Below are 55,852 nucleotides of genomic sequence, written 5' to 3'. Positions count from 1 at the left end.
TGCTCGTGTCGGTGCTGGTCACGATCGCCGGGCTGGCCGCCGTCACCTGGCCGCGTACCACCCGGTCCGGCGCGCCGACGGTGCTCCCCCGCTCCACCGCCGCGCCGCAACCGGTCGGCCCGCTGCCCGCACTGGACCTGGTCGGCGCGGGCGACACGCCGGTACCGCTGCGCAGCCTGCTGCCCGCCATGATCATCCTGGTCGACGCCTGTTCCTGCGCCGAGCAGGTCGGCACCGCGGCGCGCGCCGCCCCGCCCGGCGTCACTGTGGTCACCGTGACCGAGGGCCGCAGCGCCGGGCCCGCGACCGTCCCCGGGGTACGCCCGCTCGGCGACCCGGCCGGCGGGCTGCGCTCCTACCTGCACCTGTCGCCCCACCCCGGCACCGCCGCGGCGCTGCTCGTCGACCGGCAGGGCTCGCTGGTGCGGGTGGTGCCGGAACTGGGCCCGCTGTCGGACTACGGCGCCGACCTGACCCGGCTGGGCGGCTGACGGGCCGGCCCGAGAACGCCGGCTCGGCGGCTGAGACGCCGCCCCGAGAACACGACCGGGACGGCTGAGCCGCCGGCGCCGGGCGCGCGAACGTGGTCAGTAGAGCGCTTCGAGCCGGGCGTCCAGCTCGGCCCGGCCGCGTACAACGGTGAACCGCACCAGCACCGGCGCGCCGGTCCCGCCCAGCAAGGGCAGCTCCAGTCGGCCACCGCACCGGAGGAACCGACGTGCGTCGCCGGACCCGGCACCGGAAAGCTGCACGGCGACCGCCCCGTCCCCGGAGCAGCTCACCGACAGGCGGTAGTCGTCGCCCCGCGAGGGATTCACCTGCCGTACGACAGGCGGCCCGCCCGGCGTCAGCGCGGACGTCTCCCGCCACACCACGTGCGACACCTGGAGCACGCGCGCCGTGTCGTCCGCCTCCACCCGCATCACCACCGACCGGTCCGGCTCGGTGGCCGGCGCACGGCCTGCCCTGAGCGTCGGATCGCGCCCCGGGCGTGCCGGCCAGGCGTCACCGGTCGACGGATCGACCCGCCAGGTGCGGGAGATCGGTTCGGCGCTCGGAGACGGCGCCGGCACTGCCGTGGCCGCACCCGGCTCCGGTGCCGCCGACCGCCACCAGGCCGCCCCGGCCAGCAGCGACAGAACGGTCAGGACGGTCAGCAGCGCCCGCCCGTCCCGCTCCTCGGAGGCCATGACGGCAGCGTATCCGCGCGGCCCGGGCAGGGCGAGCCGTCAGCCCACCCGTTCCAGCAGCACCGCGTAGAGCGTCAGCCCCGGGCCGAACGCGAGCATCACCACCCAGCGCGGCGGCGACGGCTCCGTACGCCACAGCCGGTCCAGGATCAGCAGCACCGTCGGCGACGAGCAGTTGCCGTGCTCGGCGAGCGTCCCCCGGGACGCGGCGAGCCCGTCCGGCGGCAGCGCCAGCTCACGCTCCACCACGTTGAGGATCCGCGGCCCGCCCGGGTGCACCGCCCAGCCGTCCACGTCGGAACGCTCGCACCCGTGCCGGGCCAGCAGGTCGTCGACCAGATCCTGCACGTGCCGGGAGAGGACCTGCGGCACCTTCGGCGACAGCCCCATCCGGAAACCGGTGTCGGTGACGTCCCAGGTCATGTGGTCGGCAGTGGAGGTGTCGGTGACCGAGGTGACCTCGCGCAGCGCGTACCCCCGGCCGCCGGGGACGACCACGGCGGCGACCGCGGCGTCCGAGAACAGCGCGTGGGAGACGATCTGCTGGGTGTCCACCCGGGCACCCGGCGGCTGGATGTGCAGGCTGGTCAGCTCCGCGCAGAGCAGCAGCGCGGGCCGACCCCGGGCGGTGACGAAGTCGCTCGCCGCGCCCAGCCCGGGCAGGGCCGCGTAGCAGCCCATGTGCCCGACGAACATGCGCTGGGTGCTCGGGGACATGCCCAGGTCCCGGGCCAGCAGGATGTCCAGCCCCGGGGTGGCGTACCCGGTGCACGAGCAGACGATGAACAGCCCGACGTCGGCGGCGTCCAGGCCGGCGGCGGTGAGTGCCCGGCTGACCGCCTCCTTGCCCAGCGGAAGCGCCTCGACCTGGTAGCGGCGCATCCGGCGCTCGGTGGGCCACTCCGAGACGTCCTCCAGCAGCGGATTCACCGCCGCCTGCCGCCGGGTCACACCCGAGTTCGCGAAGATCCGCTCGGCCAGCGCCCGGGTGTTCCCCTGGAAGTGCCCCGCGAAGAAGCCCGTCCACAGTTCGTCCTGCATCGCGGCCGGCGGTTGCGCCGTACCCAGACCCGCGATCACCGGTATGCCCACGTCCCCCACCCCTCGCCCTTCACTCGCACCTCGCGCTCACCGTGCCGCCTTTCGTTCGCGACCGCGGGGCTCGCAAACCCGGCTCACTCCTCGCGCTCACCAACGAGGGAGCGCGCTGTCCCGGTCCGGGTCGCCGCCGAGTGCGGCGATGCCGAGCCAGTCGGCGCACACGTCGGACGTGGCCGGATGCAGCGAGCCGCAGCGGGCGTCCCGGTAGAGCCGCTCCAGCGGATGCCCGCGCCGGGTCGCCGACGTGCCCGCCGCCTCCAGCATCGAGGCCGCCACCTCGGCGGCCGTCGTGCCCGCCAGCAGCTTGGCCCGCCACACCCAGCGGTTCGTCTCCGCGTCCCCGGGCGCCTCGTCGACCCGGCGGGCCGCCTCGGCGACCACCAGTTCGGCGGCGGCCGTGGCCGCGTCGGCCCGGCCCAGGCGGGCCCGGACCGCGGGCAGGCCGGCGAGGTTGCGGGCGTTGAGGTGCTCGGCCGCGGCGTCGATGGCGGCCCGCGCCACGCCGACGTAGACCGCCGCGTAGCTCGCCACCAGCCAGTGCGGCATGAGCTGGGCGACGACCAGGGCGAGCCCTTCGACGCCGCCGAGCAGCCGGTCGGCCGGGACGGTCACGTCCAGGTGCACGTCGTGCGAGGACGTGGCGCGCATGCCGAGCGAGTCCCAGGTGGGCTCGACGGTGATCCCGTCCCCGGCCGGCACCAGGAACTGCGACACCACCGACTGGTCCGCGGCGCTGCGGGCGGCCACCAGGTAGCCGTCCGGATGGCCGGCGCCGGAGCAGAACGTCTTGCTGCCCTTGATGTGCCAGCCGCCCTCGACCGGCTCGTAGACGGTGCTGAGCTGGGACAGCCGGGCACCGGCGCCGCGTTCGCTCATCGCGACCGCGTACCAGGCGCCGTCGGCTGCCGCGCGCAGCAGCCGGTCCCGCGCCGCCAGCGCCTCGTCCGGTACGCCGAGCGCCTCGGCCAGCTCCTCGGTGACCGCGCCCAGCGCGCCGGTGACCGAGGCGTGCATGTTGAACACCAGCGCGGTCGCGCCGTTGCCCCGGGCCAGTTCGGTGGCGACCGCGGCGTACTCCGCGAAGCTCGCGCCCGCACCGCCCAGCTCGGGCGGCACCATCAGGCCGAACAGCCCGGCCGCCCGCAGGTCCGCGAAGTCGTCCACGGGGAACGAGCCGTCCCGGTCGTGCTCGGCCGCGCGGGCGGCCAGTCGCGGCGCCAACCGGCGAGCCGCCTCCAGCGCGTGCACAGTCATGTCGCCCCCTCCTCGCGTCCTTTACCCCGGGCGGCCCCGGCTACCCGCCCCGGCGCCCCCAGCCCTGGTACAGCACCGCCGTCGACCGGGTCGGCACGATGCGTGGTTCGGTCCGGCCCGGACGGTCACCGCCGCGCATGCGGCGCAGCAGCCAGGCCAGCGTGCCGCCCAGCTCCGGGCGAACCCCGCGCACCGTCAGCGACACGCCGTGCCGGGCACACTCGGCGACGAGCGCGCGGGCGTCGACGAACAACCGTGGATCGTGAATGCCGCGTGGCACGGTGGGCAGCCGTTCGCCCAGCTCCACCGCGACCAGCCGGGCCAGCAGCGTGTCGTTGAGCGTGTCCAGCACCAGCAGGCCGCCCGGGCGCAGCAGACGGCACGCCTCGGCGACCGCCCGCCGCCAGTCCGGCACGTGTTCCAGCAGTTCCCCGGCGGAGACCACCGCCGCGCAGCCGTCGGCCAGCGGCACCGCCGTCGCGTCGGCCTGGACCACCGTTACTCCGTGCGCGGCGGCCTGGTCGAGCGCGGAGCGGGTCAGGTCCACCCCGACGTGGCGGTAGCCCTTGCCGGCCAGGTGCGGCGCCAGCAGCCCGGCGCCGCAGCCCAGGTCGGCGAGCAGATCGTCCGGGGTGGACGCAGCGGGCACCAGAGACGCCCGGGCGCGGGCCAGCCAGTGCAGCATCGCGAACGCGCCGTCCGGCCGCCACCACTCGCCGGCCAGGTCGTCGTACTGCCGGGGGTCGTTCGGCGGCAGCACCCGGTACGGAGTGGACACCGGCGACGCGTCGGGCATGCGTCGAGCGTGGCACGACTGCCCGGTAACGACCAGACTTCCCTTATGTCGACACGGGTGTTAGGGCTGCTCAGGGCGAGCCATCCGGAGCCCGCCGCGGCGGTCACAGTCGTCGCCGCTCTGCTCGCCGCCGGTGTCGGGCACTCCGCGGCGGGCGTGGTGACGGTGGCGCTGACGGTGCTGGCCAGCCAGCTCGCGGTGGGGTGGAGCAACGACCTGATCGACGCCGAGCGGGACGCCGCGGTGGGGCGTACCGACAAACCGGTGACCACCGGCGAGGTCACCCGGCCGACGCTGGCCCGGGCCACCGCGGTGGCCGCCGTCGCCGTGCCGGTGCTGGCGCTGGCCGGCGGCCCGGCCGCGGCGGCCTGCGCCACGCTGGGCCTGGTCTCCGCGCTGCTCTACAACCGGCCGCTGAAGTCGACGCCGGTGTCGGTGCTGCCCTACGCGGTCTCGTTCGGCGCGCTGCCCGCGTTCGTGGTGCTCGCGCTGCCCGGCTCGCCGGTGCCCCCGGCCTGGCTGGTGGCCGCCGCCGCGCTGCTCGGCGCCGGGGCGCACTTCGCCAACGTGCTGCCGGACCTGGCCGACGACGCCCGGACGGGGGTACGCGGCCTGCCGCACCGGTTCGGGCCGGTGGGCAGCCGACTGGCCGCCGCCGGGCTGCTGCTCGCGGCCACCGTCGCGCTGGTCCTCGGCCCGCCCGGGCCGCCGTCGTGGACCGGCCTGTCGGCGGTCGCCGCCGCCGTCGCCGTCCCGGCGGTCGGCTGGTACGCGGGACGCGCGACCGCCGGACGCTCGGCGACCGCCTTCCGGGCGGTGCTGGTGGTGGCGCTCATCGATGTGGTGCTGCTGGTGACGAGCGGCCGGCTGGTCTGAGGAGTCCCCTCCGAGGTGGCATTGCCGGGTCCGCGTGCGGGCCTCGATCAGCTCCAACTACCCTGGAGCGCGGTCTGCGCGGGTATGGCCACCCCGTGCCCGGTGGTCGACCGGGCGGGGATCGTGACGAGGAGGACCGACGTGACGCGCTCGATCAGGGGTTCCCGGGGGCCGGCCCTGCTGCTGGCCGGCACGGCGGCGGCGAGCCTGCTGCTGTCCGGGTGCGGCGCCGGGCAGATTTCGGAGACCGCCAACAAGATCCCGTCGGTACAGGGCGTGAACGTCCAGACCTCCGACAACCTGTACAAGGTGCGCGGGCTCTACGTGCAGTTCCCCGGCCCGAAGGGCTACGAGGCCGGGTCGAACGCGCCGGTCAACGTGGTGATCTACAACGACAGCGAGCAGCCGGTGACCGTGACGGTCACCACCGACAGCGCGCGGGACATCGTGCTCACCGGTTCCGGCGCGGGCGAGAGCGGCGCCGCCACCCCGACGGGCTCGCCCACCGAGCCGGCCACCGCCTCGCCGACCGCCACCGACCCGAGCGCGTCGCCGAGCCAGTCGCTGGAGGTGACCGGGTCGCCGTCGGCCAGCCCGTCGCCGAGCGAGAGCGAGTCCGCGCCCGCCGGTCAGCCGGCCCGGATCGAGATCCCGGCGCTCAGCTACGCCCAGCTCAACGCCGGCAACCCGCGGTTCCTCCAGCTCGTCGGCCTGAACGAGAAGCTGCTCGTCGGCCAGCAGGTCAACCTGACCTTCGACTTCGGCGACGGCAAGGTCGTCAAGACCCCGGCGCCGATCGGCATCCCGCTGACCCCGGAGGCCACGCCGTCGAAGATCGTGAACCCGCGTGAGCACGCCGGTGAGGACGGCGGCGCCGAGGGCGGCCACTGACCTCTCCCTCCTTCCGTCGGCACCGCCGCCGTGGCCAGCGCCACGCCGGCGGTGTCGCCGTTTCGGGTGGGCTTTCGTCGTACGGGCCGGTTAGCGTCCGGTGGTGACCACGCCCCGATCGACCTCCTCCCGCGCCGGCGCCGGCCGCGGTCGCGCCGCCACCCGCGAACCCCGCCCGGCCTACGAGTGCGACGCCTGCGGCCACCAGCCCCCGAAGTGGGTGGGCCGGTGCCCCGAGTGCGGCGAGTGGGGTTCGGTGGTCGAGTGCACGGTCACCGGTCCGATGGTCTCCGGCCGGGTGGTCAGCTCGCGGATGCCGGCCGAGCCGGCCCGGCCGATCGCCACGATCAGCGCCGCGCCCGCCCGGGCCCGTCCCACCGGCGTCAGCGAGCTCGACCGGGTGCTCGGCGGCGGCCTGGTCCCCGGCGCGGTGGTGCTGCTCGCCGGTGAGCCCGGCGTGGGCAAGTCGACGCTGCTGCTCGACGTGGCCCAGCAGTGGGCGGCCGGAGCCGGCAGCCCGTCGCTGGTGGTCAGCGGCGAGGAGTCGGTCAGCCAGGTGCGGCTGCGCGCCGAGCGGATGGGCACCCTGCACGACCAGCTCTACCTGGCCGCCGAGAGCGACCTGTCGGCGGTGCTCGGTCACCTCGACGCGGTCAAGCCGGGGCTGCTCGTGCTCGACTCGGTGCAGACCATCTCGACCACCGGCACCGAGGGCGTGCCGGGCGGCGTCACCCAGGTGCGCGCGGTCACCGCCGCCCTGGTCGCCGTGGCCAAGGAGCGCGGCATCGCCACCGTGCTGGTCGGGCACGTCACCAAGGACGGCCAGGTGGCCGGTCCCCGGGTGCTGGAGCACCTGGTCGACGTGGTGCTGCACTTCGAGGGCGACAAGCACTCCTCGTTGCGGATGGTGCGCGGCGTGAAGAACCGGTTCGGCGCCGCCGACGAGGTGGGCTGCTTCGAGATGCACGAGGGCGGCATCAGCAGCCTGGCCGACCCGTCCGGCCTGTTCCTGACCCGCTACTCGGAACCGGTGCCGGGCACGTGCGTGACGGTGGCGATGGAGGGGCGCCGGGCGCTGGTGACCGAGGTGCAGGCGCTGATCGGGGCGACGGTGGCCGGTTCCCCCCGGCGCACCGTCTCCGGCCTCGACAGCGCCCGGCTCGCCATGGTCCTCGCCGTGCTCCAGCGCCGCACCGAGCGGCTCACGCTGCACGACCGCGAGGTCTTCGCCGCGACGGTCGGCGGCATCCGGGTGGTGGAGCCGGCGGCCGACCTGGCCGTGGCGCTCGCGGTCGCCTCCGGCGGGCTCAACCTGGCGCTCAACCCGCATCTGGTGGCCATCGGCGAGGTCGGGCTCACCGGCGAGGTCCGCCGCGTCGGCGCGGTGCCCCGCCGGCTGGCCGAGGCCGCCCGGCTCGGCTTCCGGCTGGCCCTCGTACCGCCCGGGTGCGGGCCCGAGAGCAGCGGCGCCGGGCCGGAGAACATGCGGGTGATCGAGGTCACTGACGTGCGGTCCGCTCTCCAGGCGGCCGCGCGCGCTTCGGCGGAGTGACACGGTGGGCGTTTCCCGGCAGGCCACGCAGGCCGTGACGACCCGCCCGAGCCGGGCATCGTGACACATCACAGTAACCACGAGAGCACCCACCGCATGGCAGTCCGTAGACTGTGCCCGTGCCGATCGACCGCGATGCCACCAAGCCCGCAACGGCGACGCCGCACGCCCGTACCGGCGCCGTGAGCGGCAACCCCGCTCGTGCCATCAGCGTGACCGTCAACGGAAGCGTCGGCGGCGGGGCCGGCGCCGACCCGCTGCGCGCCAACCTAGCCCTGATGGCTCCCGGCACCGCCCTGCGGGACGGCCTGGAGCGGATCCTGCGCGGCCGCACCGGCGCGCTGATCGTGCTCGGCTACGACAAGGTGGTCGAGCAGATCTGCACCGGCGGCTTCCCGATGGACGTGGAGTTCTCCGCCACCCGGGTCCGTGAGCTGTGCAAGATGGACGGCGCCGTGGTGCTCTCCAGCGACGGCACCCGGATCGTGCAGGCCGGCGCGCACCTGATGCCCGACCCGTCGATCCCCACCGAGGAGTCCGGCACCCGGCACCGCACCGCCGAGCGGGTGGCCCGGCAGACCGGCTACCCGGTCATCTCGGTCAGCCAGTCGATGCGGATCATCAGCCTCTACGTCAACGGCCAGCGGCACGTGCTGGACGACTCGGCGGCCATCCTGTCCCGCGCCAACCAGGCGCTCGCCACGCTGGAGCGCTACAAGCTCCGGCTGGACGAGGTCTCCGGCACGCTCTCCGCGCTGGAGATCGAGGATCTGGTCACCGTCCGCGACGCGGTGGCGGTGGTGCAGCGGCTGGAGATGGTCCGGCGGATCGCCGACGAGATCGCCGGCTACGTGGTGGAGCTGGGCACCGACGGTCGCCTGCTGGCCCTTCAGCTCGACGAGCTGATGGCCGGCGTGGACGCCGACCGCACCCTGGTCATCCGCGACTACCTGCCGACCGGCCGCAAGTCGCGCACGCTCGACGAGGCTCTCGTCGAACTCGACCTGCTCAGCGCCACCGAGCTCATCGACCTCGTGGCGGTGGCGAAGGCGATCGGCTACCCGTCCGCGTCCGACGCGCTCGACGCGGCGGTCAGCCCGCGCGGGTTCCGCCTGCTGGCGAAGGTGCCGCGGCTGCCGGTAGCCGTGGTCGACCGGCTGGTGGTGCACTTCGGCAGCCTCCAGCGGCTGCTCGGCGCGACTGTGGAAGACCTCCAGGCCGTCGAGGGGGTGGGCGACGCCCGCGCCCGCGGCGTCCGCGAGGGCCTGTCCCGGCTCGCCGAGGCCAGCATCCTCGAACGGTACGTCTGACCGGTCGCTCAGCCGGTGATGGTCAGCTTCACCGGCTCGCTGATCTTGGTGCCGACGCGGGCGAACACCTGGTACGCGCCGATCGCCGCGAAGTCACCGTTCGCCAGCCCGTTCGCGCACTTGTTGTCCAGCCTGCCGTTCCAGCCCAGCTCGTAGGAGCGCTCGAAGTTCGGCGTGAACGACTGCACGTCCGAGCCCTTGCCGGTGCCGCAGGTGTCCGACGACCAGATCTTCTCGGCGCCCGACTTGACGTACAGCTCCTGGAGGTCGGCGCCGACGTCCCGGCTGCACGTACGGTTCGACACGTTCTTGACCTTCAGGCGCAGCGTGACCACAGTGCCCCGCTGAGCGGTCGGCGGCACCGCCACCGGCGTCACCAGCAACTCGGAGTCGGTGCAGGTGCCGTCGTCGGAGACCGGCTGACCGGTCGCGCCACCGTTGCCGGTGCCACCCCCGTCGTTCCCGCCCCCGCCGTCGTTCCCGCCGCCGGTGTTCCCGCCGCCGTTGTTCGCGCCACCGCCGCCGGCGTCGCCCGCTGTCGGTGACGGGCTGCCCGACTGCGGGGTCAGCACCGAGCCGGACGGGTCGGGCTGAACCCCGGCGGAACCACTCGGCGACGGGTCGGTGCCCGGCGCGCCGGTGTTGCGGTCCGTACCGGTGCAGGAATAAAGCAGGACAATCAGGAAGAGCAGCCCCGCTCCGAGCACGACAGCACGACGCCGCCAGTACACGGCAGGGGGCAGGGGGCCGACCGTCAGACGCATGATGCGCCTACCGTAGCCGCGCGGCGCACGGCTCGCCGGTCCGACGCGCCGGGAACCCGCCGCCGTACGGCCGCCGTCGTCCACACTGGATCCCGACGGCCACCGTCAGAGGTAGACCTTGCGCTGGTAGATCGCGTGCGCGCCGGCCACCCGGTCGAGGAAGAGCAGCCCGGCGCAGTGGTCGATCTCGTGCTGGAGCGCACGCGCCTCGAAGCCGTCCGTCACCAGCCGGACCGGCTCGCCGCTGCCCGGAAGCGCACCCTCGACCACCAGGCGGCTGGCCCGCTTCACGTCGCCGGTCAGGTCCGGCACCGACATGCAGCCCTCCCGCCCGGCCTTCCACCGGGACGCCTCCACCACGCGCGCGTTGCAGAGCACGAACGTGCCGTGCACGGTGATCGCCTTCGGATGCCCCGTGACGTCCACCGCGAACACCTGCGCGCTCACCCCGACCTGCGGCGCCGCCAGCCCCACGCAACCGGGCGAGACGCGCATCGTCGCCACCAGATCGGCGGCGAGCCGCACCACCTCCGCCGACGTCGGGTCGACCTCCGGGCCGGGTCGGCTCAGCACCGGCTCCGGCGCGGTGACCACCGGACGCACCGCGCCTGGGACGCCGAGCTTCTCCGGGGTCCAGCCGCCCAGGCCCGCGTACTCCGGCCCGGTCACAGCAGATCCGTGTCCGCCGGGCGGAGGCTGACCCCCACGCCCAGCTCCGCGGCGACGCGGGTGAGCCGACCGGCCACCTCGTCCGACACGCCGGGCGGCAACTCGACCTCGGCGACCACCACGTAGAGCGAACCGGTCAGCCGGGTGCTCAGGTCGGTCACGTTCCCGCCCGCGTCGGTCAGCACCCGGGTCATCGCCGCGACGATGCCCATCCGGTCGGCGCCGTGCACCGCCAGCACGTACGGCTCCCCGGTGGGCTCGCTGCCGGTGTCGGGCGTGACCGCGCGTACGGTCGCCAGCAGGTGCCCGTCGGCGGCGAGCGGGGCCAGCGCGGCCTCGACGTCGGCGGCGGCCGGTCCCACGCAGATCAGCGTCATCGCGAAGTGTCCACGCAGCCGGGTCATCGTCGAGTCGGTGAGGTTCGCGCCGAGCCGGGCGAGGACCTCCGCGACGTCGGCCACGATGCCCGGCCGGTCCCGGCCGATGACGGTGATCGCGAGCTCGTTCATTCGGACATTCTGCCCCGTCGTCCATGATCGATCGCGCCCGGCCACCCGGCCCGCCCAACCTGCGGGAAAGACCGCCGTGACATGATCGGCGGCGCGATGTCCGATCCCACATTCGCCACCCTGGTCAGCCGGTGGTACGAGCGCAACGCCCGCGACCTGCCCTGGCGCAAGCCCGGCATCGGCGCCTGGGCGATCCTGGTCTCCGAGGTCATGCTCCAGCAGACCCCCGTGGTCCGGGTGGTGCCCGCCTTCCAGGCGTGGCTGGCCCGCTGGCCCGAGCCGCGCGCGCTCGCCGAGGACACCCCGGCCGAGGCGATCCGGATGTGGGGGCGGCTCGGCTACCCCCGCCGCGCGGTACGCCTGCGCGAGTGCGCGGTGGCGATCGTGGAACGGCACGGCGGCGTGGTGCCCGACCGGCTCGACCAGTTGCTGGCGCTGCCGGGGGTCGGCACGTACACGGCCCGCGCGGTCGCCGCGTTCGCGTACGGGCAGCGGCACCCGGTGGTGGACACGAACGTGCGGCGCGTGGTGTGCCGGGCGATCGCCGGTGAGCCCGACGCCGGCCCCACCACCCGTCCGGCCGACCTGGTCGCCACCGAGGAACTGCTGCCGATCGAACCGGCCGCCGCCGCGCTGGCGAGCGCCGCGTTCATGGAACTCGGCGCTGTCGTCTGCACCGCCCGCGCCCCGCGCTGCGCGATCTGCCCGGTCGAGTCGAGCTGCGCCTGGCGGGCCTCCGGGCAGGCCGCGCCCACGGGACCGACCCGCCGCCCGCAGCGCTACGCCGGCACCGACCGGCAGGTACGCGGACTTCTGCTCGCGGTGCTGCGGGAGTCCACCGGCCCGGTGCCGCACCAGCGGCTGGACCAGGTGTGGCACGACGACGTCCAGCGGGCGCGCGCCCTGGCCGGCCTGGTCACGGACGGCCTGGTGGAACCGGTCGGCGAGGAGTCGTTCCGCCTGGCCGGCGACGGCCCCGCCGTCCCCCTCCCCTGACGCCCTTCCCACCCCCGCGCCCCCACCCCGGGTCCACCCCGGGTCCACCCCGAGTCCGCCCCGGGTCCGCCCCGGGTCCGCCCCGGGTCCGCCCCGTTGATCATGAAGTTAGCGGCGACAAATCGGACGCCAAGTGCGGTCAACTTCATGATCAACCGGGAGGAGGGCAGGCGTGAGAGCGGGACGGGAGGGCGGGCGGCACCGGGGGCGGGGTGCGGTGGGCGTGGGGTGCAGTGGGCATGGGAAAGGCGACGGCCCCGGTGGCTTTCGCCTACCGGGGCCGTCGCCCTGATCTGTGCCCGGACCTTATGCGGCGTCGTCCGCGCCGGTGGCGGCGGTGCCGCCGAGGTCCGCCGGGACCGCGTCCGGCACGGCGTCCGGCCGGTCCGCGCCCCGGAAGACGAGCTTGGACTTGTCGATGTCCTCCGGGTCGCCCTCGCAGTCCACGACCACGATCTGACCCGGGGTCAGCTCGTTGAACAGGATCCGCTCGGACAGGTTGTCCTCGATGTCGCGCTGGATCGTGCGACGCAGCGGCCGCGCGCCCAGCACCGGGTCGAAGCCCTTCTTCGCGAGGTACTTCTTCGCGTTGTCGGTCAGCTCCAGACCCATGTCCTTGTTCCGCAGCTGGGTCTCGATCCGGGCGATCATGATGTCGACGATCGACAGGATCTCGTTCTGACGCAGCTGGTGGAAGACGATGGTGTCGTCGATCCGGTTCAGGAACTCGGGCCGGAAGTGCTGCTTGAGCTCGTCGTTGACCTTCTGCTTCATCCGGTCGTAGTTCGACTCGGAGTCCTCAGAGGCCTGGAAGCCCAGCGACACCGCCTTGGCGACGTCGCGCGTACCGAGGTTGGTGGTCAGGATGATGACCGTGTTCTTGAAGTCCACGATCCGGCCCTGGCCGTCGGTGAGGCGCCCGTCCTCCAGGATCTGGAGGAGCGTGTTGAACACGTCCGGGTGGGCCTTCTCGATCTCGTCGAAGAGGACCACCGAGAACGGCCGGCGACGCACCTTCTCGGTCAGCTGCCCGCCCTCGTCGTAGCCGACGTAGCCGGGAGGGGCACCGACGAGCCGGGACACCGTGTACCGGTCGTGGAACTCCGACATGTCGAGCTGGATGAGGGCGTCCTCGCTGCCGAACAGGAACTCGGCCAGCGCCTTGGACAGCTCGGTCTTACCGACGCCGGACGGGCCGGCGAAGATGAACGAGCCGGAGGGGCGCTTCGGGTCCTTCAGGCCGGCCCGGGTACGCCGGATCGCCTTCGAGACCGCCTTGACCGCGTCCTCCTGGCCGATGACGCGCTTGTGCAGCTCGTCCTCCATGCGCAGCAGGCGCGAGGTCTCCTCCTCGGTCAGCTTGTAGACCGGGATGCCGGTCCAGTTGCCGAGCACCTCGGCGATCTGCTCGTCGTCGACCTCGCTGACGACGTCCAGGTCACCGGCCTTCCACTCCTTCTCCCGCTGTGCCTTCTGACCCAGCAGCTGCTTCTCGGTGTCGCGCAGCTGGGCGGCCCGCTCGAAGTCCTGCGCGTCGATCGCGGACTCCTTGTCGCGGCGCACCTGGGCGATGCGCTCGTCGAAGTCGCGCAGGTCTGGCGGCGCGGTCATCCGGCGGATCCGCATCCGGGCGCCGGCCTCGTCGATCAGGTCGATCGCCTTGTCCGGCAGGAACCGGTCGGAGATGTACCGGTCGGCGAGCGTCGCGGCGGCGACCAGGGCGGCGTCGGTGATGGAGACGCGGTGGTGCGCCTCGTAGCGGTCCCGCAGGCCCTTGAGGATCTCGATGGTGTGGGCCAGCGACGGCTCACCCACCTGGATCGGCTGGAAACGACGCTCCAGAGCGGCGTCCTTCTCCAGGTGCTTGCGGTACTCGTCGAGCGTGGTGGCGCCGATGGTCTGCAGCTCGCCGCGGGCCAGCATCGGCTTGAGGATGCTGGCGGCGTCGATCGCGCCCTCGGCCGCGCCCGCACCGACGAGGGTGTGGATCTCGTCGATGAACAGGATGATGTCGCCGCGGGTGCGGATCTCCTTGAGCACCTTCTTCAGGCGCTCCTCGAAGTCACCGCGGTAGCGGGAACCGGCGACCAGGGCACCGAGGTCGAGCGTATAGAGCTGCTTGTCCTTCAGCGTCTCGGGCACCTCGCCCTTGATGATCTTCTGGGACAGGCCCTCCACCACGGCGGTCTTGCCGACGCCGGGCTCGCCGATCAGCACCGGGTTGTTCTTGGTGCGGCGGGACAGCACCTGCATGACCCGCTCGATCTCCTTCTCGCGCCCGATGACCGGGTCGAGCTTGCCCTCGCGGGCTGCCTGGGTCAGGTTGCGGCCGAACTGGTCCAGCACGAGGCTGGTCGACGGCGCGGCCTCACCCGGCGCGGCACCGGCGGCGGCCGGCTCCTTGCCCTGGTAGCCGGAGAGCAGCTGGATGACCTGCTGGCGCACCCGGTTCAGGTCGGCGCCCAGCTTCACCAGGACCTGGGCGGCGACGCCCTCGCCCTCGCGGATCAGGCCGAGCAGGATGTGCTCGGTACCGATGTAGTTGTGGCCGAGCTGCAGCGCCTCGCGCAGCGACAGCTCCAGCACCTTCTTGGCCCGCGGCGTGAACGGGATGTGCCCGCTCGGTGCCTGCTGGCCCTGGCCGATGATCTCCTCGACCTGCTGGCGCACGCCCTCCAGGGAGATGCCGAGGCTCTCCAGGGCCTTTGCCGCGACACCCTCACCCTCGTGGATCAGGCCCAGCAGGATGTGTTCCGTACCGATGTAGTTGTGGTTGAGCATCCGGGCCTCTTCTTGGGCCAGGACGACAACCCGTCGCGCTCGGTCGGTGAACCGCTCGAACATGCCCTCGTGCTCCTCACGTGCCGTGCGCCTTGATGGTCAGATCTCGGCGGGGCCGGTGCGCGGACGTCCGGGACGGGCGTCCGTGCCTCCTTACTCTATCGCCGCGGACCGTCTCCGCTGAGGTCGTGTGCCCCCGCGAATGACCGTTCCGACGTCGTTTCTGACAACCGTCCACGCTCAGGAGGTGTTCCGGGGCCCCTGCCTGTACGCGCAGAGCGAAATTCGACCGGCACCCGAACGGCCGGTCGAGTGGACCGGAGGCGGCACCGATGCGTCCGCCGGGTCGTCCACAGCCTGTGGATGAACTCTCCACCGCCTGTGGACAACCACCCCGGGCGGGGATTTCTTCCCGGCGGCGCCGCCCCCGCGCCGGGGTGGGCCGGACCGGACATCCGGCACCGCCGGGGACGGCGGGGCGCAACGGTGGTCCCGGTACGAAAACGGCGACGCCGGCCCGGAGTCGCACTCCGGTCCGGCGTCGGCGTCGCCCGTGACGAGGGTCGGGTCAGTGCCCCGCCTTCGCGTGGTACTCGTCCACGATCTCCTGCGGGATCCGGCCCCGGTCGGAGATGTCCTTGCCGGCCTTCTTGGCCCACTCGCGGATGGCCCGGTTCTGCTCGCGGTCGGCGGTCGCGCCGCCCCGGCCCCGAGCGGCCCGGCCACCCACGACCACGCCCCCGCGACCGACCTTCGTTCCGTTCGCGATGTACGGCGCGAATACGTCGCGCAATTTCCCGGCGTTGGAAGCGGAGAGGTCGATCTCGTACTGCACGCCGTCGAGCGCGAACTTGACGGTCTCGTCAGCGTCCCCGCCGTCCAGGTCATCGACCAGCTTGTGAATGATCTGCTTGGCCACGTCCCACATTCCTTTCGAGCAGGGTTGTACTCCTGCAATACACCGAGCACAATAACCCGTCCGGCGCTTGTTCCGTCAATAGGACGGGGTAACGAGCCGGAGAAGGCTTGCGGGGAGCGCCTACTCGGGCCGGACCAACGGGAACAGGATCGTTTCCCGAATTCCGAGCCCCGTCAGTGCCATCAGCAGCCGGTCGATTCCCATTCCCATGCCGCCGGACGGCGGCATTCCATACTCCATCGCTCGGAGAAAATCCTCGTCCAGTCGCATAGCCTCGTCGTCCCCGCGCGCCGCGAGCTGCGCCTGGGCCACCAGCCGCTCCCGCTGCACGACCGGGTCGACCAGCTCCGAGTACGCGGTGCCCAGCTCGAATCCGAGCACGTAGAGGTCCCACTTCTCGGCCAGGCCCGGCTCGCTGCGGTGGGCCCGGGTCAGCGGGCTGGTCTCCTCCGGGTAGTCCATGACGAACGTCGGCGCCTGAAGGGACGGCACGACCAGTTCCTCGAACAACTCCTCGGCCAGCTTGCCCGGTCCCCACTTCGGGTCGACGGAGAGTCCGACCTTGTCCGCGTACTCGACCAGGCGCGCCCTTTCGGTGCGGACGGTGACCTCCTCACCGAGCGCTTCGGAAAGAACACCGAAGAGCGTCACCGACCGCCACTCGCCGCCCAGATCGAACTCGCTCCCGTCGGCGTGGGTCACCACCGTCGAGCCGGCGACCGCCACCGCGGCCTGCTGTACGAGATTTCGGGTCAGCTCGGCCATCGTGTGGTAGTCGCCGTACGCCTGGTACGCCTCCAGCATCGCGAACTCCGGCGAGTGCGAAGAGTCGATGCCCTCATTACGGAAGTTGCGGTTGATCTCGAAGACGCGGTCCACGCCACCGACCACCGCACGCTTGAGAAACAGTTCCGGCGCGATTCGCAGATACAGATCCGTGTCGAGCGCATTGCTGTGGGTCACGAATGGGCGTGCCGCCGCGCCGCCGTGCAGCAGTTGCAGCATCGGCGTCTCGACCTCGACGAAGTCCCGCTCGTGCAGGGTGTCGCGCAGGCTGCGGACGGCGGTGGCCCGGGTGCGGACCATCTGCCGGGCCTGCGGGCGGACCACCAGGTCCACGTAGCGCTGGCGGACCCGGGACTCCTCGCTGAGCGGCTTGTGCGCCACCGGCAGCGGGCGCAGCGCCTTGGCGGTCACCGCCCACTCCTCGGCGAGAACGGACAGCTCGCCACGGCGGCTGGTGATCACCTCGCCGGTCACGCCGACGTGGTCACCGAGGTCGACCAGGCGCTTCCAGTCGGCCAGCCGCTCGGCACCGACCCGGTCCAGCGAGAGCATCGCCTGGACCTCGGTGCCGTCACCGTCCCGGAGCGTCGCGAAGCAGAGCTTGCCGGTGTTGCGAATGAAGATCACCCGGCCGGTGACCGAGACCCGGTCGCCGGTGGCGGTGTCGGTGGGCAGGTCGGCGTAGCGCTCCCGCAGCCGCGCGAGCGTGGTGGTCCGCGGAAAACCCACCGGGTACGGCTCGACGCCCTCGGCGAGCATCCGGTCCCGCTTCTCCCGGCGGACCTTCATCTGCTCGGGAAGGTCGTCGGCGGGGTCTGTTGGCAGGGCGTTCTGCTCGGTCACGGCACGCTTCCTCAGGCCTTGGGAACATCGGCGGGGTCAGCACATGAGCGTACTCAAGCGCCGTGGCGGCCGTTACGGGATAACCTGCCCGCCATGACCGACCCCACTGCGGCGCTCTCGTTCGGCGCGGCCGCGGCCGAGTACGACCGCTTTCGCCCCCGCTATCCGGAGGCGGCGCTGCGCTGGGCGCTGGACGGGCTGGACGCCGCCCGGGTGGTTGACCTCGGCGCCGGCACCGGCATCCTCACCCGCGGACTGCTGGCGCTGACCGGGCCGGTGGCTCATGTCGTACCCGTGGAACCGGATCCGGGGATGCGGGCGCAACTGGCCGCCGCCACGCCCGGTACGACGGCGCTCGCCGGCAGCGCCGAGTCGGTGCCGCTGCCGGACGGGTCGGCGGACGCGGTGCTGGTCGGGCAGGCCTACCACTGGTTCGACCGGGATCGGGCACACGCCGAGGTGGCCCGTGTGCTGCGCCCGGGCGGGACGTTCGCGCCGGTATGGAACATCCGGGACGAGCGGGTCGGCTGGGTGGCGGAGCTGACCCGGATCGCGCACCTCGGTGACAACGCGGGCGACGTGACGCAGCGGTACGCGGACTTCGGCGCCGCCTTCACCGACGTCGAGGTGGGCGAGTTCCCGCACGCCACCACGCTCACGCCGGACGAGGTGGTGGGCATGCTGCACACCCGCTCGTACTGGCTGACGGCCGACGCGGACGAGCGGCGACGGGTCGACGCGGAGCTGGCGGAGCTGTTCGCCTCCCACCCCGGCCTGACCGGCCGGGATACGGTCGAGCTGCCCTACCGGACGTTCGTGCTGCGGGCCCGCCGCCGCTGACCTCAGACGTTGCGGTCGTAGACCATCCGCAGGCCGATCAGCGTGATCATCGGCTCGTGGTGGGTGATGGTGTGGCACTCGCCGAGCACCAGCGACGCCAGGCCGCCGGTGGCGATGACCGCCTTCACGCCGCCCAGCTCCTCGGACATCCGCTCGACGATCCGGTCCACCTGACCCGCGAAGCCGAAGTAGAGCCCGGCCTGGAGGCACTCGACGGTGTTCTTGCCGATCACCGAACGCGGGCGGGTCGCCTCCACCTTGCGCAGCTGGGCGGCGCGGGCGGCCAGCGCGTCGAAGGAGATCTCGATGCCGGGGGCGAACGCCCCGCCGAGGAACTCCCCCCGGCTGCTGACCAGGTCGAAGTTGGTGGTGGTGCCGAAGTCCACGACGATCGACGGCCCGCCGTAGAGCGTGTACGCGGCCAGCGTGTTGACCACGCGGTCCGCGCCCACCTCCTTCGGGTTGTCGATGGCGAGCTGCACGCCGGTCCGCACCCCCGGCTCGACGATCACGCTGGGCAGGTCGGCGTAGTACCGGTCGAGCATGGTGCGCAGCGAGCGCAGCGCGGCCGGCACGGTCGAGCAGGCGGCCACGCCGGTGATCTCCACGGCGTCCCCGGCGAGCAGTCCGCGGAACATCAGACCCAGCTCGTCCGCTGTGGAACGGGCGTCGGTCTTGATCCGCCACGAATGCACCAGCTTGTCGCCGTCGAAGGTCGCCAGCACGGTGTTCGTGTTTCCGATGTCGATGCAGAGCAGCACAGCGGCAGCCTAGACGTCACGCAGGTCGAGGGCGATGTCCAGGATCGGCGAGGAGTGGGTGAGCGCGCCCACCGACAGGAAGTCGACGCCCGTCGCGCCGTACTCGGCCGCCATCGGCAGCGTCAGCCCGCCGGTGGCCTCCAGCTCCGCCCGGTCGCCCACCGACGCCACCACCTCGCGCAGCTGCGCCGGGGTCATGTTGTCCAGCAGCAGGAACCGGGCGCCCGCCTCGACCGCCTCCACCGCCTCGGCCGGCGTGTCCACCTCGACCTGCACCGCGACGTCGGGGAACGCCTCCCGGACCCGGCGGAACGCGGCAGCGATCCCGCCCGCCGCGACCTTGTGGTTGTCCTTGATCATGGCGACGTCGTACAGGCCCATCCGCTTGTTGGTGCCGCCACCGGCCCGGACCGCGTACTTCTCCAGCGCCCGCAGGCCCGGCGTGGTCTTGCGGGTGTCCAGCACCGTCGCCTTCGTGCCGGCCAGCGCGTCGGCCCAGGCCCGGGTGTGCGTCGCCACGCCGGACATGCGGGACAGCAGGTTCAGCGCCGTCCGCTCGGCGGTCAGCAGCAGCCGGGTCGGCCCGGTCACGGTGGCCAGCACGTCGCCGCGCGCCACCCGCTGCCCGTCGTGCGCGACCAACGAGACCTCGACCGTACGCCCCGCGCCGGTCACCTCGCCGACCAGCTCGAACACGGCGGCGGCGACGGGCAGCCCGGCCACCACGCCGTCGGCGCGCGCCACCAGATCGGCCGTGTCGTGCTGCTCGTCCGGGATGGTGGCCACGCTCGTGACGTCGAGGAAGCCGGGCCCCAGATCCTCGTGCAGCGTGTCGACGACGACGTGCCGGACCCGCTCCGGGTCCAGGCCGCCGTCCCGCAACGCCCGCTCCGTCGACTCCCTCATAGAGTGATCCCCTCCCAGCACTCGGCCACGATGCCGTCCCCATCCACCTCGGCCACCAGGTGACCCAGCCACCGCTCGTCGGCCGTCGGGAAGTCCTCCCGCCAGTGGCAGCCCCGCGTCTCCTGGCGCGCGTACGCGGCCGCGACCAGCGTCGACGCCACTGTCAGCAGGTTCGTCGCCTCCCAGTCGGCGGTACGCGGCACGCCCCGGCCCGCGCCCAGCCCGGTGAGCGTGGCGGCGGTGGCCTCCAGCGTCCGCGCCGACCGGAGCACGCCCGCGCCCCGGGTCATCGCCCGTTGCAGCTCCGCCGTGCCGGCCGCCGGCACCAGTGCGCCCGGCCCGCCCACCCAGGCGCCGGTCTCCGCCGGGCGGGCCTGCTCGGGCAGCCCGGCGGCGATGTCCTCGGCGATCCGCCGGGAGAAGACCAGCCCTTCCAGCAGCGAGTTGCTGGCGAGCCGGTTGGCGCCGTGCACTCCCGTGCAGGCGACCTCGCCGCAGGCGTACAGGCCGGGGATCGAGGTGCGGCCGCGCAGGTCGGTCCGGACGCCGCCGGAGGCGTAGTGCGCGGCCGGCGCGACCGGGATCAGGTCGGTCGCCGGGTCCACGCCGATGGCCAGGCAGGACGCGACGATGGTGGGGAACCGCCGGGCCAGGAAGTCGCCGCCCAGGTGCCGGGCGTCCAGGAAGACGTGATCGGCGCCGGACGCGAGCAGCACCCGGTGGATGCCCTTGGCGACCACGTCCCGGGGAGCCAGCTCGGCCAGCTCGTGCTGGCCGACCATGAACCGCTTGCCGTCGCCGTCGACCAGGTGCGCGCCCTCGCCGCGCAGCGCCTCGGAGACCAGCGGCTGCTGGGCCAGCCCCGCGCCCGGCCCGCCGGGCGGCACGATCAGTGCGGTCGGGTGGAACTGGACGAACTCCACGTCGGTGACCGCCGCGCCCGCGCGCAACGCCAGCGCCACCCCGTCCCCGGTGGAGACCGCCGGGTTGGTGGTGGCGGCGAAGATCTGCCCCATCCCGCCGGTGGCCAGCACCACCGCGCGGCCGAGGATCGCACCGACGCCGTCCTCGCTGCCCTCGCCGAGCACGTGCAGCGTGATTCCGCAGGCCGGGCCGAGCCCGCCCGGCCCGTCGCCGGGTGCGCGCAGCAGGTCCAGCACCAGGGCGTGCTCCACCAGCCGGATCCACGGGTCGCGGCGGACCGCGTCGTGCAGCGCCCGCTGCACCTCCGCGCCGGTGGCGTCGCCGCCGGCGTGCACGATCCGGTCGGCCCGGTGGCCGCCCTCCCGGGTCAGCATCAGCGAGCCGTCCGGGTTGCGGTCGAACTCCGCGCCGATCCGCATCAGCTCGCGCAGCCGGGTCGGGCCCTCGACCACGAGCGCGCGGACCGCCGCCGGGTCGCAGAGGCCGACCCCGGCGACCTCCGTGTCGTACGCGTGCGCGTCCGGGGTGTCCGCCGGGTCCAGTACGGCGGCGATCCCGCCCTGCGCCCAGCGCGTGGAGCCCTCGTCCATGTCGACCTTGGTGACCACCGTGACGTGCAGGCCCGCCTCGCGCAGGTGCAGCGCGGCGGTCAGCCCGGCCACGCCGGAGCCGACCACGATCACGTCTGTCGTCTCCACCCAGCCGGGGGCGGGCGCGGCGAGCAGCCGGGGCAGTGCCGGCAGGTCGACGGTCGGTACGTCCATGAGCACAGTCAACCCGAAGCGAACTCGGCTCGGGCGCGGGGGGCGTGACGAGTGCGCTCGGCTACCTCGTCCGGCGCGGGAGGGCGGCCGGCCCGGCGCCCTTCAGGGAGGTGGTCACCGTACGGTCGCTGAGCCACAGGTAGCAGCGCACGCCCCGGTCCCCGACCGCCCAGCGACCGGCCGCCGGCGGGCGGACCACCACGTCGCTGCGGTAGCGCAGGAACGCGTCGGCGGGCACCCCGGCGTACCGGGCGATCACGCCGAAGCAGCCGTCGTAGAGCGGCACCCAGTCCTCCGGCTTCTTCGGGTACGGGCGGTCCGGCGCGGCCCACACGCCGACGAACTCGGCGTCGTGCGCCACGGCGCAGTCGACCGGGGTGAGCCGCTGCACGCGGCCCGCGTCCCGCCCGGTGCGCTGGCAGCCGAGCCGGAGCGGGGACGGCGTCTTGAGCGCGTCGCGCAGGCTGCCCGTCCGGGTGACCACGGTGGCCGCCGCCTCGACCGTGGTCAGCTCGGTCAGGTCGCACCGGTACCAGCGCGAGCCGGCCGTCCAGCCGGCGCCCGTCGGCACCGCCACTGCCAGCCGGAGCCGCCCGGCACGCCAGTCGTCACCCACGTACCCGGAGGCCCGCTTGTCGCAGTCGGCGAACGCGGTACGCAGCTCGGGTGAGGTGAGCGGCGGCGGGGCAGGCCGGTCGGCGGTGAACGCCCCGACGTGCACGGTCTCCACCCGGTGCGGCAGCTCGCAGCCGACCGGCGCGTACGCGGCCAGGCCGACGCTCGGGGTGAAGTCGGCGACCTGGCAGACCCCGGCGGCCGGGGTGAACGGCCCGGGTACGGCCATCGCGGCCCAGTCGTCGGTCAGGTCGCCGTCCAGCCCGCCGGTGCCGGCGCAGCCGGTCAGGGCGGCGCTCGCGACCATCGCGGCGACCAGGAAGCTCATCGCACGGCGCATCGCGGCCTCCCCCAGCCGACGACCGTCGATCCCCGACGGTCCGCCCAGGGTAGCCGAAAATGACCTTCCGGTGACAGACCGCGTTCCCCGCTCGCGCCTCCGTCATCCCCGCACCGCGCCCGCCTCGTCGATCTTGCACTTACCGCCCCGACGAACCGGACATAACGGCCCGTCGGAGGGCCGCAACTGCAAGATCAGCGGCGGAAGGGCGCGGTCGCGGGGGTCAGCTGCGGGCGGCGGCGAGGGGGTTGGGGACGGGGGCTCCGGCGGTGCCGGGAGCTGCCGTCGTGGGATCCGTCGAGAGGTCGACGACCTTGTTGTCGGCGTCCACGTGCACCACCCTCGGGCGGTACGTGCGGGCCTCGGCGTCGTCCATCTGCCCGTACGAGATCAGGATGACCAGGTCACCGGGGTGCACCAGGTGCGCGGCGGCACCGTTGATGCCGATCACGCCGCTGCCCCGCCGGCCCGGGATCACGTACGTCTCCAGCCGGGCGCCGTTGGTGATGTCCACGATCGCGACCTGCTCACCGGGGAGCAGGTCCGCCGCGTCGAGCAGATCCTCGTCCACCGTCACCGAGCCGACGTAGTGCAGGTCGGCCTGGGTCACGGTGGCGCGGTGGATCTTCGACTTGAGCATGGTGCGCAGCATCGGGGTGCCTTTCCGCATTCGTGGTGGGGTTCAGGGACGCGGCGCGAGGTGGATCGCCGTGTTGTCGATCAGGCGGGTGGCGCCGACCCAGGCCGCGATCAGCAGCCGGGCCGGGCCGGCGACCGGGCCGGGTTCCAGTTCGGTGTCGGTGAGCACCAGGTAGTCCAGGCGGGCGTCCGGCGCCTCGAAGGCCCGGTGCGCGGCGGCCAGCACCGCGCCCGCGTCCTCACCCCGCTCGGCCGCCGCCGCGCCGGCCCGCAACGAAGCGGACAGGCTCAGCGCGGTCCGCCGCTCCTCCGCCGACAGGTACCGGTTGCGGCTGGACATGGCCAGCCCGTCCGGTTCCCGTACAGTCGGCACGCCGACGATCTCGGCCGGCACGTCGAGGTCGCGGACCATCCGGCGGACCAGGGTGAGCTGCTGGTAGTCCTTCTCGCCGAAGAAGGCCAGGTCGGGGCGGGTGAGCTGGAGCAGCTTCATGACCACCGTGAGCACGCCGTGGAAGAAGCCGGGACGGCTCAGGCCCTCCAGGTCCTCGCCGAGCGGGCCCGGGTCGAGCCGCACGGTGGGCCGGCCCTCCGGGTACATCTCGGTCACCGAGGGCGCGAACACCACGTCCACCCCGGCCCGGCGGCAGATCTCCAGGTCGGAGTCGAGCGTGCGCGGGTAGCGGTCGAAGTCCTCGTTCGGGCCGAACTGCAGCGGGTTCACGAAGATCGTGACGATGACGTGGCCGGCGCGCTCGCGGGCGGCCCGCAGCAGTGCCTCGTGCCCGGCGTGCAGCGCGCCCATGGTCATCACCACGCCGACCGGGCCGGCCATCGCCTCGCGGGCCGCCGCCAGTTCCTTGCGCGTGTGCAGCACCTCGGCCATCAGGCCGCCACCTCGATTCCGTCGAGCACGTTCCGCAGCGCGGCCGCGTCCGCCGGGCGAAGGCGGCCGACCGCGACGGCGCGGTCCGCCGTCCGTCGTGCCAACGCCAGGTAGGCGGGTACGGATTCCGGCGCGGTCCGCGCCAGCCGGTCCAGATGCCGGCGTACGGTGCCCGCGTCGCCCCGCGACACCGGGCCGGTGAGCGCGTCGTCGCCGAGCCGCAGCGCGTTCTCCAGCGCGGCCCGCAGCAGCGGGGCGAGCACCTTCTCCGGCCGCTCCACCCCGGCGTCACGCAGCCGGTCGGCCGCCTCGTTGACGAGCGTCACCAGGTGGTTCGCGCCGTGCGCGAGCGCCGCGTGGTAGAGCGGCCGGTCGTTCTCACCGACCCACTCCGGTACGCCACCCAGATCGGCCACCAGCCGGGCCGCGAACGGGCGCAGCTCGGCCGGGGCGGTCACCCCGAACGAGATGCCGGGCAGGCGGGACAGGTCGTCCGGCGTACCGGTGAAGGTCATCGCCGGGTGCAGCGCGAGCGGCCGGGCGCCCGCCTCGACGGCCGGGGTCAGCGCGGCGAGCCCGTGCGCGCCGGACGTGTGCGCCACCACCTGGCCGGGGCGCAGCGCGCCGCTCGCGGCCAGGTCCGCGACCACGCCCGCGAGCGCGTCGTCCGGGACCGCGACGATCAGCAGGTCGGTGGCGGCGCGAGCCACGGCGGGCGCGGAGCGGTGCGGGGTCCGGGGCAGCAGCAGCGCCAGCCGGGCCTTCGTCGCGCCCGAGGCGCCGGACGCGGCGACCACGCGGTGACCGGCGGCGGCGAGGGCCGCGCCCAGCACGGCGCCGACCCGGCCGGCGCCGAGGACGCCGACGGTGAGGGTACGCGGGAAGACGAGCGGGGCAGCGGTGGCCCGGGGGCGCAGCGGTGCGCTCATGGCAGTGATCCAGTCCTCGAAGGGGGTACCGGTCGATGGCAAGTATGCGCCCGGGTGACAGACCCGGAACAAGAAGGTGTGAAAACCTTCACCGGCCGCCGGAAGCAGCCGCTGCGGTGGCGGGCAAACCGCCCGTCCGGGTACGTCCCGTAGGGTCGGCCCGGTGACCTCCCCGCTGCGCTGGCGCGACGCGATGGAGCGGGCGCTGTACGGGCCGGACGGCTTCTTCGTCTCCGGCGCCGGGCCCGCCGCGCACTTCCGCACGAGCGTGCACGCCTCACCCGTCTTCGCCGCCTCCGTGCTGCGGCAACTGGAGATGGTGGACGCGGCGCTGGGGCACCCTGCCCGGCTGGACGTGGTCGACGTGGGCGCGGGCCGGGGAGAATTGCTCCGGACGCTGCTGGCGCAGGCCGCACCCGAGCTGGCCACCCGGATCAGGCCGGTAGCCGTGGAACGAGCCACCCGCCCGCCGGACCTGCCCCCGGAGATCGGCTGGCGGCCCGACATCCCCGACGGCATCACGGGCCTGCTCCTGGCAACGGAATGGCTGGACAACGTCCCCCTGGACGTGGCGGTCCACACCCCCGCAGGTTGGCGCGTCCTCCTGGTGGACCCCACAACCCGCCAGGAGACGGTCGGACCGCCCCCTTCCCCCACCGACACCACCTGGCTGACCCGCTGGTGGCCAGTCCCCCCGCCCGCCCCGATGATCAAGGAGTTCGTGTCGGCAGAGGGCCCGGATCAGGACACCAACTCCTTGATCACCGACGTCGGTCAGGGCGGCGGGCGGGGGGAGATCGGGGTGGAACGGGATCTGGCCTGGGCCGGGGCGGTGGGGAAGGTCGCGCGCGGGCTGGCGCTCGCGGTGGACTACGGGCATCTGCGGGAATCGCGGCCCCTCGACGGGACGCTCACCGGCTATCGGGGTGGACGGCAGGTGCCGCCGGTCCCGGACGGGTCGTGCGACGTGACGGCGCACGTCGCCATGGACTCGGTCGCCTCCGCCGGTGAGCGGGTCGCGCGGTGCGCGTACTCCCTGGTCTCTCAGCGGGAGGCGCTGCGGGCGCTCGGGGCCGACGGCGGGCGACCACCATTGAGCCTGGCCTCCCGCGACCCGGCCGGCTACCTGCGGGCGCTGGCCACGGCGTCGGCGGCGGCCGAGCTGACCGACCCGGCCGGGCTCGGCGGGCACCTGTGGCTGCGCCAGCCGGTCGGCGTCGCGATCGACGCGGTCGTGGCACGATGACGGGCATGACCACGGACGCCGCCGACCTCCGCGAGCTCACAGTCGGTACCGGCGCCGGCGGTGAGCAGCTCGGCACCGACATGGTGCTCAACATCGGGCCGCAGCACCCCTCGACGCACGGCGTGCTGCGGCTGAAGCTGGTGCTCGACGGGGAGCGGGTGGTCGCCGCCGAGCCGATCGTCGGCTACATGCACCGGGGTGCGGAGAAGCTCTTCGAGGTACGCGACTACCGGCAGATCATCGTGCTGGCGAACCGGCACGACTGGCTGTCGGCGTTCTCAAACGAGCTGGGCGTGGTGCTCGCCGTCGAGCGGCTGATGGGCATGGAGGTGCCGGAACGCGCCACCTGGCTACGGATGGCGCTGGCCGAGCTGAACCGGGTGCTCAACCACCTGATGTTCCTCGGCTCGTACCCGCTGGAGATCGGCGCGATCACGCCGATGTTCTATGCGTTCCGGGAACGGGAGACCATCCAGGCCGTGATGGAGGAGGTCTCCGGCGGCCGGATCCACTACATGTTCAACCGGGTCGGCGGCCTGAAGGAGGAGGTGCCGGCCGGCTGGACCGGGCGTGCCCGCGCCGCCATCGCCGAGGTACGCCGCCGGATGCCCGATCTCGACAACCTGATCCGGCGCAACGAGATCTTCCTGGCCCGTACCGTCGGGGTCGGTGTGCTGTCCGCCGCCGACGCCGCCGCGTTCGGCGCGTCCGGGCCGGTCGCCCGCGCCTCCGGGCTCGACCTCGACCTGCGCCGCGACGAGCCGTACCTGGCCTACGACCAGCTCGACGTGCCCGTGGTGACGAAGACCGCCGGTGACTGTCACGCCCGCTTCGAGGTGCTGCTCGACCAGGTGTACGTCTCGCTCGACCTCGCCGAGCAGTGCCTGGACCGGGTGGACCGGATCAGCGGGCCGGTGAACACCCGGCTGCCCAAGGTGCTGAAGGCGCCCGAGGGGCACACGTACGCCTGGACCGAGAACCCGCTCGGCATCAACGGCTACTACCTGGTGTCCCGGGGCGAGAAGACGCCGTGGCGGCTCAAGTTGCGCACCGCCTCGTACGCGAACGTGCAGGCGCTGTCGTCGCTGCTGCCCGGCTGCCTGGTGCCGGACCTGATCGCCATCCTCGGCTCGATGTTCTTCGTGGTGGGCGACATCGACAAGTGATCGCCTGCGGTCAGCGCCAGCGGTCGGCGTCGTCCCGGTGCGGCCGGCCGTGCCCACCGTGCTCCGGGCTGCGCCACTCCGGTTCCGCCGGCCGCCATTCCGGCTCGGGCCGACGCCACTGCTCCGGTTCGGGCTGACGCCGTTCCGGCTCGGGCCGGCGCCACTCCGGTTCCGGCTGGCGCCATTCCGGTTCGGGCTGACGCCACTCCGGGGGTGGCTGGCGCCATTCCGGCTGGCCGCTGCGCTGCGTCGGCGGCCGCCACTCGTCCGGCACCGGCACCCCGCCGGCCGGCAGCGCCGGAGGGCTCTCCCCGGACCATCGGGCGTCCGGTGCGTCCGGCGCGCTCGCGTCCGGTCCGCTGCCGCGTACCGACGCCCACCGGTCCTCGACCCGGTACTCCGTGCCGCCACCGTCGGCGTGCACGGCGGCCCGCCGTTCCCCGAGCCGGATCTCCCGGCCCGCACCGTCGTCGCGGACCGCGGCCCACCGGTTGCCGGCACGCATCTCGGACCACTGGTCGCCGTCGGTGCCCGCCCGGCCGGCCGGGACGTCCGGTACGTCCGCCGCGGCCGTCGGCCAGGCACTCGCCGCCCGGCTGGTCCGGTCGTCACCGCCGCCGGACCAGGACCGCTGCTCGTCGGCCGCCGTCCGGCCCTGGTCGCTCGACCAGCCGTCCCCGGCGGCACGGCCCGACCAGCCCTCTTCCCCGGCGGTACGCCCCGACCAGCCCTCTTCCCCGGTGGCACGGCCCGACCAGCCCTGTTCCCCGGCGGTGGCCCGGCCGACACCCGCCCAAGGATGCTCGCCACCACGACGCCCGGGGTCGGTCCACGAGTGCCCCTCGTCGCCGGACCCGCCGCCCCAGCCGCTGTCGTTCGACCCGCCGCGGCGGCCTGACCGGTCGCCCGGGTCGCGGTGTCCCGCGCGCCAGTGCTCGGCCGCGTCCGTGCCCCGGGACCGGTCCTCGTCCGGCCAGCCGCCGGGGAATCCGCCGTACCGGGTGCCGGTCGGCTCACCACCACCGACGATCGTGTGCCGCGTGGTGACGTGCACCGTCTCGGTGTGGTGGACCACGCCGACCGGGCGGGTCTCCGGGCGGGCGGGCGGGTCGGACACCCGCGCCGCGCCGTACACCCCGCTCGCCTGCCGGTCCGGCCGTGCGGTAGCCCGCGCCGGTTCGGCGTCGTGCCGCCCGGGCCGAGCCGGTTCGGAGTCGTAGTGGCCGGCCCGGGGTGGGTCGGCTTCGTAGTGGCCCGCCCGGGACGCGTCGGCGTCGGTTCCGTAGCGGCTGCCGGAGTACGCCGGCCGGGCCGGTTCGTCGTCGTCCCGGCTGGCCGGATGCGCCCGGCCGACGTCGGGCGTACCGGTGACCGGCACCCGGGCCGCACCGCTCGGGCGCTCCGGCGCCGACGCGGAGGGGGCCACGGAGACGGAGGCGGACGCGGGTGCGGAGGCCAGTCCGGCGGCGGCCGCGTCGAGCCGGTGCCGTACCGCGCCGGCCACCTCCTCGGCCCGGCGTGCCTGGTCGAGCGCCTGGTTGCCGCGCTGGGCGGCGGCCACGATCTCGGCCCGCAGCTCCCGCCGGAGCTGCGCCAGCTCCTCGCGCATCTCCTCGGCGACCGCGCCACCGGAACCGCTCTCCGGTCGCAGCGCGATGGACAGACCGATGAGCACGACGGCGAGGATCGCCAGGACTGCGCCGAACCGGAGCGAGCCGTTGCCGTCGGCGATCAGCAGGATGAGCGCGGCCAGGGGCGCCAGCCCCACACCGACCCAGAACAGGACGGTGAGCAGGGTGGGCGTGCTCTTGTCGGCGGGCGCGACCGAGGCGGGCATGGCTGAGCAGAGTACCGAGAGTTCCACCGGAGGGGAACGGGTCGGCGCCACTCGATGAGCGGCCCGTCGAACAGGGCGGCGGTGCCGCCGGCCGGCACGCGTGGCGCCGGCCGGCGGTGGTGCGTCAGCTCGTGGCCAGCGCGGCGTCGGAGGAGAAGACCAGGCCCACGCTCGCCGAGCCGGTCTTCAGCGCGTTCTTGGTCTGCGGGCCGCCCGCGTCCAGCGAGCTGAACGAGCCGGCCTTGAAGTCGTAGACCTCGACCAGCCCGGCCTGGCACTTCGGCCGCTGCGGGCACTCCGGCGGCCCGGCCAGCACGGTGGCCTGGCCGGAGCACTTGGCGGCCAGCTCGGAGAGCGTGGACACGCCGTACTTGTCGGCGAACGCCTTGGTGACCGCGAACGCGTTCTGGTCCTGCGCCTGGGACGGCTGGCCGAAGACCAGGCCGGCCTTGTCGCCCCCGGTCTTCAGCGCCGCGACCGTCTTGTCCAGCTCCGGCGAGGAGACGGGCTGGGCGTCCTTGCCGTTGGCCTTGGTGTTGAGGAACTCCGCCATGGTGGCGGCGTACTCCGGGACGACCTGGATCTGCCCCTTCTCCAGGGCCGGCGCGTAGAGCTCCCGGTTACCGATGGTCTGCACCTTGACCTGATAGCCGGCCGCGGTGAGCGCGATCTTGTAGAGCTCGGCGATGGTCTGGCTCTCGCTGAAGTTGCCGGCGCCGACGGTGATCTGGCCGCCCGGACCCTTCTCGATCCCGTCGGTCACGCCGTTGGCGGAGGCGAACTCCTGGGCCGCGACCTGGGGCGTCTTGCGGTCGACGTCGACCGCCCGGTTGAGCTGGATCAGCTTCGGGGTGTCGAGCTTCGCGGAGACCTTGTCCAGCGCGGCGACGAGCTGCGGCGTGGCCGCCTTCGCGTTGATCGCCGGGATGACGTTGTCGGTGTTCTGGAGCTTCTTGTCGTCGGTCAGGACGACGAGCTGGTCGCCTGCCACCGGAGCACAGCCCGCACCCGAGGCACCCTGCTCGGGCGCGTCGGTGCCGGACGAGCCGGCGTCGCCGCAGCCGGTGAGGAGAACAGCCGCGGTGAGTGCGCCGAGCGCCCCCGCGGCCAGTGTCGTACGCGCGCGCATCAGTGCCCGCCTTCCGTGTCCCGGCGCGACCCCCTCGGGCCGGCCGCGTGTCCGACGGGCGATCCGGACGGCCACCCGCGACTCCAGCCAATATCTTCCGGACCCGACCGACAAACTCGGAGCGGTTTTCGTCACCTGATCGTCACCGACGGCTCAGCCGCCGGTCGTCGCAGCCGTCGCTCGGCGGTTCGCCCGCCTGCGTACGCGGCGCAGCGGGCGCGGTGTGACCACCCGCTCCACCAGCGCGAGCACCCCTTCGACGAGCAGCGCCAACCCGGCCACCAGCACCCCGCCGGCGATGATCTGGCCGCCGCCGGCGGCGATGTCGAGCCCGAACCCGGCGCGGATGATCTGGCCCAGCCCACCGCCGTTGACGAACGAGGCGAGCGCGGCGGTAGCCACCACCTGCACCGCCGCGGTGCGGAAGCCGGCCGCCAGGTAGGGCACGGCGAGCGGCAGCTCCACCCGGCGCAGCACCTGCCCGCCGGACAGGCCCATCCCCCGGGCCGCGTCCCGGGCCTCCGGGTCGGCCTGCCGCACCCCGGTGTACGCGTTCGCCAGCAGCGGCGGGACCGCGAAGACCGCGAGCGCCACCACCACGGCCGGTCGGCCGAAGCCGAGGAACGTCAGCGGCAGGATGGTCAGCAGCGCCAGCGTCGGGATCGCCAGTGTGACGTTGGAGACCAGCAGGACCAGCCCGCCGCCCCGGCCGCTGTGCCCGAGCCAGAGCCCGATCGGCCAGGCCACCAGGCAACCCAGCAGCACCGCCAGCGCGGACATGCTGAGGTGTTCGCCGAGGCGGTCCAGCACCCCGCCGGGGTTGGTCCAGTTCAGCGGGTCGTTCAGCCAGACCACTGCCTGCTCGACGGGGTTCACCGGGCGGACCTCCCGCGCAGCCAGGGGGTGAGCAGGCGGCCCACGCCCGCGAGCACCAGGTCGAGCACCAGCGCCAGCAGCACGCACAACACGGTGCCGGTCATGATCTGGGCCTTGTAGAAGTTGTTCTGGAAGCCCGCGAAGATGAGCTGGCCGAGCCCGCCCCGGCCGACCACCACCCCGACTGTGACGAGCGCGACTGTGGACACGGTCGCCAGCCGTACGCCGGTGAGGATGCCGGGTAGCGCGAGCGGCAGCTCGATCCGGAACAGCCGGCCCCACCTGCCGTATCCCATGCCCTCGGCGGCCTCGCGCACCTCGGGCGGCACCTGGGTCAGCCCGGCCAGCGCGTTGCGCACGATGACCAGCAACGCGTACAGCGCGACCACGGTGAGCACGGTGATCGCGCCGATGCCCAGGTACGGGGCCAGGAACGCGAACAGCGCCAGCGACGGGACGGTGTACAGCACCCCGGTCACCGCCAGGATGGGGGCCGACAGCGACCGGAACCAGTACGCGAGCACCGCGAGCGGCAGCGCCACCAGCGCGGCGATCACCACGGCCCGGGCGGTCAACGAGGTGTGCTCCCGCAGCGCGGCGAGGATCGTGTCAGAGTTGTCCCGCACGTACTGCCAGGAGAACCACGGATTACCCGGGTCGGCCCGGTAGCTCAGGTGGAGGGACACACGTGGACGGTACCCCGGGAGGCACCGCCGGAGGCGGCGCGGCGTCGATCACGCTGGAGCGCATCCGCAAGCGCTACCCGGACGGCACCGAGGCGGTACGCGAGCTGAGCCTGGAGGTCGCCGCCGGCGAACTGGTGGTGCTGATCGGCCCGTCCGGCTGCGGCAAGTCGACGGTGCTCCGGATGATCAACCGGCTGATCGAGCCGACCGACGGGCGGATCCTGCTCGGCGACGACGACGTCACCCGGGTCGACCCGGTGGCGTTGCGCCGCCGCATCGGCTACGTCATCCAGAACGTCGGCCTGTTCCCGCACCAGACCGTCGCCGCGAACGTGGCGACCGTGCCGGGGCTGCTGGGCTGGCCGAAGCAGCGGACCCGGGACCGGGTCGGCGAGCTGCTGGAACTCGTCGGTCTGGACCCGGCGCAGTTCGGCCGGCGGTACCCGCACGAACTCTCCGGCGGGCAGCGGCAGCGGGTCGGGGTGGCCCGGGCGCTCGCCGCCGATCCGGTGGTGCTGCTGATGGACGAGCCGTTCTCGGCCGTGGACCCGATCGTCCGGACCCGCCTCCAGGAGGAGTTCCTGCGGCTGCAGGCCGAGGTACGCAAGACGATCGTGCTGGTCACCCACGACCTCGACGAGGCGGTCCGGCTGGGCGACCGGATCGCGGTGCTGTCCGAGGGCGGCCGGCTGGAGCAGTACGACACGCCCGCCGCGCTGCTCGGCTCACCCGCCTCGGACTTCGTCCGCGAGTTCGTCGGCGCCGACCGGGGCATCCGGCGGCTCGCGGTGACCCCGGTGACCCGCGCGGTGCTCGACCCGCTCCCGGCCGACGGCGGCACCGGCCTGCCCACCGTCGCGCTCGGCGACTCGGCGTACGACGCGCTCGGCGCGCTGCTCACCGTCGGCGCGGAACACGCGGTGGTCACCGAGGAGGGCCGGGCGGTGGGGCTGCTCGCCCGGACCCGGCTGCTGACGCTGGGCGCCGTGGACTGAGCTCAGGCCCGGCCGCCGAGGCTGGCCAGTCCGACGATCCAGCCGGCGAAGAAGCCGTACGTGACGCCCGTACTGGCCGCCTGGAACGCGGCGAACAGCGAGCCGTGCGGGCCGAGGAGCGTGGCGAGCAGGGCACTGAGCCCGCCCGCGAGCGCGTACGCCCCCCAGCCGGAGAGGAACTGGCTGCCCGAGGACGTCACCCGGTCGACCTGCGGGCCGGGGAGCAGGTACAGCAGTGCCGCGGCCAGCACGATCAGCAGGATCGCCCGCAGGTTGGTGGCGAACACGCCCTCGTCGGCGTGCCACCGCCAGGACGGCCAGGCGAGCAGCCGCAGGAACCAGCCACCGGCCCCGGTCGGGTCGGTGCCGCGCTGCGCCCAGTCCACGTACATCGGACTGCCGCCGACGGCGACGAGCAGGAACGCGGCGAGCGAGCCGGTGCCGGCGGCCGTGCCGTACCGGGAGACGGTGCGGGGGCGGTTGCTCAGAGCCATGCGGCGGTCAGTTCCCGGCCGGTCCCGCCGGGCAAACCTGCGTAACCGGTCGGCCGCCGTCGGCCGGCGTGCCGTCATCGACCTCAGTGCTTCATCAGGTAGTCGATGAAGGCGGCGCGCAGCAGCGGCGCGGACTCCTCGTAGCCGTGCCCGGTCAGCTCACGCCAGAGCGCGTTCGCCTCGTCGATGGTCGGGCCGACCGAGTTCGGCGCGCCGTCCAGCGCGGCGGCCTCGTCCGCGTTCGGCAGGTGCCGCAGGACCGACCAGAAGAACCCCACGTCGCGGCGCTCGCGCGCCAGGTGGAACGCCTGCTCGCGCAGCTCCTCGGTGGAGAGCTTGTCGAGCTCGTCGAAGGTGCGGCCGCCGGGGGCGGGAGTATCGGTCATGCCGCCGAGCCTAACCGGAGAGATCAGTCCCGGCGCGTCGGACGCACGGCCGCCGCCGGGTCAGCGGTCGTCGGCGTCCCAGCGGCGGGGTTCGTTGTCCCAGCGCGGGGCCTCCCATGCCTCCACCGGGGTGTCGTGCTGGCGTACCGGCAGCACCGACGGCCAGGTGTCGGCCGGCTCGGGCGCCGGGGTCATCGTCCAGCCGCCGCTCAACGCGCCGTCGCGGGCCGGGCGGACCGGGCCGGTCCCGACCGTCGCCGCCGGGCGCGGCCGGCCGAACGTCTCGACCAGCCGGGTGACGAGCAGGCCCGCGCCGAGCACGGCGCCGCCGAGCGCCCACCGGCTGACCGTCCAGCCGTACGGCACGGTCCAGGCGAGGAACACCACCACCAGGCAGACCGCGAACAGCGTGCCGAAGATGCCGCCGCGGCGCCCGTACGCGCTGGTGCCGGCGAGCATCACCGTGCCGACCGCCAGCACGGTCCAGTCCAGTCCGGTGCCGGGCGCGACCTGGCCGTCCCCGTTGGCCGCGATCAGCACGCCGCCGAGCATCGCCAGCACCGTGGACCCGACGAGCGCCAGCGCGGTCACCGTGGCGGCCGCCGCGCCGCGCCGCCGCGCCGGGTCGGCGACCGGGCGGAACCGGCCGATCAGCCGGCGTACGGGTTTCATCGCGGCGAACAGGCCACCGAGGACGGCGACCGCGGCGAAGCCGACGAAGAAGTACAGCGCGCTGCGACGGGGGTCGTAGTCGCCCTGCACCGTCACCGGGGCGGTCCGCCGTTCCAGGTAGACGATCACGCCGGCCGCCCCGGCCAGGCTCGCCGCCCATCCGGGGACGTGCAGCACCACCACGGCCACGGCGAGCGCCAGTCCGGCCGCCGCCACCACCGCCAGCGCCGGCAGCAGCGCCTCCCGCATGCCCCGGTCGCTCTGCTCGGCGAAGTGCAGCGCGGCGGCCAGCGCCACCGGGCCGATCGCCAGGTTCACCGCGCCGGCCCGCAGGCTCAGGCCGGCGGCGAGCGCGAGCAGGCCGAGCGCCGCGACGTCGACGAGCAGCGTCTTCAGCGCGCCGCCGCGCAGCGCGTCCGCGTCCTCCCGCCAGAGCAGCCAGGTCATCGCGACCAGGCCGGCGAGCAGCACGAACTCCCAGAGCACATGCACCGCGATCCGGTCCCGGCCGGGTTCGCCGTGCGCCGGGTCGTCGAAGACGTTCTCCAGTACGGCAGCGGGCACCCCGGACGACGTCTCCGGCGGCGCTGTCCGGCCCGCATCGTCGTACGCCATTGGCTCGCGCCTCCCCAGGTGGCCGCGTCCGGCCCACGGGCGGGCGGACCGGTGGCGGCCGTCGCTCTCCGGTCGCCAGGGACGGTACCGCCGGGCCGGGGTGGGGGGAACCCTCAGAGACGCCCGCGGGGCGTCTCCCGGTCACCCGGCTCGCGGTCCTCGTCGTCCTCCTGCTCCGGGACGCGGCAGGAGCGTTCCAGCCAGAGCGCGGCCGCGACCAGCGCCAGCGCGGCGATCAGGCCGCCGAGCGCGGCGGGCCGATCGCCCACCGCCGCGTTCGTGCGCTCCACGAAGAGCCAGCCGGTCAGTCCGGCGTAGAAGCCGGCGAAGATGGCCCCGGCCAGCGCGGACGCCTTGGCCAGCACCACGAACCGGGCGACCAGCAGCGGGTTCACCGGTTCCCGGCCGGGCCGCCGCTCGATCCGGCCCCGGGTGTTCACCGCCGCGTAGCCCTCCAGCACGGCCAGCCCGGCCAGCGTGATCACCGGCAGCCAGGGCAGGTCGGGCGCGAAGTCGTAGTAGAAGCCGCTGATCAGCAGCCAGGCCACCGCGGCGGCGGCCAGACCGGCCACCACGAGCGTGGAGGCCCGGGTCGGACCCATCCGGAAGCGGTCGGGCCCCTGCGGGGAGCGGTCGGTGCTCACCGCACCTCCTCAGCTCGCCACTGCCGGGCCACGATCCACCGGGTCATGTGTCCGACTCTAGCGCCAGATCGGGTCGCGGGCTCAGTTCCAGGGCGTCCCCGGCGAGCGGCTCGGCGTTGAGCAGGTCGGTCAGCCAGCCGTGCCCGGGCAGCCGGCCGTGCGGCTCGATGTCGATCCACGGGCGCAGCACGAAGGCGCGCAGGTGGGCCCGGGGGTGCGGCAGGATCAGCTCGGGATCGTCGCGGAGCACCGGCTCACCGGCGTCGTCCCAGACCGCGATCACGTCCACGTCCAGCGTGCGCGGCCCGTACCGTCGTCGCGGGTCGCGGGCGCGTCCGGCCGCCGCCTCCGCGGCCCGGGCGCGGGCCAGCCAGTCCTCCGGCGCCGCCGCCGGGTCCGCGACCATCACCGCCGCGTTCAGGTACGCGGGCTGGTCGGCGTCCCCCCACGGTGGAGTCTCGTAGACACCGGAGACCACCAGCACCCGGTCGCCGAGCGCGGCCACCGCGCCGCGCAGGTGGCCGAGGCGGTCGCCGAGGTTGCTGCCGATCGACAGCACGGCCCGGGTCATCGGGTACGCCGCATCGTGACCGCGACGTCCCGGAAGGCGTGCGGGATCGGCGCCTCCGGCTTGTGCACCGTCACCGTCGCGGCGGCCACCAGCGGCTCGGCCAGGCAGACCGCGAGCAGCCGGTCGGCGAGTGTCTCGATGAGATTCACCGGCTCACCGGTGATCACCGCGACCAGGCGTTCGGCGAGCTCGCCGTAGTGCACGGTGTCGGTCACCTCGTCCGAGCGCGCGGCCGGGCCCAGGTCCAGTTCGAGCACCGCGTCCACCACGAACTCCTGCCCCTGGGCGCGCTCGAAGTCGTAGACGCCGTGGCGGCCGTGCGCGCGCAGGCCGGTCAGCTCGATCCGGTCGGTCATCGGTCGCCTCCGCTCGTGCCGGTGGCCGCTTCCGCCGCCCGCGTACCGCCGGTGGCCGCTTCCGCCTGCCGCCTGCCGGTGTCCGCTTCCGCCGGCGGCGTGCTCGCCCGCCGCGCGCCGGTCGCGCCGACGAGCCGGGGGCTGCCGGTCGCACGCCAGACGGCGAGCGCGTCGGCGGTCGCGCGGACGTCGTGCACGCGTACCCCCCAGGCGCCGGCCGCGACGGCGAGCACGCTCGTCGCGACGGTCGCGGCCTCCCGCTCGGCGGTGGGGCGGGGTTCGCCGGCCGGGTCGGCGAGCAGCCGGCCCAGGTACGACTTGCGGCTGGCCCCGAACAGCACCGGGTAGCCCAGGTCGACCAGCTCGGGCAGGCGGGCGCTGAGCGCCCAGTTGTGCGCGGCGGTCTTCGCGAAGCCCAGGCCCGGGTCCACGACGATCCGGTCGGCGGCCACCCCGGCGGCGAGCGCGGCGTCGACGCGCCGGCTCAGCTCGTCCCGGACCTCGGCCACCACGTCGGTGTACGTGGCCAGCTCCCGCATCCCCCGCGAGTGCCCCCGCCAGTGCATGAGCACCCAGGGACAGCCGGCGTCGCGGACCACCCGGGCCATGTCCGGGTCGGCGAGGCCGCCCGAGACGTCGTTGACCACGTACGCGCCGGCGGCGAGGACCGCCTCGGCGACCCGGGCGCGGCTGGTGTCGATGCTGACGAGGATGCCGGCGGCGCTCAGCTCGCGGACCACCGGCAGCACCCGGGCGGTCTCCGTCTCCGCGTCGACCCGGTCGGCGCCGGGCCGGGTGGACTCGCCACCCACGTCGATCAGGTCGGCGCCGTCGGAGCGCAGTCGCACCCCGTGTGCGACGGCCGCGTCCAGATCGGCGTATCTGCCGCCGTCGGAGAAGGAGTCGGGCGTGACGTTGAGGACGCCCATCACCACCGGGGTCTCCGCCCGTACCAGATCGGTCACGGACCCGACAGTACCGTTCGCCGGCAGGGCTTCCGGCCACCGGGCGAGCGCCCGACGCGGCACCCCTGACGTGCGCATTGGAACAGGTGTACGATCGGTCATCCGGGCCATCGGAGGTCCACTCTTCGCGGCTTGTCGCAAAGGTGGCCGGGCCGTACGCTTTGGAATTGCCCAGCATCGAGATGGCGAAGCCTGGAGGGAGGGCCGAAGCGGGAAGAATTTCCCCAAAACTCACCACTCTGCGTGGTGGGTGACGGACTCAGCGTTGACGGCGCTGTCTCTGACGAGCACCATCCCGCCAGGCTTGCCTACTTGCACCAACGCGGCGCCGCCGGCCGCGACCTTGGGGAGGTTTCCAGTGATCGCCATCGAGCTCATGGCAACGGCGTCCAGTGCCGTGGACCACGCGCTCCACACCCTGGCGTCGACTCCACTCGCCGAGCCGGCCCCGAAGGGCATCGACACCGACAACGTCGTCACCTTCTTCGCCAGCAAGATCGCGCCGATCCTGCTCGCGGTCCTCGGGGTCATCTTCATCGGCCGGGCCAGCCGGGGCGAGATCTCGAAGGTGCTGACCAGCTCCGCCATCGCCATCATCGGCCTGGCCTTCATCGCCGGAGCGGCCACACTCTTCTTCGTCGGCGACTACCTGATCAACCTGATCTTCGAGTAGGGCGCTGGGCGACGATGCGGCTGCGCACCGACGACGACATCTACCGGGCACGCCTCGTCTACCTGGGGCCGCCCGGGTACACCCTCCCCGTCCACCTGCCGTACGCCCAGTACGGCCTGTTCATGCTGCTCGTACCCCTCTACATGTTCATCCACTGGTTGTTCACGCTCCAGGTCGAGCTGTTCCCCGCCTGGGAGATCTCGCTGGCGATCGTGACGACCTCGTTCATCTTCCGGTACGTCGACCCGGACCGGCCCGCGCGCATGGTCATCCGGACCGCGCTGACCGACTGGCGACGCACCCGGGAACCGGCCACCGAGCAGCGGGATCCGCGGCTCGTCGCGAGCCGGATCAGGATCCGGGAGGAACTGGCATGACCGGGCGTACGACAACCGTGCAGACGAACGACGCGGGTGAGGCGGTCGCATGAGTCGCTCTTCCACGCCGGGTTCCCCGGCCGGGCGCCCGGCCGGGCCCAACGGTAACCGTGCGCGATCGTTCGACTACCCACCGGACGAGGATCTGGACGAGGTCGTCCTCGACAGCGCGCTCGTCACCAGCCCCGGGCACAGTCGCGTCGGCGTCTTCCAGCCGCCGCGACCGCTCACCCCGCGTGAGCCGGTACGCCCCGACGGCGACATCGACTCCCCCTTCCTCGACCTGTTCGGCGGCGCGCAGCCCCGGCGGCGACCTGCCGCGTCCACGCCGCCCGCACCGGTCGAGCCGGTGGTGGCGCCGCCCCGACGCGGCGTCGGCCGCGAGCCCCTGCCGATCCCGCACCAGCCCGCCGTGCCGGTCGAGCCGGCGCCCCGAGCCGCACCGGAGCCACCGGTCCGCGAGCAGACCCCTGGGGTACGCGCGGTCGGGCGCCCCCGACCCGAGCCCGCACACGCCGCGCCGCAGCCGGTCGAGCCGCCCCTGCCCGACCCGCCGGCCGCGCTCGCCCCGCCTCCGCCGTCCCGGAGCCGGGTGCCGCAGCAGGCCGGTGACCGGCTGCCCGCGCTCCGCCCCCCGGCCGAGCCCGAGCCGGTGCTCCCGCCGCCCCCGCCGATCCCCGCCCCCGCGCCTGCTCCCGCCGACTACCGGGAGCCGGATCTCACGCCGGCCGACCCGCTCGCGGCCGGCGCGGCGCCGTCGCGGGAGGTCGGCCGTCCGGCGCACCGCGAGGTGGCGCCGCCCCGGCAACGCACGCCGGAACGCCGGAACCGGCCGACCAAGCCGGTCCGGGTCCGCGCCCCGAAGATCAAGTTCGGTGACCGGGATCCGTCCGTCGAGCTGGCCATCACCGAGATCGCCGGCCACCTCACCTTCACCCCGAACACGGTCACCGCCTGGTACTGGCTGCCCGAGGTGCGGTGGGCGTTCCGGCCGGACGCCGAACGCGAGGCGCTGCTCTCGGCGATCTCCGAGCAGTACGCCGGACTCGCCGGGTTCCGGCTGCACCTGCGCCGCACCACCCGGCCCTTCCCGGCCGACGAGTGGGCCCGCACCATCGACGCGCACACCGCCGCCCCGCTGCCCGACGTACCCGGCACCACCGGCTGGGCCGACCACCTGGTCGCCGCCCAGCGGCACCTGATGGCGGTCAACCACGCCGAGGGCCAGACCTACCTCGGTGTCACGTTCGCCCGCCGATCACTCGGCGACTCGCTCACCGAACGGCTGCTGCGCACGTTCGGCCGGGGCACCGCCGACGGCGAACGGCGCCGGCTGAGCCGTACCGTCGAGCAGTTCGACGAGGTCCTCGGCGCGTTCGGTATGCGCGGGCGCCGGGTCACCGCCCCCGAGCTGGAATGGCTGCTCTACCGCTCGGTGGCGCTGTGCATGGCGCCGCCCGGCGTCCTGTCCCCGATCACCAACGGCCGGTGGGAACGCGGCGACCTGCTGGCCCTCACCGAACAGGTCGAGCGCTACCGCACCCCGTACGGGTCGACGGTGAAGCTGGTCAACCGGATGACCGGCGAGGAACGTCACGTCGCGGTGCTCGCGGTCGGCCGGATGGAGCCGCTGGAGATCCCCGAGCGGCACGAACCCTGGCTGCACTTCCACGAGCGTCTGCCGTGGCCCATGGAGCTGTCCACCCGGGTCGACATCCTCGGCCCCAACGACTCCTTCCGGAACCTCGAACACCGGCTCCGGATGATCCGCTCCCAGCAGCTCGACTACGCCGAGCACGGCATCGACGCGCCGCCGGAGCTGGAACGGCTGGCCAAGCGCGCGCTGGTGATCGGCGACGAGATGACCACCGGCCTGCCGGTCGACTCGGCCCGGGCGCACGGCTGGCACCGGATCGCGGTCGGCGGCCGTACCCGGGAGGAGTGCCTGGAACGGGCCCGGCGGCTCATCCAGCTCTACTCCCGCGAGCTGCGCATCTCGCTCCAGCACCCGAAGAACCAGGACTGGCTGGCCCGCGAGTTCATCCCCGGCGAGCCGATCGCCAACACCGGCTACGTCCGGCGGATGCCGGTCAACCTGCTCGCCGCCGCGCTGCCCCAGGCCGCGTCCACAGTCGGCGACCGGCGCGGCGACCTGATCGGGCGGACCGCCGGCACCTGCCGCCGGCCGGTCTTCCTCGACCTGCACTTCCCGATGGAGGTACGCGAGCGCTCCGGCCTCGCCGTCTTCGTCGCCGAGCCCGGTGGCGGCAAGTCGACGCTGCTCGGCGCGCTCGGCTACCTGTCCGCCCGCCGCGGCGTGCAGGTGACGCTGCTCGACCCGTCCGGCCCGCTGGCCCGGCTCTGCGCCATGCCCGAGCTGGCCCCGTACTCCCGGGTGCTCAACCTGACCGGCTCGGAGCAGGGCACGCTGGCGCCGTACGCGCTGATCCCGACGCCGCTGCGCAGCGAGTTCGGCGCCGGCGCGGCGGGCGACCGCGAGTTCGAGATCGCCGTGTCGAACGCCCGCGCCGAGCGCCGGATGCTGGTGCAGGACATCTGCATGATGCTGGTGCCGCCGCAGGTGGCCCGGGAGGCGTCCACCGCCACGCTGTTCCGGCACGCCGTACGCCAGGTGCCCGCCGAGGAGACCTCCACGCTCGACGACGTGGTCACCTGCCTCCAGGGGCTCGACGACGACGCCGGGCGCGAACTGGCCCACCTGCTGCTCGACACCGCCGAGATGCCGCTGGCCATGCTCTTCTTCGGCCGGCCGCCGGAGGGGCTGCTCGGCGCCGACGCCGCGCTCACCGTCATCACCATGGCCGGCCTGCGGCTCCCCGACCTCAAGATCGAGCGGGAGTACTGGTCGGCCGAGGAGGCGCTCGCGCTGCCGATGCTGCACACCGCGCATCGGCTGGCGGTACGCCGCTGCTACGGCGGGTCGATGTCCTCCCGGAAGCTGGTCGGCCTCGACGAGGCGCACTTCATGGAGGGCTGGCGGTCCGGACGGTCGTTCCTGGTCCGGCTCGCCCGCGACTCCCGCAAGTGGAACCTGGCCGCGCTCGTCGCCTCGCAGAACCCGAAGGACATCCTCGGCCTCGACGTACAGAACCTCGTCTCCACCGTCTTCGTCGGCCGGATCGCCGAGGACAGCGAGATCGCCTCCGAGGCGCTGCGACTGCTGCGGGTGCCGGTCGACGACGGGTACGAAGCGACACTCGCCTCGCTCTCCCAGGCGGACAGCGGATCGGCCAACCGGCTCGGCTTCCGCGAGTTCGTCATGCGCGACGTCGACGGGCGCGTGCAGAAGGTCCGGGTCGACGTGTCGTACGTCGACGGGCTGCTGGAGCACCTGGACACCACCCCCGCCGCGGTCGCCCAGGCCGCCGGGACACTGCCGACCGTCCTGGCTGACCTGGAGGCGTGACATGGCGAGGGCACGGATCGCGGCGCTCCTCCTCGCGCTCGGCGTACTCGCCGGGGCCACGATCTCCTGGCCGGTGATCGGGGCGGCCACACCCGCGTACGCGGCCGCGCCGGTCACCCAGGCGCGCGCCGAGCTGTGCACCACCAAGGAGTGGCAGGCCGACTTCCGGTCCTGCGTCGGCAAGCTCAAGGCCGTCAGCGAGGACCAGGTCGAGTGCCGCAACGCGCCGGTGCCCGCCGCGCCGGACTCGGGCCTGGCCGGCTGGTTCGCGTCCCGGCCCGACTCGGCGAAGGAGCCCGGCCCGAAGGGTCTCTACAGCGACTACGGGTACGCGGGGTACAGCTACAACACGTACGACATCGACGGCGGTTGTGCCTCCTCCGTGCTGCATCCGGACTACCGGTTCACCACGATGGTCGCCAACGGCGAGTTCATGTTCGCCAACGCGGTGATCGGTGCCTCGAACGCGCTGCGCGAGCGCGCCTGGGATCCACGGACGATGTGGAGCTGGGCCGACCCACTGGTGGAGCAGGCCACGAAGGCCGTCTACCAGAAGGTGTTCAGCGTCTTCGGCATCATCACCGTCTGCGTGGTCGGTCTCTACCTGCTCTGGCGGTCCCGCCAGTCGGACATGAGCAACGCGATGACCACTGCGGGCTGGGCGCTGCTGGTGATGGTGGCGGTGACCGCGCTGGCCGCCTGGCCGGTCAAGTCCGCGAACATCGCCGATAACACGCTGATCACCACGCTGGGCGTGGTGCACGACGCGGTCGGACCGTCCTCCAAGACCGTTCCGCCGGACAAGTGCGCGCTGCCCAATCCGAGCGCCTGTGTCGACAAGCGGCCACCCGCCGTGCGCGCGAGCGACACGGCGACCGAGACCATGCTCTACCGGAACTGGCTGCGCGGCGTGCTTGGTTCGGCGGACAGCGAGACAGCGAAGAAGTACGGCCCGGCCCTGTACGACGCCAAGTCCCTGACCTGGGGCGAGGCGGAGGCTATCCGGACTAAGCCCGCCACCCGCGACGTGGTCATCAAGGCCAAGCAGCAGCAGTGGGCCAAGGTCGCCGAGCAGATCAAGACCGAGGACCCGGAGGCGTACGAGTATCTCCAGGGCACGCGGGACATGGACCGGATCGGCGCCGGGTTCATCGCGGTGCTGGCCTCGGTGCTGTTCGCCATGTTCGACCTCACGGCGTCGCTGCTGGTTCTGCTCGGCTTCCTGATCTTCCGCTGGGCGGTGATCGCCGCGCCGATCCTCGGCACCGTCGGCCTGATGCGCCCGGCCAGCGCCGGCCTGCGGCGGCTGGCGAACGCAGTGGTCGCCGCGGTCTTCAACATCGCCATCTTCGGCACCGGCGCGGCCATCTACCTCTTCGCCGTCGACCTGATCATGAACACCGCCACGCTGCCCGGCTGGCTCCAGGTGGTCCTGGTCTGGCTCTGCGGTGTGGTCGGCTGGTTGCTGCTGCGGCCGTACCGCCGGATCACCCAGCTCGGCGGCAAGGACAGCAGCGAGGCGGTCAGCTCGGCCGGCTCCTGGCACCGTCGGTTCTTCCGGGACATGCGGATCGCCGCCCGGCTGGACGTGGCGGAGCCCGGCGGCACCAACGAACCGGCGATCGGCAAGCGCCGCACCGTCACGGCCGACCAGCGCAGCCTCCGGCCGGAGGCCCGGCACGAGGATCCGGCGCACAGCGCCCCGCCCGCCGAACGGGAGCGGCCGGACGGGCGGGAACGGCCGGAGGAGGCGCCCGCGACCGGACGCCCGGGTGGGCGTCCCGCCGCCACACCCCGGCCGCGGCGCGCGCCGTCGACCTGGGCCGAGCCGGACGTGCCGGAGGAGGCGCCCTCCTACGCCGTCTACCGGCCGGACTCGGCGGGCCGTGGCACCTCCCCGGCCCGGCCGGCGCCGCGCATCCGTTCCGAGGCCCGGTGAGTCCGGTGCGGCGGGCGCTGGAATTCCTCTTCACCCGGGTTCTCCGGTCCCGGATCGGTGTCGCCCTCATGATCGCCGTGCTGGTCTTCGGGGTGATCGGCGCGGCCCGCCTCGTCGCCGGTCCCGGCGATCCGGGCCTCGGCCTGACCAGCCGCCCCACCCAGCCGATCAGCACCGCCGACCCGGAGGCCGGTGACGACGGCGTGCTCGCCAGCCCGCCCGCCGCGGTGGCCCCGAAGACCCGGCCGGGCGAGGACACGCCGGAGCAGGTCGCGGGGCGGTTCACCACGGCGTGGTTGAGCGGCCCGGGCAGCAGCGGCGACGCGTGGCAGGCCCGCCTGCGGCCGCTCTCCACCCCGGCGCTGGCCGAGAAGATGATGGGCGCCGACCCGGAGACCGTGCCCGCACGGAGGACGACAGGTGTCCCGACGCTCCGGCCCCGCACCGAGTCCTTCGTAGAGGCGCTGGTTCCGCTGGACAACGGCACACTCCGGCTCGAACTCGTCGCACCGGACGGGCCCTGGCTGGTGGACGCGATCGACTGGGAGCGGTCGTGACCGCCGGCCCGGCCGTCACCGGACAGGTCCGCCGGAAGCTGCGCCTGGGCGTGATCGCCACCGCCGTCACGAGTGTGCTCGCCCTGCTCTGCTGCGTCGGCGGCGCCGGCGCCTTCCTCCTCACCGAACTTGGCGGCGACGAGGACGACCCGAAGCTCGCGGCCCTGAACTGCGATCCGGCCTACCAGGTGAACCTGACCGGCGACATGCCGCGCTTCGCCGAGTACGGCGAGCGCCAGCTGCGCAACGCCGCGGTCATCATCAAGGTCGGCCAGGACATGAAGCTCCCCGCCCGCGGCTGGGTGATCGCGCTGGCCACCGCGATGCAGGAATCAGCGCTGCGCAACCTCGCCAACAGCACCGTCCCGGCGTCGCTCGCGCTGCCGCACGAGGGGGTCGGCGCCGACCACGACTCGCTCGGCCTGTTCCAGCAGCGGCCCGGATGGGGCAGCGTCGAGCAGCGGATGACACCCTCGTACGCGGCCCGCAAGTTCTACCAGAAGATGGAAAAGGTCCCGAACTGGCAGCAACGCCCGCTCACCGTCGTGGCGCAGCGGGTCCAGGTCAGCGCCTATCCCGACGCCTACGCCAAGCACGAAGAACTGGCCGGACGCATCGTCGACGCGCTCGCCGGCGGCGCCGCCCGGACCGTGGAGATCGCCGGCAAGGCCGTGTGCGACGCCGCCGCCGGAGACCGGATAGCCGCCTCGGGCTGGACCGCCCCGCTGCCCGGCGGTGTGGTCTCCGGATTCCGTACCACGGCCCGCCCCAGCCACCACGGCGTGGACCTGGCCGCCTCGAAGGACACGCCGATCCACGCCGCCTCGGCGGGCCGGGTGCTGGTCGCCCGCTGCGACCCCGACCGCTCCGGGCGGCGGGACTGCGACCGCGACGGCTGGCCGAACAAGGGCGGCTGCGGATGGTTCGTGGACATCCTGCACGCCGGCGGGTTCATCACCCGCTACTGCCACATGGTCGAACGACCCCGGGTGGTGCCGGGTCAGTCGGTCGAGGCGGGCCAGGTCATCGGGCTCTCCGGCAGCAGCGGCAACTCGTCCGGTCCGCACCTGCACTTCGAGGTGCACAAGGACGGGGACCGGTCCAGCAACGGGGCGGAGAACCCGGTGCCCTTCATGCGTAAGCGGGGCGCGCCCCTCGGCGAGACCGGGTGAGGCCGGACGGATGAGCAATCCCCTGCCCGACCCGTTCGCCGACCGGCCGGACTGGGCGCCGCTGCCGCCCCGGCCGGTGGAGACAGTGCCCGCCACCGGCGGGACCGAGCTGCGCGGCCGCCGCGTGCTGGTCGGCCTGCCCGGTCTCGGCTGGCGCGGCGACCTGCGGGCCGACGAGCGGGTCGTGCAGGGCAGCCGCACCTACGTGCCGGTGATCCCGGAACACGAGTGGTACCGGGCCGAGGCCGAGCAGGTGGAGGTGTTCGCCCCGCTGGTGCCTGTGGAGCGGGTATGGGTGGAAACCATCGGCGAACGGCACGCGGCGACCGGGGCGGCCGCCCCGGGACTCCGGCTGGTCTCGCTGGACGTGCCCGAACGCCGGCCGCCCACGCCGGTGTTCGAGGCCGACGCGGTGACCGGGCGGCGCGTGGTGCACGTGGACAACGGCGTGGAACGGCGCGACCTGCGTGCCGTCACCGAGACCTACTCGGGTGCGGACGGCGACATCTGCGTGCGGGTGGCCCCCGAGCTGGAGTGGTACCGGTGGGCCTGGCGCGGCCAGGCACCGACCACGTTGGAGGTGCCGGTGCACCTGCTCTGGCTTGAGTAGCCGCGTCAAGCGGCGCGTTGTGCCGAGCAGACGCCCCAGCCGTCTTGGTCCTTCGTCTCAAAGACCCAAGTCTGGCGATCACTCTGGCGAATCTCGTCCACCACCGCTGAGATCACCAGGTCCACCCGCACCTGGGCCTTGTCACCCGTCTGCTCGACGCTGAGGTCCTCCCAGCTCACGGAGATCGTCGTGTTGAACCGCTGCTCCCGTGCGACGAGGTCATCGCGAAGTGATCGCAAATCGTCAAGGTCGACGTCGTTACGGCACTCGAACTCCGCGGCCTTGACGTCATTGCGTTGATCGACGGAGTACTGGATGTAACTCGCGACGACAACCTCGGGAGAGCCACGGTCCGGGGCGGTGGCGCGGTCGTACAGCACGAACCCGACCACCCCGCCGACGGTGCACAGCACCGCCACCACCCCCGCGACGACAGCGAGCACGGTGCGCACCGGGCGCTTGGGGCGTACCGGTGCGGGAGCGGGCGCGGGGGGCGCCATCTGCTCCGGCGGGGTCCGCTGCGCCGGTACTCGGGACACCTGGGAACCGGCGGGGGGCTGCACTGATTCCACCTCCTGAGGCTATCGGCTGCGCCCCGCGTACCCAATGCCTGGAACCGGCGGATCGTGGCGAACCGCCGGGCGGACCTGGCCCGGCGCCGGGGTGAGGCTGCTCACCGCCGACCAGCTCACCGCGCCGACCGACATCCCGGTGGACGGCCCCCGCCTGGGTTACCGTCACACCTCGGGGAGGACATGTCGGCCTCGGAAAGAGAGGTGGACGCGGTGGCGACTCCGAAGGCGCGCGCCGGCCGGGCCGCCGCGCTGCACCGCCGGGCCGAGGCCGCCGCGACGGCGGCGGCGGGCATCCTCGACGAGATCCGGCCCGCACCGGCCGACCACCACCGGCAGTACGAGCTGGCCGAGCGCCTGCGGGCGGCTGCAGAAGTGGCGGCGCCGGGCTGGGCCGGTGGGCCGTTGGAGTCGCTGAGCGCGACGACGCCTCCCGGCGACGGTCTGCCGCCGCTGGTCCGGGTGGGCACCGCGGCGCCGCTCGACGACGCCCGCTTCCCCGCGCTGGTGCCGTTGCTCGGCAGCGGCCACCTATGCCTCGACGCCGACGCCTCCGACGCCCGGGTGGCCGGGCTGCTCCGCGCGCTGCTGCTGCGCGTCTTCGCCGCCACTCCGGCGGGCGCGCTGCTGGCGCGTGCGGTCGACGGCGGTTCCGGTGAGACATTCGCCGGGTACGCGCCGCTCGCCGACGCCGGCCTGCTGCCCCCGCCCGCCACCGATCTCGCCGGGATGCGTGCGGTGCTGGCCGAGGCGGAGCAGTGGGTGGCGGCCGGGACGGCCCGGCAGCGCGGGCACGACCGGACGCTGCTGCTCGTGGTCGCGGCGCTGCCCGACGGTACGACCACCGCCGACCTGGACCGGCTGGCCGGGCTGGCCGAGGGCGGGCCGCGCTCCGGGCTGCATCTGGTGCTCGCCGGATGGCCGGACGGAAGCCCGCTGCCGCGCGCCACAGCGGTCACGGTCCGCACCGCGTACGCGCTGGTCGGCGACCCGCCCGGCGCCGGCTTCAGCAGTCCCGGCGCCGAGCCGCCGGGCGGGTTGAACTCGCCCGTGTTCCTCGACGACGATCCGCCCGCCGACCTGGTCGCCGCTGTGTGCGCGCGGCTGGCCCGGCAGATCGAGGACGGCTCCCGGCTTTCCCTGGGTGACCTGCTGCCGGCGGACGGTTTCTGGACGTCCGGCTCGGCCGACGGGCTCAGCACCACTGTCGGTGACGCCGCCGGGCGCCCGGTCAGCCTGGGCTTCACCGAGCTGACCCCGCACTGGCTGGTCAGCGGCCGGGGTCAGGCGGGCCGGTCGGCGTTCCTGACCGACGCGTTGTTCGGCCTCGCCGCCCGGTACGGCCCGGACGAGCTGGCGCTCTACCTGGCCGATTTGGCCGACGGCGAGTCCTTCGTAGAGTTCCTCCAGACCGAGTGGGACCGCTCCTGGGTGCCGCAGGTGCGTGCCGCCGGGATGGCGGCCGACCGGGAGTACCTGGCCGACCTGTTCGGCGAGCTGGAGGCGGAGCTGCGCCGCCGCGAGGAGGCGTCCCGGCGGGCGGGTGGACAGCGCTACGCCGAGCTGCGGCAGCACCAGCCGCTGCCCCGGATCGTCTGCGTGGTCGACAACTTCCCGCTGGCGCTGCGCGAGCGGGACCGGCTGGCCGCCGACCTGCTGGCCCGGTTGGACGCGCTCGCCCGCGCCGGCCGGTCGTACGGGATCCACCTGGTGCTGGCCGGTGAGGGTGACCTGGGCATCGGCGGTCCGCGTGACCCGCTGCTCGGCCAGTTCCCGGTGCGGGTGGCGCTGCCCGGCGGCTCGGCGGTGCTGGAGCCGGCGAACGACTCGGCGGCCGGGCTGCCGGTGGGCAGCGCGGTGGTCAACACGGCGGGTGGCCTGGGCGGTCCGCGCGGCGCGACCCGGGGACACGAGCGGATGATCCGCTTCCCTGATCCGTACGAGGATCCCGAGGTCCTGACCGGCCTGCGGCGACGGCTCTGGGAGGCGCGGGGCGAGTCGGCGACGCCGCCGGTGGTCTTCGCCGGGTACGCCCGCCCGCTGCTCGCCAACGATCCGCGGCACCGGGCCGCGCTCGCCGGCCGGGCCCACTCGCCCGCCGCGTTGCTCGGCCGGGCGGTCGACGTCCGGCGGTCCACTGTGACGGTGCCGCTGGGGCCGGGCGCGGGACGGAACCTGGCCGTCCTGGGTCGGGACGAGGAGGCCGAGCGCCTGCTGGTCACGGCGGTACGCAGCGCCGCGGCGGCGCATCCGGGCGCGGCCCGGTTCGTGCTGGCGCCGCTGGCGAACGGGTCGGCCGAGCCGGCCGGTGTGCTCGCTGCCGAGCTGGCCGGACGCCACCGGGTGGAGACCGTCGACGCGGCCGGATTGCGGACCGCCATGGAGTCGGACGAGCCGGGTTACCTGGTGGTGTTCGGGCTGGACGTGCCGGACGCCACCGAGCTGCCGCCCGACCTGCTGCGGACGCTGCTGCTGGAGGGGCCGCCGGCCGGCCGGCACCTGCTCGGGTGGTGGCGGACACCGGCCCCGCTGGCCGGGCTGCTCGGCCCGGAGGGCGAGGTGGACAAGCTCACCGCCGTGGCGGTCACCGACGTGCCGGGCGGCCGGCTGGAGCAGCTCTTCGACCGTCCGGTCTGGTGGCGGCCCCGGCCGGGTCGCGCGGTGCTCTGGGACGGCCCGGACGAGCAGGGCACCGTCTTCGTGCCGTTCGGCACGGCCGAGGTGGCGACCGCGCGGGTCGAGCCGGGCCCGCAGGTGGCGGACCGCGCCGGGGAGGGGGCGGCATGAGTGAGACCGGAACGGCCGTACCGGGGCCCCGCTCGGGTGGGCCGACCACCGTGGCGGACCCCGCCGAGTCGGCCTGGGCGGAGTACGTCGCGGCCGCGCGGGCGCTCGACGGCGTACGCCGGGCGGCGGCCACCGCGGCCGGGGAGCAGGCACGGTCGGTGGCCGCGGCCCGCGAGGAGCTGACCGCGGTACGCGAACGGCTGGCGCCGCAGCAGTCCCGGCTGCGTGATCTGGGCGTACCGGCGATGTCACTGGTCCCGACGCCGCCGGAGGTGACCGAGGCGGCCCGGTCGATGGCGGGCGGGCCGTCGGCGGTGCTGGCGGCGCTGCGCGCGGCCGGGGACTGGGCGGACGCCGCGGACGACACGCTGAGCGCGCGCGGCCTGCCGCGGCTGGCCCGGTGGCCGGCCCGGCCCCGCAACCTGCTGGTGTACGCGCCGCTGGCACTGGTGGTGCCGCTGCTCCAACTGCTGCTGTACGCGGTCGCCGGTCCGGGACCGGTGACGGTGCTGGCGCTGCTCGTGGGGCTGCCGCTGCCGGCTGTGGCGTTCATGCTGGGCTGGCTCGCGGTGGGGCGCGTCTTTCGCCCGCGGCCCACCGACCGGGTGGACCGGACGCCCCGCTTCGGCGCCCTGGTCTGCCTGGTCCCGGCGGTGCTCACCGCCGCCGGCCTGCTGCTCGCCATGCTGCCCGACTGACGACGGCCGCGCCCGCCCGGGCGGGAGTACGCGGCCGTCGGTGGCGGTCGGAGGCTCAGCGGGCCATGATCAGCGCCATCGCCTCGGCCCGCGACTTCGCGTCGTTCTGGAGGCCGCCGCGCACGGCGGACGTGATGGTCTTCGCGCCCGACTTCTGGATGCCGCGCATCGCCATGCACATGTGCTCGCACTCCAGCACCACGATCACGCCGCGCGGGGCGAGGCTGGACATCAGCAGGTCGGCGATCTGCGAGGTGAGCCGCTCCTGCACCTGCGGCCGGCGGGCGAACACCTCGACCAGCCGGGCCAGCTTCGACAGGCCGGTGATCCGGCCGTCCGGGCCGGGGATGTAGCCGATGTGCGCGCTGCCCCGGAACGGCAGCAGGTGGTGCTCGCAGAGGCTCATCACGTCGATGTCCCGGACGAGCACCAGTTCCTCGTGGTTGGCCTCGAACGTGGTGCGGAGCACCTGCGCCGGGTCGACCCGCAGGCCGGCGAAGAGTTCGGCGTACGCGCGGGCGACGCGGGCCGGCGTCTGCTGGAGGCCGTCGCGGTCCGGGTCCTCGCCGACCGCGATGAGGATCTCGCGGACCGCCTTCTCGATCCGGGCGAGGTCGACGCTGTCCTCCACCGGGCCGCCGGTGAGTTTGCCGCTGATCAGGCGCGCGGCCACGTAGTCGAGCGCGTCGTCCCCGTCGGGCTCGGTCGCGGAGACGGCCGACTCCCTGTGGTGGGAGCCGGCCGTCGTCGGATCGCTGTTCAGTGCGTACCGTCCGAGTTGTTGCTGGAACCACCGATCGAGGCGGCGGCGTCGGCGCGGGCCTGCGCCGCCAGCGCCTCCTTCTCGGCCGGCGTGAGCACCGGCGGCTCGGTGGAGGGCTGACGCTTGCCGAAGCCGTGGTACGGCGCCATCGGCGGGCGCTTGACGACGCGCGCGCAGATCCGGGCCATGTCGGCGGTGGAGAGCGTCTCCTTCTCCATCAGCTCCAGGACCATGTTGTCCAGGACGTCCCGGTATTCCACCAGGATCTCCCAGGCCTCGTCGTGGGCCAGTTCGATCAGCGCGCGCATCTCGCCGTCGATCTCGGCGGCCACCGCGTCGGAGTAGTCCCGCTCGTGGCCCATGTTGCGGCCGAGGAACGGCTCGTCGCCGCTGGTGCCGTACTTGATCGCACCGAGCTTGGAGCTCATGCCGTACTGCGTGATCATCGCGCGGGCCAGCTGGGTGGCCTTCTCGATGTCGTTGCCGGCGCCGGTGGTCGGCTCGTGGAAGACGAGTTCCTCGGCCGCCCGGCCACCCAGCGCGTACGCCAGGGTGTCGATCATCTCGGCCCGGGTCTGGGTGTACTTGTCCTCCGTCGGGAGGACGAGCGTGTGACCCAGCGAGCGACCCCGGGACAGGATGGTCACCTTGTGCACCGGCGCGGCGTGCGGCAGCGCCCAGGCGACCAGCGCGTGCCCACCCTCGTGGTACGCGGTGATCTTCTTCTCCTGGTCGCTCATCACGCGGGTCCGGCGCTGCGGGCCGGCGATCACCCGGTCGATCGACTCCTCCAGGGAGTCGTTGGTGATCGCCCGCTGCTCCTTACGAGCGGTGAGCAGCGCGGCCTCGTTGATCACGTTGGCCAGGTCGGCGCCGCTGAAGCCCGGGGTACGCCGGGCGACCGCGTCGAGGTCGACGTCGGGCGTGAACGGCTTGCCCTTGGCGTGCACCCGCAGGATGGCCTTGCGGCCCTCCATGTCGGGGGCGTCGACCGGGATCTGCCTGTCGAACCGGCCCGGGCGCAGCAGCGCCGGGTCGAGGATGTCCGGCCGGTTGGTGGCGGCGATCAGGATGACGCCGCCCTTGGTGTCGAAGCCGTCCATCTCGACCAGCAGCTGGTTGAGCGTCTGCTCCCGCTCGTCGTGACCGCCGCCCATGCCGGCGCCGCGGTGGCGGCCGACCGCGTCGATCTCGTCGACGAAGACGATCGCCGGGGCGTTCGACTTGGCCTGCTCGAACAGGTCGCGGACGCGGCTGGCGCCGACACCGACGAACATCTCGACGAAGTCGGAGCCGGAGATGGAGTAGAAGGGCACCCCGGCCTCGCCGGCGACCGCGCGGGCGAGCAGCGTCTTACCGGTACCGGGCGGGCCGAACAGCAGCACGCCCTTCGGGATCTTGGCGCCCAGGGCCTGGTATTTCGCCGGGTTCTGCAGGAAGTCCTTGATCTCGTGCAGTTCCTCGACGGCCTCTTCCGCGCCCGCGACGTCCGCGAACGTGGTCTTCGGCGTGTCCTTGGTGATCATCTTCGCCTTGGACTTGCCGAAGTTGAGCACCCGGGAGCCGCCGCCCTGCATCTGCGACATGAAGAACAGCAGCAGGAGCACGAGCAGCGCGATGGGAAGCAGGTTGACCAGCAGGCTGACCCAGATGCTGTCCGACGACACCTTGGTGTCGACCGGGCCGGTGATGCGGTCCGCCGCCTCGGCCTCGCGTACCTGGTTCCAGACCTGGCCGCCGACCTCGTACGGGAACTGCGCCTCGATCTTGTCAGTGGTGGTGTCGCCGTCGAACTTGGCCTTGTCCTTCAGGTCGAGCTGGAGCGTCTGCTCCTTGTCCTGGAAGACGACCTTCTCGATGCCGCCCTTGTTGAGCTGGTCGAGCGCGACGGACGTGTCCACCCGGTGGTAGCTGGGACCAGCGGTGAACAGTTGACTGAGCACAACGGCGCCGAGGATGACCAGGATGATCCAGACCACCGGTCGGCGGAAGAAACGCGTACGTTCCATGCTGTAGTCGGGTGCCGAGGCGCCCGCATCCTCCTGATCGACGTCCTGACCGTCTGAATGGTGTCGCCGCCTTGAGCGGCGGCCGGGGCCGCCGTGCGGGCCGGCCCGACCCCCGAGGCACGCAAACTGCCGCACCACGGTCATTCGACGGTACACCGTTCGGGCGACGCGTGAGCTTGCGAGCCCGGCACTTACGCGCAGGGCGAACCCGGGTTTCGAGCCGGCGTGGCGGGGAGCTCCCACCCGGCCCGCCCACACCGCACGGTCACGCGGTTCGAGGGGCCGGGCGTGGAGGGTGCCTCCACGTCACCGGTCCCTACCGTAGACCGGAAGACTGAGAGCCCGCTGAATGTCAGCTGACGACGGGCTCGGCGAACCCTCAGGCCCGCGCGTACACCTCGGGCTTGAGCACCCCGACGTAGGGCACCTCGCGGTACCGCTCGCCGAAGTCGAGCCCGTAGCCCACGACGAACTCGGTGGGGATGTCGAACCCGACGTACTTGACCGGGACCTGCACCTTGACCGCGTCCGGCTTGCGGAACAGCGCGACCACCTCGACGCTCGCCGCGGAGCGCGACTCCAGGTAGCGCAGCAGCCAGGACAGCGTCAGGCCGGAGTCGACGATGTCCTCGACGACCACCACGTGGCGGCCGGCGATGTCCCGGTCCAGGTCCTTGAGGATGCGGACCACGCCGGACGAGGTGGTGCCCTGGCCGTAGGACGAGACGGCCATGAACTCCAGTTCGGCGGGCGGGCCCTGGCGGCCCAGCGCGCGGGCGAAGTCGGCCATGAACATGACCGCTCCCTTGAGCACACACACGAGCAGCAGGCCGTCCTCGACGTGGGCGTAGTCCGCCGAGACCTGCTTGGCCAGCTCCGCGGTCTTGTCGCGGATCTGCGCCTCCGAGATGATCACGTGGTCGATGTCGGCGTCGTACCAGGAGCCGTCAGCCATGCTCCTAGCCTGCCGTACGCCCCGGCGCCGCCGTCGGCGGGGCCGCCCCTTTTGGCGCGGTCCCGCCGGGGATTTTCGACGCGAACTGAATAAATCACCTCAGCAGGTACGGGAGCGCCAGCGCTGCCCGTCGTCGCTCGGCTTCCAGTCGGCCGAGTCGCGGGTGTCGGCGGTGAACCCGAAGGCGCTGGCGCCGACGAGGAGGAGCAGGAAGAGCAGGAGCAGCAGAACGGTCATGGCGGCGCTCGCTTTCACATGGTTGAGACTGTTTTCGCCGCCGGTGCGCACCGGACACCATTGATTCTCCGGGCCACCGACCGATCCGGACAGTGGCAGGAATGTCATCGGGCATCGATTTACTGCCACCGGTCGGGTTACCCTCGTCACATGCTCCGCTCGGTCGCCGTCATCGCCATGGACCAGGTCGCCGCGTTCGAACTCGGCGTGCTCGCCGAGGTCTTCGGCACCGACCGCACCGCCGACGGCTTCCCCGGATACCGGTTCGACGTCTGCACCGCCGACGGCAGTCCGGTCCGCAGCCGCTCCGGGTTCCTGCTCACCCCCACCGCCGACCTGGGCCCGGTCGAGGACGCCGACCTGGTCGCGGTGCCCGCGCACGCCGACGGCACCCCGCTGCCCGAGCCGGTGCTCGCCGCGCTGCGCCGTGCCGCCGACCGGGGCGCCTGGCTGCTGAGCGTCTGCGCCGGCGCGTTCGTCCTCGGCGAGGCGGGCGTGCTCGACGGGCGCGACTGCACCACCCACTGGCGGTACACCGACGAACTCCAGCAGCGCTTCCCGGCCGCCCGGGTCCAGTGCGACTCGCTCTACGTGCAGGACGACCGGCTGCTCACCAGCGCCGGCACCGCCGCCGGCATCGACGCCTGCCTGCATCTGGTACGCCAGGAGCACGGCTCGGCGGTGGCGACGCGGCTGGCCCGCCGGATGGTCGTGCCGCCGCACCGCGACGGCGGCCAGTCGCAGTACGTCGAGGCGCCGATCCCCAAGGCGCCGGAGGCACCCACCCTGGAACCGGTGCTGGAATGGCTGATGCGACACCTGCGCCGGCCGGTGACGGTGGACGAGCTGGCGGCCCGCGCCGGGATGGCCCCGCGCACGTTCGCCCGGCGGTTCCGCGCCGAGACCGGCACCACCCCCCACGACTGGGTGACCAACCAGCGGGTGCTGCTGGCCCGGCACCTGCTGGAGGACACCTCACTGAGCGTGGAGAGCGTCGCCGAGCAGGCCGGCTTCGGTGACTCGGCGGCCCTGCGGTACCACTTCACCCGCCGCGTGGGCACCACCCCGCTGGCCTACCGCACCACTTTCCGCGACCGTCAATCCACCTGACGCCCTCACGGCGGTGATCAAGGAGTTTGCGGGCTGGGGAGGGCCGGAACGTGACCGAAAGTCCTTGATCACCGGGCAAGGGCGGGGTCAGCCCGCGCCGGGTCAGGGTTGGAGGTGACCGGCGTGGCGGCTTACCTGGTGGCCGCCGGGTAGGTGCACCGGGCCCTGTCCACGCCACGCCGTGACCAGGGCGTCCAGTGCCGCCACGTGACTGTGGGACAGCGCGGCCGGCGTCGCGCCCAGCTCGCGGGCCCAGGTGTGCAGCACCCGGGTACGGACGGCGGCCGGCAACCCGGCGAGCCCGGCTACGGACAGCCCGCCCCCATCGGTCCGGACGTCGGCGAGCGCGGCGTCGGCGAGCGCGTCGAGCGCGGCGTTGTCGGCCGCGAGCAGCCCGGCGGTGCGGGCGAGGTTCGCCACCACCCCCGGCCCCAACGCGTCGACGAGTGCCGGCAGCGCGTCCGCCCGGACCCGGGCCCGGGCGTAC

Annotated in this window: 54 protein-coding genes (2 of these 54 only partly in view); 20 read left to right on the top strand and 34 right to left on the bottom strand. The window is 73.6% G+C overall.

Annotated elements, in window-relative coordinates; genetic code table 11:
- Positions 1 to 491, top strand: the 3' portion of a protein-coding gene (locus tag V6U82_RS13985) for a hypothetical protein (protein ID WP_334461239.1). It extends 202 nt beyond the left edge of the window; the window shows 491 of its 693 coding nt (coding positions 203-693); its start codon lies beyond the left edge, outside the window; the stop codon is at positions 489 to 491.
- Positions 492 to 587: 96 nt separating this feature from the next.
- Here V6U82_RS13985 and V6U82_RS13980 read toward each other — a convergent pair whose 3' ends face one another.
- The 4 genes from V6U82_RS13980 to V6U82_RS13965 form a co-directional block, all read right to left on the bottom strand.
- Positions 588 to 1,190: a hypothetical protein gene (locus tag V6U82_RS13980; protein ID WP_334461236.1), complete on the bottom strand. Its 603-nt coding sequence runs from the start codon at positions 1,188 to 1,190 to the stop codon at positions 588 to 590.
- Between the two features lie 39 nt (positions 1,191 to 1,229).
- Positions 1,230 to 2,282, bottom strand: a complete 1,053-nt coding sequence (locus V6U82_RS13975; protein ID WP_121685905.1) for a type III polyketide synthase — start codon at positions 2,280 to 2,282, stop codon at positions 1,230 to 1,232.
- A 96-nt stretch (positions 2,283 to 2,378) separates the two neighbouring features.
- Positions 2,379 to 3,545: an acyl-CoA dehydrogenase family protein gene (locus V6U82_RS13970; protein WP_334461234.1), complete on the bottom strand. Its 1,167-nt coding sequence runs from the start codon at positions 3,543 to 3,545 to the stop codon at positions 2,379 to 2,381.
- Positions 3,546 to 3,585: 40 nt separating this feature from the next.
- A complete protein-coding gene (locus V6U82_RS13965) occupies positions 3,586 to 4,341 on the bottom strand; it encodes a methyltransferase domain-containing protein (RefSeq protein WP_334461231.1) in 756 nt (251 codons plus the stop codon).
- A 45-nt stretch (positions 4,342 to 4,386) separates the two neighbouring features.
- Between V6U82_RS13965 and V6U82_RS13960 the strand changes: the two genes are divergently transcribed.
- From V6U82_RS13960 to disA, 4 genes are all read left to right on the top strand, one after another.
- Positions 4,387 to 5,217 (top strand): UbiA family prenyltransferase, encoded by an 831-nt coding sequence (locus V6U82_RS13960; RefSeq protein WP_334461229.1) that lies wholly within the window; start codon positions 4,387 to 4,389, stop codon positions 5,215 to 5,217.
- A gap of 141 nt (positions 5,218 to 5,358) precedes the next feature.
- On the top strand, positions 5,359 to 6,108 hold the full coding sequence (locus V6U82_RS13955; protein WP_334461227.1) for a hypothetical protein: 750 nt from the start codon (positions 5,359 to 5,361) through the stop codon (positions 6,106 to 6,108).
- 103 nt (positions 6,109 to 6,211) lie between these two features.
- The gene (gene radA, locus V6U82_RS13950; RefSeq protein ID WP_334461225.1) at positions 6,212 to 7,660 is read left to right on the top strand and encodes a DNA repair protein RadA; all 1,449 of its coding nucleotides are present in this window, start codon (positions 6,212 to 6,214) and stop codon (positions 7,658 to 7,660) included.
- Between the two features lie 119 nt (positions 7,661 to 7,779).
- Positions 7,780 to 8,970 (top strand): DNA integrity scanning diadenylate cyclase DisA, encoded by a 1,191-nt coding sequence (gene disA, locus V6U82_RS13945; RefSeq protein WP_128138168.1) that lies wholly within the window; start codon positions 7,780 to 7,782, stop codon positions 8,968 to 8,970.
- 8 nt (positions 8,971 to 8,978) lie between these two features.
- Here disA and V6U82_RS13940 read toward each other — a convergent pair whose 3' ends face one another.
- The 3 genes from V6U82_RS13940 to V6U82_RS13930 all read right to left on the bottom strand — a co-directional run bounded on the left by V6U82_RS13940 (position 8,979) and on the right by V6U82_RS13930 (position 10,912).
- Positions 8,979 to 9,734 carry a hypothetical protein gene (locus V6U82_RS13940; RefSeq protein ID WP_334461223.1) on the bottom strand — a complete coding sequence of 252 codons (756 nt, stop codon included), beginning with the start codon at positions 9,732 to 9,734 and terminating at the stop codon, positions 8,979 to 8,981.
- Between the two features lie 105 nt (positions 9,735 to 9,839).
- Entirely contained in the window at positions 9,840 to 10,403 is a 564-nt protein-coding gene (locus V6U82_RS13935; protein ID WP_334461221.1) for a peptide deformylase, read from the bottom strand.
- On the bottom strand, positions 10,400 to 10,912 hold the full coding sequence (locus tag V6U82_RS13930; RefSeq protein WP_120572813.1) for a glycine cleavage system protein R: 513 nt from the start codon (positions 10,910 to 10,912) through the stop codon (positions 10,400 to 10,402). The genes V6U82_RS13935 and V6U82_RS13930 overlap by 4 nt, the downstream gene beginning before the upstream one ends.
- A gap of 96 nt (positions 10,913 to 11,008) precedes the next feature.
- Here V6U82_RS13930 and V6U82_RS13925 point away from each other — a divergent pair, with 96 nt between their 5' ends.
- Entirely contained in the window at positions 11,009 to 11,908 is a 900-nt protein-coding gene (locus V6U82_RS13925) for an A/G-specific adenine glycosylase (protein WP_334461217.1), read from the top strand.
- A gap of 306 nt (positions 11,909 to 12,214) precedes the next feature.
- Here V6U82_RS13925 and V6U82_RS13920 read toward each other — a convergent pair whose 3' ends face one another.
- The 3 genes from V6U82_RS13920 to lysS all read right to left on the bottom strand — a co-directional run bounded on the left by V6U82_RS13920 (position 12,215) and on the right by lysS (position 17,237).
- Positions 12,215 to 14,752 carry an ATP-dependent Clp protease ATP-binding subunit gene (locus tag V6U82_RS13920; RefSeq protein ID WP_124779086.1) on the bottom strand — a complete coding sequence of 846 codons (2,538 nt, stop codon included), beginning with the start codon at positions 14,750 to 14,752 and terminating at the stop codon, positions 12,215 to 12,217.
- A gap of 505 nt (positions 14,753 to 15,257) precedes the next feature.
- The gene (locus tag V6U82_RS13915; protein ID WP_013288952.1) at positions 15,258 to 15,608 is read right to left on the bottom strand and encodes a histone-like nucleoid-structuring protein Lsr2; all 351 of its coding nucleotides are present in this window, start codon (positions 15,606 to 15,608) and stop codon (positions 15,258 to 15,260) included.
- Positions 15,609 to 15,728: 120 nt separating this feature from the next.
- Positions 15,729 to 17,237, bottom strand: coding sequence for a lysine--tRNA ligase (lysS, locus tag V6U82_RS13910; RefSeq protein ID WP_334461213.1), 1,509 nt, complete (start codon positions 17,235 to 17,237; stop codon positions 15,729 to 15,731).
- Positions 17,238 to 17,330: 93 nt separating this feature from the next.
- On the opposite strand from lysS, the gene V6U82_RS13905 reads away from it, so the two are divergent.
- The gene (locus V6U82_RS13905) at positions 17,331 to 18,077 is read left to right on the top strand and encodes a class I SAM-dependent methyltransferase (protein WP_128137908.1); all 747 of its coding nucleotides are present in this window, start codon (positions 17,331 to 17,333) and stop codon (positions 18,075 to 18,077) included.
- Positions 18,078 to 18,079: 2 nt separating this feature from the next.
- Here V6U82_RS13905 and V6U82_RS13900 read toward each other — a convergent pair whose 3' ends face one another.
- The 7 genes from V6U82_RS13900 to V6U82_RS13870 form a co-directional block, all read right to left on the bottom strand.
- Complete coding sequence (locus V6U82_RS13900) at positions 18,080 to 18,838, bottom strand: type III pantothenate kinase (protein WP_013288955.1); 759 nt, start codon at positions 18,836 to 18,838, stop codon at positions 18,080 to 18,082.
- 9 nt (positions 18,839 to 18,847) lie between these two features.
- Positions 18,848 to 19,744 (bottom strand): carboxylating nicotinate-nucleotide diphosphorylase, encoded by an 897-nt coding sequence (nadC, locus tag V6U82_RS13895; RefSeq protein WP_128137910.1) that lies wholly within the window; start codon positions 19,742 to 19,744, stop codon positions 18,848 to 18,850.
- The gene (locus V6U82_RS13890) at positions 19,741 to 21,432 is read right to left on the bottom strand and encodes an L-aspartate oxidase (RefSeq protein ID WP_334461209.1); all 1,692 of its coding nucleotides are present in this window, start codon (positions 21,430 to 21,432) and stop codon (positions 19,741 to 19,743) included. Before V6U82_RS13890 ends, nadC begins: the two co-directional genes overlap by 4 nt.
- Before the next feature lie 61 nt (positions 21,433 to 21,493).
- Entirely contained in the window at positions 21,494 to 22,387 is an 894-nt protein-coding gene (locus V6U82_RS13885; RefSeq protein ID WP_334461206.1) for a septum formation family protein, read from the bottom strand.
- A 223-nt stretch (positions 22,388 to 22,610) separates the two neighbouring features.
- Positions 22,611 to 23,039 (bottom strand): aspartate 1-decarboxylase, encoded by a 429-nt coding sequence (gene panD, locus V6U82_RS13880; protein WP_334461204.1) that lies wholly within the window; start codon positions 23,037 to 23,039, stop codon positions 22,611 to 22,613.
- Between the two features lie 30 nt (positions 23,040 to 23,069).
- Positions 23,070 to 23,912 (bottom strand): pantoate--beta-alanine ligase, encoded by an 843-nt coding sequence (gene panC / locus V6U82_RS13875; RefSeq protein WP_334461202.1) that lies wholly within the window; start codon positions 23,910 to 23,912, stop codon positions 23,070 to 23,072.
- Positions 23,912 to 24,841, bottom strand: coding sequence for a Rossmann-like and DUF2520 domain-containing protein (locus tag V6U82_RS13870; RefSeq protein ID WP_334461199.1), 930 nt, complete (start codon positions 24,839 to 24,841; stop codon positions 23,912 to 23,914). Before V6U82_RS13870 ends, panC begins: the two co-directional genes overlap by 1 nt.
- A 193-nt stretch (positions 24,842 to 25,034) precedes the next feature.
- On the opposite strand from V6U82_RS13870, the gene V6U82_RS13865 reads away from it, so the two are divergent.
- Positions 25,035 to 26,087 (top strand): SAM-dependent methyltransferase, encoded by a 1,053-nt coding sequence (locus V6U82_RS13865; RefSeq protein WP_334461398.1) that lies wholly within the window; start codon positions 25,035 to 25,037, stop codon positions 26,085 to 26,087.
- A complete protein-coding gene (locus V6U82_RS13860; RefSeq protein WP_181726781.1) occupies positions 26,084 to 27,253 on the top strand; it encodes an NADH-quinone oxidoreductase subunit D in 1,170 nt (389 codons plus the stop codon). Before V6U82_RS13865 ends, V6U82_RS13860 begins: the two co-directional genes overlap by 4 nt.
- 10 nt (positions 27,254 to 27,263) lie before the next feature.
- Here the strand turns inward: V6U82_RS13860 and V6U82_RS13855 are convergent, their stop codons facing one another.
- The 4 genes from V6U82_RS13855 to V6U82_RS13840 all read right to left on the bottom strand — a co-directional run bounded on the left by V6U82_RS13855 (position 27,264) and on the right by V6U82_RS13840 (position 31,781).
- On the bottom strand, positions 27,264 to 29,090 hold the full coding sequence (locus V6U82_RS13855; protein ID WP_334461196.1) for a hypothetical protein: 1,827 nt from the start codon (positions 29,088 to 29,090) through the stop codon (positions 27,264 to 27,266).
- A 124-nt stretch (positions 29,091 to 29,214) separates the two neighbouring features.
- Positions 29,215 to 30,219 (bottom strand): glycine betaine ABC transporter substrate-binding protein, encoded by a 1,005-nt coding sequence (locus V6U82_RS13850; protein WP_334461194.1) that lies wholly within the window; start codon positions 30,217 to 30,219, stop codon positions 29,215 to 29,217.
- A gap of 153 nt (positions 30,220 to 30,372) precedes the next feature.
- On the bottom strand, positions 30,373 to 31,095 hold the full coding sequence (locus V6U82_RS13845) for an ABC transporter permease (RefSeq protein WP_128138442.1): 723 nt from the start codon (positions 31,093 to 31,095) through the stop codon (positions 30,373 to 30,375).
- Positions 31,092 to 31,781 (bottom strand): ABC transporter permease, encoded by a 690-nt coding sequence (locus V6U82_RS13840; RefSeq protein WP_120572798.1) that lies wholly within the window; start codon positions 31,779 to 31,781, stop codon positions 31,092 to 31,094. Before V6U82_RS13840 ends, V6U82_RS13845 begins: the two co-directional genes overlap by 4 nt.
- A gap of 2 nt (positions 31,782 to 31,783) precedes the next feature.
- On the opposite strand from V6U82_RS13840, the gene V6U82_RS13835 reads away from it, so the two are divergent.
- Entirely contained in the window at positions 31,784 to 32,776 is a 993-nt protein-coding gene (locus V6U82_RS13835) for an ABC transporter ATP-binding protein (RefSeq protein ID WP_334461190.1), read from the top strand.
- A 2-nt stretch (positions 32,777 to 32,778) separates the two neighbouring features.
- On the opposite strand, the gene V6U82_RS13830 is transcribed toward V6U82_RS13835, so the two are convergent.
- From V6U82_RS13830 to folP, 7 genes are all read right to left on the bottom strand, one after another.
- Positions 32,779 to 33,270 carry a hypothetical protein gene (locus V6U82_RS13830; protein ID WP_128138441.1) on the bottom strand — a complete coding sequence of 164 codons (492 nt, stop codon included), beginning with the start codon at positions 33,268 to 33,270 and terminating at the stop codon, positions 32,779 to 32,781.
- An 83-nt stretch (positions 33,271 to 33,353) separates the two neighbouring features.
- Complete coding sequence (locus V6U82_RS13825; RefSeq protein WP_091425717.1) at positions 33,354 to 33,656, bottom strand: hypothetical protein; 303 nt, start codon at positions 33,654 to 33,656, stop codon at positions 33,354 to 33,356.
- Positions 33,657 to 33,716: 60 nt separating this feature from the next.
- Entirely contained in the window at positions 33,717 to 34,943 is a 1,227-nt protein-coding gene (locus V6U82_RS13820; RefSeq protein ID WP_334461187.1) for an ABC transporter permease, read from the bottom strand.
- Between the two features lie 113 nt (positions 34,944 to 35,056).
- Positions 35,057 to 35,545: a DUF3180 domain-containing protein gene (locus tag V6U82_RS13815; protein WP_120574102.1), complete on the bottom strand. Its 489-nt coding sequence runs from the start codon at positions 35,543 to 35,545 to the stop codon at positions 35,057 to 35,059.
- A gap of 85 nt (positions 35,546 to 35,630) precedes the next feature.
- Positions 35,631 to 36,158 (bottom strand): 2-amino-4-hydroxy-6-hydroxymethyldihydropteridine diphosphokinase, encoded by a 528-nt coding sequence (gene folK / locus V6U82_RS13810; protein ID WP_334461185.1) that lies wholly within the window; start codon positions 36,156 to 36,158, stop codon positions 35,631 to 35,633.
- Positions 36,155 to 36,514 carry a dihydroneopterin aldolase gene (gene folB, locus V6U82_RS13805; RefSeq protein WP_043327897.1) on the bottom strand — a complete coding sequence of 120 codons (360 nt, stop codon included), beginning with the start codon at positions 36,512 to 36,514 and terminating at the stop codon, positions 36,155 to 36,157. Before folB ends, folK begins: the two co-directional genes overlap by 4 nt.
- On the bottom strand, positions 36,511 to 37,479 hold the full coding sequence (folP, locus tag V6U82_RS13800; RefSeq protein WP_334461183.1) for a dihydropteroate synthase: 969 nt from the start codon (positions 37,477 to 37,479) through the stop codon (positions 36,511 to 36,513). The genes folB and folP overlap by 4 nt, the downstream gene beginning before the upstream one ends.
- A 358-nt stretch (positions 37,480 to 37,837) precedes the next feature.
- Between folP and V6U82_RS13795 the strand changes: the two genes are divergently transcribed.
- From V6U82_RS13795 to V6U82_RS13765, 7 genes are read left to right on the top strand one after another with little or no spacing between them, the layout of a single operon-like run.
- Complete coding sequence (locus V6U82_RS13795) at positions 37,838 to 38,152, top strand: hypothetical protein (RefSeq protein WP_013288976.1); 315 nt, start codon at positions 37,838 to 37,840, stop codon at positions 38,150 to 38,152.
- A 14-nt stretch (positions 38,153 to 38,166) separates the two neighbouring features.
- A complete protein-coding gene (locus V6U82_RS13790; protein ID WP_013288977.1) occupies positions 38,167 to 38,529 on the top strand; it encodes a hypothetical protein in 363 nt (120 codons plus the stop codon).
- 49 nt (positions 38,530 to 38,578) lie between these two features.
- Complete coding sequence (locus V6U82_RS13785) at positions 38,579 to 41,956, top strand: ATP-binding protein (RefSeq protein WP_334461179.1); 3,378 nt, start codon at positions 38,579 to 38,581, stop codon at positions 41,954 to 41,956.
- A 1-nt stretch (position 41,957) separates the two neighbouring features.
- Complete coding sequence (locus tag V6U82_RS13780) at positions 41,958 to 43,895, top strand: MFS transporter (protein ID WP_334461177.1); 1,938 nt, start codon at positions 41,958 to 41,960, stop codon at positions 43,893 to 43,895.
- Positions 43,892 to 44,452: a hypothetical protein gene (locus V6U82_RS13775; RefSeq protein WP_334461175.1), complete on the top strand. Its 561-nt coding sequence runs from the start codon at positions 43,892 to 43,894 to the stop codon at positions 44,450 to 44,452. Before V6U82_RS13780 ends, V6U82_RS13775 begins: the two co-directional genes overlap by 4 nt.
- On the top strand, positions 44,449 to 45,624 hold the full coding sequence (locus V6U82_RS13770; protein WP_334461173.1) for a M23 family metallopeptidase: 1,176 nt from the start codon (positions 44,449 to 44,451) through the stop codon (positions 45,622 to 45,624). Before V6U82_RS13775 ends, V6U82_RS13770 begins: the two co-directional genes overlap by 4 nt.
- Before the next feature lie 10 nt (positions 45,625 to 45,634).
- Positions 45,635 to 46,234, top strand: a complete 600-nt coding sequence (locus tag V6U82_RS13765; RefSeq protein WP_334461171.1) for a hypothetical protein — start codon at positions 45,635 to 45,637, stop codon at positions 46,232 to 46,234.
- A gap of 5 nt (positions 46,235 to 46,239) precedes the next feature.
- Here V6U82_RS13765 and V6U82_RS13760 read toward each other — a convergent pair whose 3' ends face one another.
- Positions 46,240 to 46,797: a hypothetical protein gene (locus V6U82_RS13760; protein WP_334461393.1), complete on the bottom strand. Its 558-nt coding sequence runs from the start codon at positions 46,795 to 46,797 to the stop codon at positions 46,240 to 46,242.
- A gap of 213 nt (positions 46,798 to 47,010) precedes the next feature.
- On the opposite strand from V6U82_RS13760, the gene V6U82_RS13755 reads away from it, so the two are divergent.
- On the top strand, positions 47,011 to 49,593 hold the full coding sequence (locus tag V6U82_RS13755) for an FtsK/SpoIIIE domain-containing protein (protein WP_334461391.1): 2,583 nt from the start codon (positions 47,011 to 47,013) through the stop codon (positions 49,591 to 49,593).
- Positions 49,590 to 50,291 carry a hypothetical protein gene (locus V6U82_RS13750; RefSeq protein ID WP_334461170.1) on the top strand — a complete coding sequence of 234 codons (702 nt, stop codon included), beginning with the start codon at positions 49,590 to 49,592 and terminating at the stop codon, positions 50,289 to 50,291. The genes V6U82_RS13755 and V6U82_RS13750 overlap by 4 nt, the downstream gene beginning before the upstream one ends.
- Before the next feature lie 55 nt (positions 50,292 to 50,346).
- On the opposite strand, the gene folE is transcribed toward V6U82_RS13750, so the two are convergent.
- The 4 genes from folE to V6U82_RS13730 all read right to left on the bottom strand — a co-directional run bounded on the left by folE (position 50,347) and on the right by V6U82_RS13730 (position 54,255).
- Positions 50,347 to 50,964 carry a GTP cyclohydrolase I FolE gene (folE, locus tag V6U82_RS13745; RefSeq protein WP_013288986.1) on the bottom strand — a complete coding sequence of 206 codons (618 nt, stop codon included), beginning with the start codon at positions 50,962 to 50,964 and terminating at the stop codon, positions 50,347 to 50,349.
- Between the two features lie 86 nt (positions 50,965 to 51,050).
- Positions 51,051 to 53,063: an ATP-dependent zinc metalloprotease FtsH gene (ftsH, locus tag V6U82_RS13740; protein ID WP_334461168.1), complete on the bottom strand. Its 2,013-nt coding sequence runs from the start codon at positions 53,061 to 53,063 to the stop codon at positions 51,051 to 51,053.
- A gap of 379 nt (positions 53,064 to 53,442) precedes the next feature.
- Positions 53,443 to 54,018: a hypoxanthine phosphoribosyltransferase gene (gene hpt, locus V6U82_RS13735; protein WP_013288988.1), complete on the bottom strand. Its 576-nt coding sequence runs from the start codon at positions 54,016 to 54,018 to the stop codon at positions 53,443 to 53,445.
- 99 nt (positions 54,019 to 54,117) lie between these two features.
- Positions 54,118 to 54,255: a hypothetical protein gene (locus tag V6U82_RS13730; RefSeq protein ID WP_018786602.1), complete on the bottom strand. Its 138-nt coding sequence runs from the start codon at positions 54,253 to 54,255 to the stop codon at positions 54,118 to 54,120.
- A gap of 150 nt (positions 54,256 to 54,405) precedes the next feature.
- Here V6U82_RS13730 and V6U82_RS13725 point away from each other — a divergent pair, with 150 nt between their 5' ends.
- Positions 54,406 to 55,365: a GlxA family transcriptional regulator gene (locus tag V6U82_RS13725; protein WP_334461165.1), complete on the top strand. Its 960-nt coding sequence runs from the start codon at positions 54,406 to 54,408 to the stop codon at positions 55,363 to 55,365.
- Between the two features lie 102 nt (positions 55,366 to 55,467).
- On the opposite strand, the gene tilS is transcribed toward V6U82_RS13725, so the two are convergent.
- Positions 55,468 to 55,852, bottom strand: the 3' end of a protein-coding gene (tilS, locus tag V6U82_RS13720; protein ID WP_334461390.1) for a tRNA lysidine(34) synthetase TilS. Its footprint extends 545 nt past the window's final position; only the last 385 of its 930 coding nucleotides appear in the window; its start codon lies beyond the right edge, outside the window; its stop codon occupies positions 55,468 to 55,470.

This window comes from Micromonospora sp. CPCC 205554 (assembly GCF_036902745.1).
GTDB classification, from domain to species: domain Bacteria; phylum Actinomycetota; class Actinomycetes; order Mycobacteriales; family Micromonosporaceae; genus Micromonospora; species Micromonospora tulbaghiae.
The sequence above is the reverse complement of the archived record's forward strand: the minus strand, read 5'-3'. Positions and strand labels throughout refer to the sequence as shown.

Bases quoted from the DNA above. Each gene is read 5' to 3' on its own strand.
- V6U82_RS13980 (WP_334461236.1), bottom strand. From the start codon at position 1,190: ATGGCCTCCGAGGAGCGGGACGGGCGGGCGCTGCTGACCGTCCTGACC.
- V6U82_RS13970 (WP_334461234.1), bottom strand. From the start codon at position 3,545: ATGACTGTGCACGCGCTGGAGGCGGCTCGCCGGTTGGCGCCGCGACTG.
- V6U82_RS13965 (WP_334461231.1), bottom strand. From the start codon at position 4,341: ATGCCCGACGCGTCGCCGGTGTCCACTCCGTACCGGGTGCTGCCGCCG.
- V6U82_RS13960 (WP_334461229.1), top strand. From the start codon at position 4,387: ATGTCGACACGGGTGTTAGGGCTGCTCAGGGCGAGCCATCCGGAGCCC.
- V6U82_RS13940 (WP_334461223.1), bottom strand. From the start codon at position 9,734: ATGCGTCTGACGGTCGGCCCCCTGCCCCCTGCCGTGTACTGGCGGCGT.
- V6U82_RS13930 (WP_120572813.1), bottom strand. From the start codon at position 10,912: ATGAACGAGCTCGCGATCACCGTCATCGGCCGGGACCGGCCGGGCATC.
- V6U82_RS13925 (WP_334461217.1), top strand. From the start codon at position 11,009: ATGTCCGATCCCACATTCGCCACCCTGGTCAGCCGGTGGTACGAGCGC.
- V6U82_RS13920 (WP_124779086.1), bottom strand. From the start codon at position 14,752: ATGTTCGAGCGGTTCACCGACCGAGCGCGACGGGTTGTCGTCCTGGCC.
- V6U82_RS13905 (WP_128137908.1), top strand. From the start codon at position 17,331: ATGACCGACCCCACTGCGGCGCTCTCGTTCGGCGCGGCCGCGGCCGAG.
- nadC (WP_128137910.1), bottom strand. From the start codon at position 19,744: ATGAGGGAGTCGACGGAGCGGGCGTTGCGGGACGGCGGCCTGGACCCG.
- V6U82_RS13890 (WP_334461209.1), bottom strand. From the start codon at position 21,432: ATGGACGTACCGACCGTCGACCTGCCGGCACTGCCCCGGCTGCTCGCC.
- V6U82_RS13885 (WP_334461206.1), bottom strand. From the start codon at position 22,387: ATGCGCCGTGCGATGAGCTTCCTGGTCGCCGCGATGGTCGCGAGCGCC.
- panD (WP_334461204.1), bottom strand. From the start codon at position 23,039: ATGCTGCGCACCATGCTCAAGTCGAAGATCCACCGCGCCACCGTGACC.
- panC (WP_334461202.1), bottom strand. From the start codon at position 23,912: ATGGCCGAGGTGCTGCACACGCGCAAGGAACTGGCGGCGGCCCGCGAG.
- V6U82_RS13870 (WP_334461199.1), bottom strand. From the start codon at position 24,841: ATGAGCGCACCGCTGCGCCCCCGGGCCACCGCTGCCCCGCTCGTCTTC.
- V6U82_RS13865 (WP_334461398.1), top strand. From the start codon at position 25,035: ATGGAGCGGGCGCTGTACGGGCCGGACGGCTTCTTCGTCTCCGGCGCC.
- V6U82_RS13860 (WP_181726781.1), top strand. From the start codon at position 26,084: ATGACGGGCATGACCACGGACGCCGCCGACCTCCGCGAGCTCACAGTC.
- V6U82_RS13855 (WP_334461196.1), bottom strand. From the start codon at position 29,090: ATGCCCGCCTCGGTCGCGCCCGCCGACAAGAGCACGCCCACCCTGCTC.
- V6U82_RS13850 (WP_334461194.1), bottom strand. From the start codon at position 30,219: ATGCGCGCGCGTACGACACTGGCCGCGGGGGCGCTCGGCGCACTCACC.
- V6U82_RS13830 (WP_128138441.1), bottom strand. From the start codon at position 33,270: ATGGCTCTGAGCAACCGCCCCCGCACCGTCTCCCGGTACGGCACGGCC.
- V6U82_RS13825 (WP_091425717.1), bottom strand. From the start codon at position 33,656: ATGACCGATACTCCCGCCCCCGGCGGCCGCACCTTCGACGAGCTCGAC.
- V6U82_RS13820 (WP_334461187.1), bottom strand. From the start codon at position 34,943: ATGGCGTACGACGATGCGGGCCGGACAGCGCCGCCGGAGACGTCGTCC.
- V6U82_RS13815 (WP_120574102.1), bottom strand. From the start codon at position 35,545: ATGGGTCCGACCCGGGCCTCCACGCTCGTGGTGGCCGGTCTGGCCGCC.
- folK (WP_334461185.1), bottom strand. From the start codon at position 36,158: ATGACCCGGGCCGTGCTGTCGATCGGCAGCAACCTCGGCGACCGCCTC.
- folB (WP_043327897.1), bottom strand. From the start codon at position 36,514: ATGACCGACCGGATCGAGCTGACCGGCCTGCGCGCGCACGGCCGCCAC.
- V6U82_RS13790 (WP_013288977.1), top strand. From the start codon at position 38,167: ATGCGGCTGCGCACCGACGACGACATCTACCGGGCACGCCTCGTCTAC.
- V6U82_RS13785 (WP_334461179.1), top strand. From the start codon at position 38,579: ATGAGTCGCTCTTCCACGCCGGGTTCCCCGGCCGGGCGCCCGGCCGGG.
- V6U82_RS13780 (WP_334461177.1), top strand. From the start codon at position 41,958: ATGGCGAGGGCACGGATCGCGGCGCTCCTCCTCGCGCTCGGCGTACTC.
- V6U82_RS13765 (WP_334461171.1), top strand. From the start codon at position 45,635: ATGAGCAATCCCCTGCCCGACCCGTTCGCCGACCGGCCGGACTGGGCG.
- V6U82_RS13750 (WP_334461170.1), top strand. From the start codon at position 49,590: ATGAGTGAGACCGGAACGGCCGTACCGGGGCCCCGCTCGGGTGGGCCG.
- ftsH (WP_334461168.1), bottom strand. From the start codon at position 53,063: ATGGAACGTACGCGTTTCTTCCGCCGACCGGTGGTCTGGATCATCCTG.
- hpt (WP_013288988.1), bottom strand. From the start codon at position 54,018: ATGGCTGACGGCTCCTGGTACGACGCCGACATCGACCACGTGATCATC.
- V6U82_RS13730 (WP_018786602.1), bottom strand. From the start codon at position 54,255: ATGACCGTTCTGCTGCTCCTGCTCTTCCTGCTCCTCCTCGTCGGCGCC.
- V6U82_RS13725 (WP_334461165.1), top strand. From the start codon at position 54,406: ATGCTCCGCTCGGTCGCCGTCATCGCCATGGACCAGGTCGCCGCGTTC.